Below are 41,725 nucleotides of genomic sequence, written 5' to 3' on the forward strand. Positions count from 1 at the left end.
AGACGGAGAGCGCGCGCAGCGCCTCGACACTGCGGGCGGCCGGGAAGGGCGGGATCTGACTGCCGTAGCAGGCCAGCGCCTCAAGCTTGGTGTCGATGGTCTCGGTGATGTCGACGACCCAGTTGGGCGTGAAGTTGGGCTGAATGTGGGGTGCGTTCCAGTGTGTCTCCGACAGCGTCTCGAAGGCGGCGTCCAGTGTGATGCCGGCGCCCGCGCCGACCGGGCGCGTCGCGACCATGACGGCGTCGAAGATGACGCGGTGGTCGACATGGCGGTCGGGGTAACAGCACAACACGGCGGCCGGGTTGACCTCCTTCACCGCGTTCATGATGGCGCCGTTCAGTTCCGGCACCGGCTGGTCGCGCACGTAGACCGCCGGAATGTCCAGGAACCGTGATTCCGCGACGCCCAGGATGGCGTGTGCCTGCTTGGCCTCGCTGATCGTCTGCTGGTGAACCTCTTCGCTGTAGAGCGGCGGCATGTGCGCGGCGACGGTCAGGACCGTCACCTTGTGGCCCGCCTTGGCGCAGCGCGCCATGGTGCCGCCGGCGCCCAGCGTCTCGTCGTCGGGGTGGGGCGCGATGACCAGGACGCCTTGGGCGCTCATGACGTCACCACGCTTTCCTTCGGCTTCCTCAACAGGAAGCTGCCGGCGGCAAGCGTATCCATGCCGGTCGCGAAGAACGTGCGCAGCGCGTCATGGATCGTGCAGACCACCGGTTCGCCTTTGACGTTGAATGACGTGTTGAGCAAGGCGGCGACCCCCGTGCGTGCCTCGAAGCAGCTGATCAGGCGATGATAGAGCGGCAGCACGTCCTTGTGCACCATCTGGACGCGCGCGGTGCCGTCGACATGGACGATGGCCGGCGCGTCCTCTTTCAGCGCCTCGGTCGCGTCGAAGGCGATGATCATGAACGGCGCGTCGTCATAGGACGTCAGGTAACGTTCCGCCGACTCCGCGGTGATCGAGGGACAGAACGGTCGCCAGTATTCGCGGTACTTGATGACCGCGTTGACCCGGTCGCGCGCCTCGACCTTGCGCGGGTCGGCCAGGATGCTGCGCTGACCGAGCGCGCGCGGTCCCGCCTCCATGCGGCCCTGGAACCAGCCGACGACGCGGCCGGCGACCAGGTCGTCGGCCACCGCCTCGGCAATGTCGTCGGGCTTTTCGTAAGCGAGACCGCACAGCTTCAGCGTCGCTTCGATTTCGCCATCGGTGTTTTCCGGCCCCGTCGCCAGCAGCCGTAGCGGCTCGGGATGGGCACCGGTCTTTTGCCAGCACGCGGCGAGCGCGGCGCCGGCGGCAGCCCCGCCGTCGCTGCACAAGGGTTGCGCGAAGACGTGCTCGACCTCGGGCAGGGCGTGCAGGCGCGTGTTCATCTTGACGTTCAGGCCGACGCCGCCGCCGATGCACAGATTGCCGGTGCCGGCCTCCTTCAGCGCCCAGCGCGCCAGCGGCTCGACCGCCTGCTCAAGCGCGCTCTGCACGGCGAAGGCGACATCCTGGTGCCAGTCCTCGATCGGTTCGTTCTTCAGACGTGGCGCGCGGCCGAAGAGCTCGGGCAGATGATCGGTGAAACGGTCCGACCAGTTGCGCGGTCCATAGTGGATGAAGCTTGGATCGAGCCGGTATTCGATTCCGTCATCATCGGGATGCAGGATCGTGGCGACCTTGGCCGCCAGATCGTTGTCGGGGCGGCCATAGGCGGCGAGCCCCATGACCTTGTATTCGCCGTCATAGGCCTCGAACCCCAGGTACTCGGTGAACGCCGCATAGAACCAGCCAAGCGAATGCGGCATGACGATCTCGCGCATCGGCGTGATCGTCTCGCCGTCGCAACGCCAGACAACCGTGCAGTGCTGATCGCCCGACCCGTCGATGGTCAGGCATACCGCCTTGTCGAACGGCGATTGCAGATAGCTGTGGGCGGCATGGGTGAAGTGGTGGGGTATGGCGACCAGCTCCGGCATCGGGACCGATCCGAACGCGGACCGCCAGGCGCGTGCGTGGCGCCCCGTCATGGCATCGGGATTGAAGTTGGCGAGCATGCCGCGCTGCCAGCCCTTGGTCGCGGGGTCGAGCGGCCAGGCCGCTGCCATCTCGTCGAAGAACGCCGCCATGCGGCCGTCGCCATAGGCCTCGACATCCCAGTTGATGCCTATGCCCGCGACATCGCCGGGACCAATGCCGGCTGCCTCCAGGCAATAGGCGAGGGACCGCGCGGGATAGACGCGATAGGCGTGCTTGTTGCGGATGAAGCGTTCTTCCTCCGCATAGGCGATCAGACGGCCGTCGCGCACGATGGCGACGGCGGGATCGAAATGGCCCTCGAAGATGCCGAGGTAATGCTGGGGCTGAGCCATCGCGCCGGGATCAGGACGCGCCGCTCAGGATAACGCGATCAAGGTGCGCCATGCTGTGCCGGTCTAGGTGAAACGTCGTCCGGCTACTGATACGGGACCGCGCGCTCTCCCGCAATGGCGCGGGTTCAGTCGATGCCCAGCACCGTGGCGACGACCTGCTTTTCCCAGCCGCCGTGCATGGTGCGGGGCAGGTCGTCGCTGGCGAACCAAGCGGCCTCCGGGCCGCCGCTGGGGTTGCCCGTCGCGGTGACATCATAGTGGAAGACCAGATGCCAGCCGCGCCGGCCGCGGAAGGATTCGACGTGGTTCAGCTTCGGCGCGCCGGCGTCCAGGCCGGGCAGATCGGCCAGCGTTTTGGCGGCGGTGTCGTCGGGGTGGGTGAACGGCTCGACATCGTTACCGGGCAGCCACCACTTCTCGTTTTCGGGATCGTAGCGCACGAAGAGCACGCGGCCTTGGTCGTCACGCACCACTAGGTTGGCAATGATCTGGGTGTCCACCGGCTTATCGTTCATGGTCTTGCTCCCACGTTTGTCGTTGTTAGATCGGCAATCTCTTGCTCGGCCCAGGCAATCTCGGCGTCCAGCAGGGCGGCCTCGCGCCGCGCTAGGAAGGGGCTGGGTGCTCGCAATGACAAGACATCGAGGCGTTCGCGCCGGGCCGACAAGGCACTGAGGCGGGCCTTGAGGCCGTCACAAAGCTCATAGGGTTCGAACTCATCGCGCGCTGCCAGGACCGCGTGAATGGGCCGGCCGTTCTCAGTGACGCCACCCCAGGCGTTCGCCAGTTCGGCGGCCAGTGCAGCGCGGCCTTGGGGCGTAATCTTGTAAAGCGTCCGGCTGGGCCGTTTGCCGACCCGTTCTTCGCCGGCGACACGCGCCAGTCCCTGCTTCGTCAGGGAGCGCAGCATGGCGTAGATCGAGGCGTCCTCTATCGGAAACCAAAACGCCAGCCCGGGATCGGTCAGGATCGACTTGATCTGATAGCCGTGGCGCGGGTGTTCGCTGAGCAGCCAGAGAATGAGCAAGCGTGTCGTCATGACAGCAATATACTAAAGTTTTAGTATATTGATCAAGCTAATCTGTGATGGCCGTACAGGTGTCATGTCCAATGGGTCGGAATGCGCAGTACTCTGCGGGTTTCATGTGATCGACGTGGGCCTTTGGGCCCATGTCCCGACAGTGCTGCGCAGATTTGTGCGGCCGGTCACTCTCATTGCGGGCAAAATGATCCAATCTGATCCAGGGACAAGATGACCAAGGGGACGTGGGGGCTAAAAGGCAGCGGCGCGACGCGCCATGTCGGGCCCGCCGCGGCGAAGCAGGAGACTGGTAATGTCGTTTGGACGACGCGAACGAGACGACAGAAGGCGCGAACCGCGCCGCGAGGTATTAAGCCAGGCGGCGATCTATTTTGGCGAGACGTCGCAACGCGCGACCGGCCTGGTCCGCAACATATCGCGCACCGGCGCTAACTTCTTCGTCGACTTTCCTCTGGATCTGCCGCGCGACGTCGTCCTGCAGTTCTGCAACGGCGATGAGTTCGACTGCGAGGTCGTGCGTGATGTCGGGGGCACCGAGTTCGGCCTGCACTTCAAGGACACGAACGAGTTCGAGAAATCGCAGACCAAGGACTGCGTCGACTCCGTGCACAGCTTCACCAAGAGCCAGTCGCCGCGCGAGCTCTATCAGCTGATGGAAAAGGTCGGTTTCTTCGGTGACGAGGAAATCGAGTCGATCATGAAGGGCTTCATCGCTTCCTATGATCAGGTCGTGAAAATCTACAGCGACCGCATTCTGCCGGAGCAGTCCTAGTTGCCGCGTGACGATTCCGCCGTTCGCGGGCCCTGATCCTAGCTGAACTCCAGATCACATCGGTCAGGTCGTCACGTGCTTAGACGACATAGAAAGAAAAGGCGGCGTTCCCTCGATGCGGAACGCCGCCTTTTTTCGGATCTGGTTTGTGGTGCCGACCGGTCGAGCAGGTCCGCTCTAGCTAGGCCGAGACATCGCGGCGTGTGCGGGGAACGGCCGGCGCATTCTGCCGGGATCGATCTCAAAGATTCGGTCCGTCTGTCTCATCTCGCGCGGTGCGACGCCGACCACGACATCGCCCTTGTCGCGCGTGATCTCAACGGGTTCGCTAACGATTGCAAGGGGGGTGCGTTCCTGCTGAAGGCAGAGCCTTCCGTTCTCGTCGACGACAAAGAAGTCGCCGGGTTTGACATGCAGCGTGAACGCCTGACCGCCGACTTCCCAGATTTCATTGGACTTGCCAGCCATGGGTGTCTCCGAAGGTTTTGTGTCTCCTGTTTCCAATGTCTGATCCCCATGTCGAGCTAGGCTCTGTGACAAATATTGGTATAGGGGCTGGCGAATGTCTGTGTTCGCCGTCATGAATTACAACTAAAGAAGTAAATATAAATGAGAGAGTAAATAAAACCTTACCAAATCATTGACGAGACCGTGCTTTGGTTAACGGTCTATTAATTTTCCGACCGCATGTCTCTACCGGTTCTGCCCTTTTACCGCCTCAATTGTGCGGTCAACAGGTGTCACGATTCGCAGGGGTCGCAGAGTGGGGAAAGCGATGAAGTTTTTTGGATGGTTGCTGATGATCGTCGGCATTGCCGCGGCGGTGTCCGGCGTCTTGATGACCGGCATGGCGCCAGGTGGTCAATCACCTGAGATCGATCGATTGGTGGCAAAGGTCACGCTGGTGCTGTTCGGCGCCGGACTTGGCCTCGCCGGCTGCGTTTTCGTGGTTGGCGCGGAACTGCGTTTGTGGCTCTCGGCTATCTATGACGAGGTCGGCGCTGGTCAAACCGGCAGAGACGCAATCCCGGAACCGGAACCGACAACGGGCCGGGTGCGCGCCGAACCCGTCATTCTCTAGAACGTCACCACGTTGGGTTAACGATCCCCAACGGGTTTGCATACTCCCGCCGGTTCGACAGTGTTTTGCGTGCCGTTGACGTATCGAAAGGTGTATCCTTTTCAGCGTAGCGGCCGTAACCCACTGTGGCGGCGTTTTTCGCGCGTTCAGCGCCTAAGCGCATGATTTGACAGGCGGAATACGCTTGGGTGTGGACAATTCGGTATGATGCCACCAATTCTCGGTGGTGAGGAGCCGAGCTGCAGGACACCCTAGATGGGCTTGTGAGCCAGGAGTATGTGTCGTGACGTTTGGACAACGTGAGAGTTTTAACCGCCGAACCGACGAGCGCCGCAAATCACTGAAACGCGCGGATCTCGTATTCAACAACCGCGCCTCAAGCGTGAGCGGGCTGGTCAGGAACATTTCTGACAACGGCGCCAAGTTTGTCATCGAAGCGCCGGTCGACATTCCCGATCGGGTCTCGCTGCGCTTCAGCAATGGCGAGGAGTTTCAGTGCGACGTCGTTTGGAAAAGCAGCGGCACTGAGTTCGGCCTGAAATTCTGCGACGGCATCGAGTTCGATCTCTCCAAGACCAAGCAGGGCCTGAACGCGATCTACCAGATGGCCCGCAATCTCTCGCCGACGGAGATCCTCAAGCTCATGGAAACAGCCGAGTACTTCGGCGACGAGGAGATCGAGAGCGCGGTCAAGGCGTATGTCGACGCCTATAACGACATGGTCGGTGTGCTCCACGACAGGATCCTGCCCAAACAGCATTAGAACAGTTCGACGTAGCGCGTTCGCGTGATGCGGTCTGAACCACGCAACATTCGGACCGTCGGCGGGCAAATCCACCGAACTGTGATCGCGCACACGCGCTGAGAGCGCGATTTCTCCTCACTTCGTCGCCCACCATTGCTCATATCGAACCGGTGCGTGCCGATAGCGCGATGCACAGACTCCTTGCGGGATTGAGCAGCAACCGGCGACGTCCAACCCCATACCTAACAGGCAGAGCGCAGGTAAGCGGCGCCAAGGTTCGGATTGTTCCAATCCCAATCGGTCCGCAGTGGGGAGATAAGGGTATGTCGGTACCACCGTGTGCATTTATCGTCGGTATGAGCGATGAGGTCCGTGGCGAACTGATCGGGTTGCTAGAGCAGACCGGCTACGACGTCACCCAGCCGGCGCTCCATCCAAGTCGCGGCGGTCCCCAGGGCGAACGTCGACACGATAGCGGCATGGTTTTGATCGATGCCGGTGACGGTACGCATGCGGCGGCTGTCGAAGAGGGCGTCGCGCGGGATGACACACCGGGCACGACAGTGGTGCTGATCAGCGAAAACGCCAGTGTGGCGCTTCCCATCGGTGCGCTTCCCGATGGTGCCTGGGCGCTTGTCCGCAAAGGGACTAGCACCAAGTCGATTATCGACCTGATCGCCTTCCTTACGGGAACCACCCACGCCATCCACTAGGGAAGCTCCCGTTTGGATGGCGAGCTTCGCGACTCCATCAATACCGGCGAGGCTGCTCTAGGCCCGGTGCCGCCGCGGGGTTTCTTCACTGTAAACATCGATTGTTGTTCGGCGCCGCTGCGATGGATGCAGCGGTGACCGGGTTCGCATGGCCGTCACAGGTCTTGCCACGACGCCGCGAAGGCACTGATGTGTTGTTGAGTGTTTGAAATCGTCAACCTGTGATGATCAGATGGTCGGTGAGCGCGGTAAGGTTCAGCGATTGGGATCGCGGCCATGCCTGAGGATACGGAACCAACACTCGACACGTCAGTTCTGGAGGAGATTCATCGCTCCACCAGCGAAGGTGATTTTATCGAACTGATCAGCGAGTTTGTGGAAGCGGTCGAGCGGCTTGCCGGCGAAGTCGCGGCCGCCCAAAAGGCTGTCGACATCGATCGCCTGGAACGGGCCGCGCATGAAATGGCCGGTATGGTGACGACATTCGGCGCCATGCGCCTGGGTAAGGCGGCGCGCAGCATCATGCTGGACTGTCGCGGTGACGAGACTGATCGGGCCCTGGCGCAGACGTCCGAGCTTCACGGCATGATTGATGAGGCGCTGGCCGCTCTCAGCGAGCGGTTTCCAGGCGTGGTGGTCAGCAAGGCTTGAGTCTGTCCGAGAAGCTCGGCCTATTGGGTGTTGGGCCGGTTGTGCTCGCTTGCCGGTTGGGGCGGCAGCCAACGCGCGATGGCCGCCAACAACTCCGGCTTCCGCACCGGTTTGGCTAGATGGTCGGACATGCCGGCCTCCAGATAACGCGCTCTGTCGCCCCGCAGCGCATCGGCTGTCAGCGCGATAATCGGGATATCGGCGAAGCTGTTGCCCAGGCGGCGCATCCGCCGGGTCGCTTCGATACCATCCATTTCCGGCATGCTGGAATCCATCAAGACGAGGTCGTAGGGCTGCTTGCGTGCGGCATCCAGCGCTTCCAGGCCGTTATTGGCGATATCGACGCGATAACCGGCTGATTCGAGAATCTTGACCGTCACCATTTGGTTGACCCGGTTGTCTTCGGCCAACAGGAGGCGGCGTCCCTTGCCGGGCTGTGCGGTGTCGCTTGCCTTGGCTTGTGATCGCGCTTGTTTGGTGGCGGCACTGTCGGTGCCCAGAATGGCGGGAACCAAATCGCGCTGATGAACGGGTACCTGGACAAAGCCATCGGCGCCGTCTTGCGACGAGACGTTGACGCCGATGGGCACCGCGCTGACGAGCCGAGCGCTGTCATGATCCGTCATGGCGCTGACGCGCCGCACCTCGCCGGCGACGTCGGCGTTGGCGGCAAGGTGACCGATCAGGATGGCGCTGTGGCCGCTACCTCCCATACCGATCTTGTCGACGGTCCCGGACCGCGCCACGTCGACGCTGGCGCCTGCCGTTCCGAGCTGGCGTTTGATCAGCGCACTGCCGACGTCGGTGTCGTCAATCAGCAGCACCTGCCACTCGGCAAGTGGCTTGTCCTTTGGTGATGAAGCGCCAGCGACCGTGTCGAACTTGGCGGTGAACCAGAACGTCGAACCTTTCTGTGGCGTCGAATCAAAACCGATATCGCCGTGCATCATACTGACCAGGCGTTGCGATATCGCCAACCCCAGCCCGGTACCGCCGCGCGAGCGTCCGGAGGACGGATCGATTTGGGTGAACATGTCGAACAGGCGTTCGCGCGCGTCATCGGGAATACCGATGCCGGTGTCGGCGACGGTAAACCGCAGCATGCGGCTAGCGCCATCGCCGCCATTGCAGGTCGACACATCCACGGTTACGCCGCCACTCTCGGTGAACTTTAGCGCGTTGCCGAGCAGGTTGAGCAGGATTTGACGAACCCTGCCCGCATCACCCGACAGCATCGCCGGGACGTCGGCGGCGACATGCGCGCCGATCACCAGGTCTTTTGCCGATGCGATGGGATAGAGCAGGTCAATGACGCTGGTGACCGTATCCTCCAGCTCGAACGCGGCAATCTCCAAATCCATCTTGCCGGCTTCGATCTTGGACAGGTCGAGGATGTCGTTGATGATCGTCAGCAGCGCTTCGGCCGACTGGCGCATGTTGCTGACGTAACGCGCGTGTTCGCGGTCGAGGTCGGCCTCCGATAACAAGTTCGCCATGCCCAGAATACCATTCATGGGCGTGCGGATTTCGTGGCTCATGGTCGCCAGGAAACGCGACTTCGCGTCATTCGCCGCCTCGGCCTGCTCTTTCAAATCGCGCAATGTCTGCTCGATCTGCTTGCGTGCGGTTATGTCCTGGATGGTCGAGATCTCCCGGTTTGTTCGCCGGCCGTCCTGCTCCAGGCGATGCACGACCTCGTTCACATAACAAACTTGCCCGTCGGGACGGATCATCCGGTATTCGATGTCGAGGGGCTTACCGGTTGCTTCACCGCGTCGATAGGCTGCGGCCACATAGTCGCGATCGTCGGGATGTACATACAGACGAAGTTCGTCCTCCCACGGTAGCAGCATGTCTTCGCGCTCGACGCCGACGATTTCGGCGGCGACATCGGAGCAGTCCACCGCCCGGTCGAGGTCGAGGTCGTAGATCACATGGCCGACCCGTGCGACGCTTTGCGCGACGGCCAGAACCGTCCGTTGTTCCTCAAGGTCCCGCTGGGTCCGACGGATATCGGTCAGGTCGAGAACCGCGCCGATGCCTCGCTGCGCGGTCTCACCGTCGCCAGCGATCGTCTCGCCCATTTCACGAACCCACCTGACCTCGCCGTTGGGTCTGACGATGCGATACTCCAGGTCATAGGGTTCGCGCGACACCTGCGCAGCTTCGATAACGTCCTTCGCGTGGTCGCGGTCGTCGGGATGGGCAAGCGAATACTCGGTGCCGTCGTAAGAAAGCAATTCGTCTTCGGACCGACCGTAAATCTCGGCGAACTCTGGCGACACGTGAACGAAGCGGTTCGCGACGTCATCGAAGACGAACGTGCCCATCTGGGCGATGCGCTGGGCCGTCGCCAGTATCATGGCCGTCTCTCGAAGCTGTTCAGCCGCTTCGCGATCCCGTGTCACGTCGATGACCGCGCTGACGATGCGCGCCGGTTTGCCCGGACCGGCATCCAGAACCGCGCTGATATCGCGAACGTGAACGTGGCGCCCATCCTTGCAGATCAGCCGATACTCGACCTCGCCCTGGGAGCCCTCTGCGACAATTCGGTCAAATGTCCGCATGACGTCGTCGACATCGTCTTCATGCACGACCGTCGCGAAACCCTTTCCGAAGGCGTTGAGTTCGTCGACCGTATAACCGGCTATCTCCATCATGCTCTTCGACACATACGTAAAGCGGTCGCTTTCGAGGTCGTAAACGTAGTGGCCGAAACGGGCCACTTGCTGCGCAAAGGCCAAGGTAAGGCGGTTGTCTTGCAGCTCCTGTTCGGCGACGCGAATGTCGGTCAAGTCGATTAGGGTACCGATCGATCGCGCCGTCGCCTGACCGTCTTTGATGACGTATTCGCCGGATTCGCGAACGTGGCGCACCTCGCCGTCGGGACGAAGAAGGCGGAACTCGATCGTATAGGGGCGCCGTTCGTCGGCGGCGGCTTGAAACTCGAGGGTGACAGCGTTGCGATCGTCGGGATGCACGAGCGACATGGTGTGTTGCCACGGTGCCATGGCTTCGTCCGGTGAAACACCGGCGATGTCGACATAGGCGTCTGAGCATGACACGACGCGGTCAAGATCGTCATCGTAGACGTAGTGACCGAACCGGGCGATGCGCTGCGCTGTTGCCAGAACGGTTTGGTTTTCACTCAGCGCCGCTTCGCGCTCCTGAAAATCCGTGATGTCCATGATGGAGCCGATCGAACGGTCGGTTGTTTTGCCGTCGCGCGTCAGATAGCGGCTGGACTCACGCACATAACGAACCGTCCCGTCGGGATGAACGACGCGAAAGTCGATGTTGTAGGGCTCACGGGTCTCGACGAACCGCTCGAACACCTTGTCCATCCGGTCGCGATCGTCGGGGTGTACGAAGGACAGGTCGTCGTCCCATGCTAGCGGCAGGGTTTCGCGCGTGTAGCCATGGATCTTGGCGAACTCGTCGGATACTTCTTCGTAGCGCTCCGTCTTTTCGTTGAATGTGTAGTAACCGACGCCGGCAAGCTCGGCGGCGTCTTGGAGCAGCGCGTTGGCCTCGGCGAGCCGGCGCTTGTCCGCATAATGAATGTCGAGACGGCGGGCCAGGATGATGACGACGGCGAAGGTCGCGATGGCCGCGAGCAGGGCGGCGACGTCGCCGGCGATCATCCAGTCGAGCCAAACCGAAAGATTGGTCTGGAACTGGGATTGCAGCAGGTGGACAACGGACTGCAGCGTAACGAAGCCGATCAGCGCGAACAGCGCCGACGTCAGAAGGCTGCGGTGCCGCCACACGATAACGCCGGCCACCGCAAGGGAAGCGAGCAACAGGGCTGTGGAGACAATCAGAAAGCCGCTCATGACGCCTTTCTAGCCACAAGCATCGCCCGTGTGAGGTTGCAAACCAAGGCGAACCATGATGCCTCAGATTACTATCTTTTGGTGTAGGTGAACAGGATTTGCGCCCTGATCATGCGCTGCCCGCCGCGCCCGCGCGCCTGGGCCCGTTAGGGCCCTGCGCGCCGGTAGCGTCAATTCGGGCTCAGTAGAGCTGCAGCACAAAAGCGCCGACGGCCATGAAGGGGCTCGACATGACGAGGCCCGCGGCCACGACGGTCGCCGTTCCGGCTACTTGACGCACGCTGTATGTGTTGATCTTGGTCATCTTGTTTCCCCCTGTGGGCCATGGCGCCCACATCCATAGAAAGCATGTGGCGCGCGCATGGTTGGGATGCGACCTCGTTTGCTGTGACACCGGTCACGTTCGGTCCTGTTCGCCCTGAACTGGTCCTCACGCGCGCTTGACTCAGGTCAATGCGCCGACCGCCGCGCCGGCGTCATGCTTTCCGGGCAAGACGGTAGGGGGACATCAGATGGTCCGAACCACCGACAAACTGGCCCCCAGCCCCGAAGGGCTTGGCGTGCTGCGGATATCGGATCCCATAGAATTTCTATATGGCGAGCATGACCGCCAACTGGTGATCTGTGCGGCCTTGGATCACTTGGCCTCCGAGCCGGGGGCACCAGACGCGCGCGAAACCGCCGAACTTATTCTCAACTATGCCGATATCGACATGCCGCTTCATTTGCGTGATGAGGAAGAAGACCTGTTTCCACGCCTTCTGGAGCGCTGCGAGCCCGAGGACGGCCTTGAGAACCTTGTTGATCAGCTTGAACACGAGCATGAGACCGACAGTGTGCTCTACCAGCGCTTCAAGGACGCTCTTCACGCCATCGCGAACGGTCGCCTTCTTGACCATGCCGACGTGTTCAAGAGCGATGCGGAAGCGTTTGCCACGCTGCAGCGACGCCATCTCAACTGGGAAAACGGCACGGTCTTGCCCCTGGCGCGTCAGCGGCTGACCCCGGAGGATCTGGAGGAGATGCGGGTCTCCATGGCCGCGCGACGCCACGGGACAACGGTCGACTGACATGAAAGAGGGCGGTCAACCCGACCGGGCGCCAAAGGCGGCCGTGACACTCGACGCCCTGCTGCCGTCCGCCATCGCCCGAAAGGCCGAGGACGTCGGCGTTGCCAAGGCGGGCATGGACGCCCTGTCGCTGCTGGTTTTGGCGATTCTGGCCGGCGCCTTTATCGGTCTGGGGGCCATGGCAGCCACCATCATGTGGACCGGTGTCGCGCCGGATCTATCGTTCGGCGTTGCGCGGATGCTGGGTGGCCTCGTCTTCGCGCTGGGCCTCATCCTGGTGGTCTTGGGCGGCGCGGAGCTTTTCACCGGCAACAATCTGATGGTGATCGCGGCGGCCAGCCGCCGGATCGGCCTTGGCGCCCTGCTTCGCGCATGGACGATCGTCTTTATCGGCAACATGATCGGCGCCATCGGGACGGCCGTTCTGGTGTTCCTGGCCGGTCAGCACACGCTGGCCGACGGCGGTGTCGGCCAGACCATGCTGGCGATCGGCAACGCCAAGGCTGAACTGCCGTTCGCCCAGGCCTTCTTTCTGGGCATTCTGTGCAACGTGCTGGTCTGCTTGGCGGTCTGGCTGTGCTACGGCGCCCATACGACGACCGACAAGCTGCTGGCGATCCTGTTTCCGATCGCCGCATTCGTCGCGGCGGGTTTCGAGCATTCGGTCGCCAACATGTACTTCATCCCGCTCGCCATGATCGTCAAAACCGTTGCTGGGGATGCCTTTTGGGCCCAGATCGGCGCGGCACCGGACGCCTTTCCCGCTGTCTCCGTGGTCGGGCTGATGCGCAACCTGGTACCGGTCACCCTTGGAAACATCCTGGGCGGCGGGGTCCTGGTCGGGTTGGTCTACTGGTTCGTCTATCTCAGACGTGCAGGGCCGGTTGATTCAGATCAATGCTGCATCTGCGAACGAACCGGAAAATGACAGCCGAATCCTGACGAGGCGGCCATTTCTGGGAAGGCCGGCCAACAACATGGCGTGTCAATTCCGCTGGGGGGAATGACGAATGGCCGAGACAGCGCTGGCCGGCGATACCGCCGTTTCCAAAGACACCGTGACCTATAACGATGCGGTCATACGCCGGTTCGCCATCGCGACCATGGTCTGGGGTGTCGTGGCGTTTCTGGCAGGCGTCTACATCGCGCTGCAATTGGCGTTTCCGATTTTCAACCTGGATCTGCCGTGGACGACCTTCGGACGGCTCAGGCCGGTCCATACCTCCGCCGCGATCTTTGCCTTCGGTGGTAACGCGCTCTTCGCCACGTCGCTCTACTGCGTGCAGCGGACCTGCCGGACATCACTGTTCGGCGGCGCGCACGCGGGCAATTTCCTGTTCTGGGGCTACAACTTCTTCATCGTCATCGCGGCCTGGGGCTACGTCACCGGCGTGACGCAAAGCCGCGAGTACGCCGAACCCGAATGGATGGCGGATCTGTGGCTGACCGTGGTTTGGGTCGTCTACCTGGTTGTCTTTGTCGGCACGATCATGAAGCGGCGCGAGCCGCACATTTATGTCGCCAACTGGTTCTTCCTGGCCTTCATCGTCACCGTGGCGATGTTGCACATCGTCAACAACCTGGCGATCCCCGTCGACTGGACGGGTGCGAAGAGCTATTCGCTGTTCTCTGGCGTCCAGGACGCGCTGACCCAGTGGTGGTACGCCCATAACGCGGTGGGCTTTTTCCTGACCGCGGGCTTCCTGGGCATCATGTACTACTTCGTGCCCAAGCAGGCGGAGCGGCCGGTCTATTCCTACCGGCTCTCCATCGTTCACTTTTGGTCGCTGATCTTCCTCTATATCTGGGCCGGGCCCCATCACCTGCATTACACGTCGCTGCCCGACTGGGCGCAGACGCTGGGCATGACGTTCTCAGTGATGCTGTGGATGCCGTCATGGGGCGGCATGATCAACGGCATCATGACGCTGTCGGGCGCGTGGTACAAACTCAGGACCGATCCGGTTCTGCGCATGATGGTGGTCTCGATCGGCTTCTACGGTATGTCGACTTTCGAGGGCCCGGTCATGTCGATCAAGGCGGTCAATGCCTTGAGCCACTACACCGACTGGACCATCGGCCACGTGCATTCCGGCGCGCTGGGTTGGGTCGCCTATATCAGCTTCGGCGCGATCTACTATCTGTTTCCGAAACTGTGGGGGCGCGAGCGACTCTATTCGCTGAAGCTGGTGAACTGGCACTTCTGGATTTCGACCGTCGGCATCCTGCTTTACATCATCGCGATGTGGATCTCCGGCATCATGCAGGGCCTGATGTGGCGGACCTACGATACGCTGGGTTTCCTTCAGTACTCTTTCGTCGAAACCGTCGTCGCCATGCACCCGTTCTATGTCGTGCGCGCGATGGGCGGCGCCCTGTTCCTGATCGGTGCATTGATCATGGTTTACAATCTGTGGCGCACGGTGCGCGGTGACGTTCGTGATGAAGCGGTCGCCAGACCGCCGCAAGCCGCCACGCAGCCGGCGGAATAGGGGACGGAACCATGGCCTCGTTCATCAAACATGACCGCATCGAACGCAACGTCACGCTGATGATGGTTCTGACCCTGATCACCGTTGCCATCGGCGGCCTGGTGGAGATCGTGCCGCTCTATGTGGTCGACACGACGATCGAGCGTGTCGAAGGCGTTAGACCCTATTCGCCCTTGGAGCAGCGCGGCCGCGACATCTACATCCGCGAAGGCTGCTATGTCTGCCATAGCCAGCAGATCCGCCCGTTCCGCGACGAGGTCGAGCGTTATGGCCACTACAGCCTGGCGGCCGAGAGCATGTATGACCATCCGTTCCAGTGGGGCTCCAAGCGCACGGGCCCGGACCTGGCGCGGGTCGGTGGCAAATTCTCCAACGAATGGCACGTCGCGCATTTCCTGAACCCGCGCGAGATCGTGCCGGAATCGATCATGCCGGGTTATGCGTTCCTCGCCGATCGCAAGTTGGAGACTGAGGATATCGTCGCGCGTTTGGATGCGCTGATCGCGGTCGGCGTGCCTTATGACGAGATGATGGTCGAGAACGCTTATGCCGATCTGGTGGCCCAGGCCGACCCCGATGCGGATCACAGCGGTCTTCTGGAGCGTTACCCCAACGCCATGGTCGGTGATTTCGACGGCAATGATCGTGAGCTCACCGAGCTCGACGCACTGATTGCGTACATGCAGATCCTCGGCCGCATGGTCGACTTCGCCGACATCGATGCCGGCGATGTGGTGCAGCAATAGGTGCTGTGATGTCGCTCCAGGAAATCTCGGATATCGCGCGTGAACTCTGGGTCGTTTGGCTGATCGTGCTGTTCGTCGGCATCATCATTTGGGCCTACCGGCCGCGCAGCAAAAAGAGTTTTGAGGAACAGGGCAAGATCCCGTTCAAAGACGACAACGGGGAGGCTTGAGCCGATGCCGACCAAGATCGAAAAGGATGCTGTCACCGGCCAGGATACGACCGGCCACGAATGGGACGGCATCAAGGAACTGAACAACCCGTTGCCGAAGTGGTGGCTCTACATTCTGTGGGCGACCGTCATCTGGTCGATCGGCTATTACTTCTGGTCGTCGCCGATCCCCGGTGTCGAAGGTTTTCAGGAACCGGCGCGCGAGCGTTTGGAACAGACCATGGCGACGGCGCGGGAACAGCAGTCTGTATTCTTGGAGAAGATTGCGGCGGCTCAGCTCGAAGAAATTCGTGACGATCCCGAACTCTTGAACTTCGCCATGGCCGGCGGCGGTTCGGCGTTCGCCGACAACTGCGCGCCCTGCCACGGTCAAGGCGGCGCCGGCGCGCCGGGTTTCCCGACGCTGGCCGACGACGCCTGGATCTGGGGCGGAACGCTCGAGGCGATCCATGAGACGATCCTGCACGGCGTCAGAACCGACGACATCCAGTCGCGCTACTCCGAGATGATGGCGTTCGGCGACGGCATCCTGGACCGGTCCCAGGTCTCCGATGTCGCCGACTACGTGCTGTCGCTGAGCGGACAGTCTGTCGACCGCGATGCCGCGGCGCGTGGTGAGGTGCTGTTCGAAGAAAACTGTGTTGCCTGCCATGCCGAGGGCGGGGTCGGCGATATGGAACAGGGCGCGCCTGCGCTCAACAACCAAGTCTGGCTCTATGGTGGCACGAAAGCCGATATCGAAGCCCAGATCTGGCGGCCGCAGCACGGCGTGATGCCGGGATGGGTCGATCGCTTGGACCCGGAGACCATCAAAATGCTGACGGTCTATGTGCACACGCTGGGCGGCGGCCAGTAGGACAGTACGGTAAGGCGATACAACAAGACGATAGACCACGGTCGCGCGCCGCTAAGAAGCGCGTCACCGTAACAACAACAGGACGCGAGGTCACAGTAAGGCGCCATGGTTGATATCTATGGCAACGCGGACGCCCAATCGCGCCAAGAACAAAAGCATGAGAGCCTCTACCAGAACCGGGTCAAGGTGTACCCGAAGAAGGTGGCGGGCACGTTCCGGCGCTTGAAATGGACGGTTCTCATCGTCCTGCTGGGCATCTACTACATCGCGCCGTGGATCCGCTGGGATCGCGGACCGAACGCCCCCGATCAGGCGTTTCTGATCGATATGCCGCACCGGCGTGCCTACTTCCTGTGGATCGAGATCTGGCCGCAGGAAATCTATTACCTCGCCGGCATTCTCCTGTTGGGCGCCGTCGGCCTGATTTTCGTGACCAGTCTGTTCGGCCGCGTGTGGTGCGGCTACACCTGTCCGCAGACGGTCTGGACCGATCTCTTCATGTGGGTCGAACGCCTGATCGAAGGCGACCGTACCAAACGCATGCGGTTCGACAAGGCGCCGGCGTCGTCCTCAAAACTCACGAAGAAGGCCGCCAAGCACGGTGTCTGGCTGATCATTGCCGCGCTGACCGGTGGCGCTTGGATCATGTACTTCAACGACGCGCCGACCGTCGTGGTGAACATCCTGACCGGCCAGGCCTCACTCAAGGTGTACGGCTTCTTCGCGCTGTTCACGGCGACGACCTATCTGTTGGCCGGCTGGGCGCGCGAACAGGTCTGCGTCTACATGTGCCCGTGGCCGCGTTTCCAATCCGCCATGTTCGACGAGGACACGATGATCGTGACCTACGAGAGCTGGCGCGGCGAGCCACGCGGCAAGCACAAGAAGGGCACCAGCTGGGAAGGCCGCGGACACTGCGTCGACTGCAAACAATGCGTCGCCGCCTGTCCGACCGGTATCGATATCCGCGACGGCGTTCAGCTTGAGTGCATCGGCTGCGCGCTTTGTATTGATGCCTGCAACGAAATCATGGGTCGCCTTGATCTGCCCAGGGGCCTGATCAGCTATGACACCGACCGCAACCTCGCCAACAAGGCCGAAGGTAAGCCGCTGAGATACCGGCTGATCCGCCCACGGACCATTATCTACTCTGTCCTGCTGGTTGTCGTCGCCACGGTCATGGTCTGGAGTCTGGCGACCCGTGCGCAGGTCGACATCAATGTCCTGCACGACCGCAACCCGCTCTTTGTAACGCTATCGGATGGCAGCATCCGCAACGGCTATACGATCAAAATCCTCAACATGACGCGCGAGGAGAAGGCTTACAAACTCGCGTTCGAGGGATTGGGGTATGCCGAGATGACCGTTGTCGGCCAAGAGGACTCGGCAAGTCAGAACATTGCCCGCCTGACCGCCGGTTCCGACACGGTCGCGACCTATCGTGTTTTCATGGTCGTCCCGGCGGACCTGGTTCAAGGTGAGGTTCAAGACTTCAACTTCGTGCTGACCGAACTTCAGTCATCCGAAACGGTGCGGCGTGGCACTGTCTTTAGAGGGCCCTGAGATGATGGGTGCAAAAGCCTGGTTGATGCGCGGCGACCGATGGATTCCCGGTCTGATCGTGCTGGGCTTTGTCGTTGTCGTCATCGCCAACGGCACGATGATCTGGATCGCGTTGGGTACATGGACCGGCCTGACCACGGGCGAGTCCTATAACCGGGGTCTGGCCTATAACGAGACGATCGCCCAGGTCGAGGCACGCGACGCGCTGGGGTGGACGGTTGACATCGCGACGAACACGACCGCCGACGGTCATGAGGCCGAGCTTGTCCTTGCCGACGCCAACGGCGCACCGATCGACGGTGCGGTCATCGTCGGCAGGTTCGTCCGACCGACCCATGAAGGCTACGACTTCGACGTCAGCTTCAGTCAAGTTGGCGCCGGGCGCTATCGCACGACGTTTCTGGCGCCGCTCTCTGGTCAATGGGATCTACGGTTCGAGATCGCAAAGGGTGGCGACATCTATCGCGCGGCCGAGCGGTTGCGGTTATCGCCATGAGCGACGTCGTCCACCTGAAGCCCGCCTCGTCGGCCGCGTCCGCGAATGTGGCCAACGACGCGGACGCGGTGGATTGCACGGACTTCATTCAAGACGCCGGTGACGGCGGCCACCGCCTGCATCTTCTGGTCGAGGGCGCCCATTGCGGTGGCTGTGTGCGCAAGATCGAGGGCGCGCTCGCCGGGTTTGACGACGTCACCGAAGCACGCATGAACCTCAGCACCCGGCGCCTTGCCGTCGGCTGGCATGGCCAGGCCGCGCGCGCCAACACGTTTGCCCGCGCGGTCGCCGGGCTTGGCTTTCGCGTCATGCCCTACGATCCGATATCCGCGTCCGGAGCCTACGAACAAGACGGGCGCATGTTACTGCGCTGCATGGCGGTTGCCGGTTTTGCCGCCGCCAACGTTATGCTGCTTTCGGTCTCCATCTGGTCGGGTCATGTGGAGGGCATGACTTCGGCGACGCGCGACCTGTTCCATTGGCTCTCGGCGCTTATCGCGCTGCCGGCCGTTGTTTATGCCGGGCGTCCGTTCTTCCGCTCCGCCATCGCGGCGTTGCGCAATCGACGCGCCAACATGGACGTGCCGATCTCGCTCGCTGTCATCCTGGCGTCGGCCATGAGTTTAGCCGAGACCATGCGCGGCGCCGATCACGCCTATTTTGATTCAGCGGTCATGCTGCTGTTCTTCCTGCTGGTCGGCCGCTATCTCGATCACCGCGCGCGCGGCAAGGTGCGGTTTGCCGCCGAGCGACTTTTGGCCCTGGGCCAAGCGCCGGTGACGGTCATCAACCCGGACGGCACGCGCCAAGCCCGCCACCCCGCCAATGTTGACCTGGGCCAACATGTCCTGGTTGCGACCGGCGAACGCGTGGCGGTCGATGGCCAAGTCGTCGCCGGCGATGGCGAACTGGATACCAGTCTCATAACCGGCGAGACGATGCCGCGGCATATCCATGCCGGTGACGTCGTCCATGCCGGCATGCTGAACCTGGGCGCACCGTTGACGCTCGTTGTCAGCGCGACCGGCGAAGGCACGGTACTTGCCGACATCGTGCGGTTGATGGAAGCCGCTGAGCAGCGGCGCGCGGGGTATGTCGCACTCGCTGACCGGGTTGCGCGCTTCTATGCTCCTGTTGTTCATGGCTTGGCCGCCGGTGCCTTCTTCGGCTGGTTCGTGCTCGGCGGCATGGCCTGGCAGGATGCGCTGATGATCGCCATAGCGGTCCTGATTGTTACCTGCCCGTGCGCCCTGGGGCTCGCCGTGCCGGCGGTTCAGGTTATCGCCAGCGGACGGCTGATGCGCGGTGGCATCCTGCTGAAATCGGCGACCGCGCTGGAGCGCTTCGCCACGATCGACACGGTCGTGTTCGACAAGACGGGTACCTTGACCCAGGGCGAACCGGACCTGATCAACCGCGATGCCATCGCTGCCGCCGATCTGACGCTTGCCGCCTCGATCGCCGCGGCCAGCCGCCACCCCCTCGCCCGCGCCTTGGTTCGCGCGGCGCCGGTTGCGCCGCTGGCCGAGGATGTCAGGGAGGTGCCGGGTTCGGGTCTTGTCATGGTCCGAGACGGGGCCGAGGTGAAGCTCGGCAATCGCCCGTGGTGCGGCATCGAAACGAACAAGCAGGACGATCTGGACGGTCCGGAGTTGTGGCTCAGGCACGCCGACGGGACCACGGTTCGGTTCGCGTTCTCCGATCGATTACGCGACGGCGCCCGCGACGTGGTCGCCGTGCTCAAGCGAAAGGGCCTGGCCGTCGAACTCCTGTCCGGCGATCGTGCCGGCGCTGTCGAAGCGGCCGCAACCGTTGCCGGCATCGAACACTGGCGCGCGGAGTGCCGGCCTGATGATAAGTGTGAGCGGCTGGCTGAGCTCGAACGGCAGGGACGGCGTGTGCTGATGGTTGGCGACGGATTGAACGATGCGCCGGCGCTTGCCGCGGCCCATGTCTCATTATCGCCAAGCAGCGCGGCGGACATCAGCCAGACCGCGGCCGATGCGGTGTTCCAGGGCGGCCGGTTGGATGCGGTCTTGACCGTGTTGGACGTGGCCCGCCGCGCCAACCGGTTGGTGCGCCAGAACTTCGTCATGGCTGCCGGCTACAACATCATCACCGTGCCGCTCGCCATCATGGGTTTTGTGACACCCCTGGTCGCCGCGGCGGCGATGTCCAGTTCGTCCATTATCGTGGTTGGCAACGCGCTGCGCCTTGCCGGCCGCAGAAAGCGGTTGTGAGCGGATTGCTGATCCTCATTCCGGCGGCCCTGCTGCTTGGGCTCGTCGGTCTTGTCGCGTTCCTATGGTCGTTGCGGAGCGGTCAGTACGACGACCTGGACGGTGCGGCCGAGCGCATCCTTTATGACGAAAACGATGAGACTGACCAGGACAAGAAAGGGCGTTAGCTGCTCCTAAATGTTAGTTGGCATCGCCAGCCCACTTCCCCTCCCGACCACCCCAAGAGTACTGCCATGGGTGACCGGGAGGGGGAGTGGGCTGGTGCCGACGCTGCGCCAGCGAGTCGACCGTTAGCTGCCTTCGGCGACTTCACGCAGACCGTCGAGATCACAGATCTCGACCTCGTGCGGCGTCGGCGTGGCGATCAGGCCGTCGCGGCGCAGCTTGGTGAAGGTGCGGCTGACTGTCTCGACCGTCAGACCCAGATAGTCGCCCATGTCGGTGCGTGTCATGGGCAGACCGATCATGTCACCCTTCATGCCGCGCGCTCGCAGGCGCTTCGTGAGATGAAGCAGGAACGAAGCGACCCGTTCGACCGCCGTCTTGCGGCCCAACAACAACATCTGATCCTGGGCTGCGATCAATTCGTTGCCGGCGGTTTCCAGCAGCCGCGTCTCCAGCGCCGGAAGCTCAGCAAAAAGCGCCTCCAGCTTCTCGCGCGGGAAGCGGCAGATGACCGAGTCGGTGATGGTCTCAGCGCTGTAGGCATACCGCTTTTTCAGCGCGATGCCGACGAAGTCTGTGGCGAACAGGAAACCTGTGATCTGCCGTCGGCCGTCAGGCATCAGTTTAAACAGGCGCAACGAACCATCGATGATGTTGTAGACGTGATCGGCGTCGTCGCCCTCCTGGAACAATGTCCGCCCGGCGGGCACGGGAATGCGGGTGACGATCTGGGCCATACGGTCGATCTCACGATCGCGCAAGGCATCGCAGATGGTCAGCTCACGGACGTCACAAGCCGCACACGGCATCAGCGCCGGCTGTTGTCCGCCCGTGTGCGCCACCGGCTGCGGCAGAATATCGAAACGTGCCACCGGTACCCTCCAATCGGGTTCCCTGTCCCTTTATATATGAGGCTGGCAGGCGCACAAATCCAATGCGCTAGAGCGGATCGCGGTTAGTCAGAGCCGCTCAGCGGCTCTGGTTAGTCGCGTGAATCCACTATCGATCGATAAGACGGCTAGTGCGATCTGCTCTAGGACTTGACCTAGGTCAATTCACGCGCAGGCCCGACCGGTAAAATGCTCTACCTTGGGGCACGATGCCGGTGGAAGGCGTGACTGACAACCTGCACGCAAGGCCATTAAAGTCGGATCAACTGGACAAGGCGTTTGCCCTGATCCAGCTCGCCTTTGAGGACGTTTCCTTGGAGCGGTGGCGCCGCCATGTTCATGAGTCCGTCGACATGGACAACGACAACGCCGGCTGGATCGCGATCGAGGATGACAAGGACTATATCCACGGTCTTATCGCCTATCACGTTCAGCCGGACCTGATGTGCGGCCGCACGCTTATCGGCCATGACATCATCATCGCGGGCGTCGCTTTGGGCCAGATCACCAGCTGCGCGGTTGCGGGCCTATCCCAGATAGCCCGCCATGCCGGTTGCGATGCCGTCCACATCAATCGGATCGGCAGCGGCGGCGAGGCCTTCGATCGCGGTCACCAGGGCTTGCTCGACATTCTCTTGCAGTCAGGCTTCATCGACCGTGGGACGCATTTTTGTCTGCGGCGCGTCGGATCCTGTCCGCGATCCTAGAGAGTTCACGACTGGATCGGCATCATCTGTCCGCTCCCCCTCTTCCAGGGCAAGCCGCCAAGTGGTGTTTTCGCCGAGCCCCCCAGGATGCTGCCATGGGTGGCCGGGAGGGTGAGCGGGCTGGCGCCGAGTTAGGCCTAAGAGGGTCAGGTCCTGAATACTGTCGTCTCCTCAATTCCGCCAAATTGATCCGCATAAATCGCAGATAGTCGAGCGCACATCAGAACCGGGGAGTTACATCCGGGTATGTTGTCGCGTCGTGCGTGTATGGGTTTGGGCACCGCTGCCTTGTTCTTGCCGCTGGGTCACCGCCCGGCGTCCGCGTCTGCGTTCAGTTTCGAGACCGTCAAGGCGATGGCCGCCGAGCGCGCGTCAAACCCGTTCGACGATTCCCATCCACCGCTGCCCGACTCGCTGCGCGATCTTGACTATGACGGGTATCGCAAGATCCGCTTCATGCCTAACGGCGCGCTATGGCAAGGCGACGGGCGCTTCAGCCTGCAGTTCTTTCACCTGGGCTTTCTGTTCAAGCGGCCGATCGCGATCAGTCTGGTCGAGAACGGGCAGTCGGCGCCGCTGGCCTACGACCGCGAGATGTTCGATTTTGGCGGCAACGATCTCGGCGAGGGCCTGGCAGACGTCACCGGGTTTGCCGGTTTCCGCGTTCATTTCCCCCTGCACCAGCCCGACTATGACGACGAGATCGCGGTCTTTCTTGGCGCGTCTTATTTTCGCGTTCTCGGCCGCGAGCAGATCTATGGCATCTCGGCGCGCGCCTTGGCCATCGATACGGCGAGCGAGGCCGGTGAGGAGTTTCCGTTCTTCCGCGCCTTCTGGATCGAAAAGCCGGCCGCGGACGCTGATCACATCGTCATCAATGCGCTGCTGGACAGCCAGAGTGTCGCCGGCGCCTATCGCTTCACGATTACGCCCGGCACGGACACGGTTGTCGATGTCGAGAGTGTGATCTACCCGCGCCGCGACGTCGCCAAGCTGGGCGTCGCGCCGCTGACCAGCATGTATCTATTCGGCGAGAACGACCGGGTCGATGTCGACGACATTCGCCCGGAGGTTCATGATTCCGACGGCCTTGCCATCCATCACGCCAACGGCGAATGGGTCTGGCGGCCCCTGGTCAATCGCGATGAACTGACCATTACGCCAATCGCGGCCGATCCGCCCCAGGGTTTTGGCCTGATGCAGCGCGATCGCGACTTCGAAAACTATCTGGACGTCGAGGCCGAGTACGAGCGCCGGCCGGATCTGTGGATCGAACCGCAAGGTCACTGGGGGGTGGGTCGTATCGAGCTTGTCGAAATTCCCAGTCAGCGCGAGATCCATGACAACATCGTCGCCTACTGGGTGCCCGACGAGCCGGTCGTCGCGGGCCAATCGCTTACCTTTAACTATCGCCTGACCGCGACGCTGGATAGCCGTACCGGTCAACCGCCCGGCGGACGTGTGACGGCGACCCGGGTCGGCAAGGCCAATCCCTGGCTGGAAGAAGACACCGGACCGGCGCGCCAATTCGTCATCGATTTCGCCGGCGGCGACCTCGACTTGTTGCGGCCCGAGCAGCAGGTGAGCGGTGACGTCGCCATCAGCGCCGGCCGGGTCGAGCCCGTCGTTATCAAGGCCGTGCCGGAGATCGGCTGTTGGCGTGCCGCCTTCATTTATGAACCGGATGGCGCGCCGGCGGATCTCAGATGTTTCCTGAAACTTGACGGCGAGATCCTGACCGAGACGTGGAGTTACCTATGGACGCCGGCCTGAAGCCGCCAATTTGGATATGGCGGCCGCTCATGTTCGCGATGCTGGTGCTAGCCAGCGTCGGCGTCGGCGGTTGGGTCATGACCACCATTCTGGCCAACGAGGGCCTGAACGAACTTGAGCTTGTGATCCTCGCGCTCTTCGTCGTGACGTTTGGGTGGATTGCGGTCTCGTTCTGGACGGCGGTTCTGGGCGGCGCGGTGATCGTGATCGCGCGCACCAGACATGTCTCGCCGGCGCGCATGGTGACGCCGCTCGTGTCGGGTGAACCGGATGCCGGTAGGGCGCGGGTGGCGCTGGTCATGCCGGTCTACCGCGAAGACGCCGACCGGGTTGTCGGCGGCCTGATGACCATGCACCGCGCGCTTGTCGCGCAGGGGCATCGACACCGCTTCGATTTTTTCATGTTGAGCGACACGCCCGATGGCGAGGGGGCCGCCTACGAGGCGGGTGCTTTCGCCGGTTTCGAGCGTCAGACACGAGGCGAGGGGCGCAGCATCTATCGACGTCGAACCGTCAATCACCGGCGCAAGGTCGGCAACATCGAAGACTTCTGCCGGCGTTGGGGCGCTGACTATGACTTCATGCTGGTACTGGATGCCGACAGCGTCATGGCCGGCTCAACCATGGTGCGTCTGGCCGCGTTGATGGAAGCCAACCCCGATGTTGGCCTGATCCAGTCGCAGCCCTTGCCGGTCGGCCAGCAGACGTTGTTCGGCCGGGTCCTGCAATTCGCTAATCGGCTTGCCGGGCCCCTGATGGCGACCGGGCTCGCCTTCTGGCAAGGCCGGAACGGCAACTACTGGGGCCACAATGCCATCGTCCGGCTCGATGCTTTCATGACCCATTGCGCCCTGCCGGATCTGCCTGGCAAACCGCCGCTGGGTGGCGAGATCCTGAGCCATGACTTTGTCGAGGCCGCGTTCCTGACGCGCGCCGGTTATGCGGTCTGGCTGCTGCCGGAAACCGAAGGCAGTTACGAAGAACTGCCGGGCGATGTCATTGCATTCGCGACACGCGACCGTCGCTGGTGCCAAGGCAACTTGCAGCACCTGCGCCTGATCGGATTGCGTGGCCTGACACTGCTCAGCCGCCTGCATCTTGGCATGGGCGCGCTGGCTTACCTGTCGTCGCTGTTGTGGCTTGGCTTTCTGATCTTGTCGTTGGCGGACCTTGGCTACACGCGGATTGTCGGGCATGCCTATTTCCCTGAGGGCTACAGCCTGTTCCCCAACTGGCCTGAAGATCATACCGAAGAAACGTTGTCGCTGTTTGCCGTTACGATGGCGATGCTCGCGACGCCGCGTCTCCTCGCGCTCGTCCTGACACTCACGGACAACTGTGCGCGTCGCGCCTTCGGCGGCGGCTGGCGCGTTTTGGTAAGCACGGTCCTGGAAATCGCCTTTTCTGCGCTTCTGGCGCCGATCATGATGGTGCATCACGCGTTCTTTTCGGTCGCCGTTCTGGTCGGCAGCGCTGTTGGATGGAAAGCGCAACACCGCGGCGTCAACGCGCTGACCTGGGCCGATGCCGCGCGTCCACACGTTGCGGCGACGGTGATCGGCGTGTTGACAGGGCTCGGCGTGTGGCTGCTGGCGCCTGATTACATCTGGTGGCTGCTGCCGGTCGTCATCGGTCTCGTGCTCTCCATTCCGTTCGTTTGGGTTACGGCGCGGCCAGATGTCGGCCTTGCCGCGCGCCGCCACGGACTTTTCGTGATCCCGGAGGAGGTCGCGCCGCCGCCTGAACTCTCCCATGTGATGGAAGCGGTTGCCGGCGGAGATCGACGCACAGCAACTGTTGATGTGACCGGGCTCGCCCAGCACGGCTGACCATCAAGGCGCTGGCCGACGCATCAGTCGGCGTCCTATCCTCTGGTCCAACCGACGGGAGGATCGATGCCCCAGTTTGCCGCGTTTCCGGAGGCCGAGCATCGGCAGCGCCTGACAAGCGCTCGCCACGCGCTGCGCGAGGCCGGCTTCGAGATCGCCGTCATCATGGCGCCGGAGCACCTGTTCTACCTCGGCGGCTATGACAGCTGGGTCGCGGTCAACAGTCCACAGGCGGTGATCTTCGGTCTGGCCGATGACGACGAACCGGTGATCGTCGTGCGCAATGTCGACCTCTCTCTGGTGACCGAGACGTCCTGGGTCCGGGACATCCGCACTTATCACCTTCATATGGATGACCCCGTGGCGATGATCGCGGCCGCCGCCGAGGAAAAGGGTCTGCGCGATGGTCCTGTCGCGATGGAAACACAGTCCTATGTGGCGACCCAGGCGCTTGCCGCTCGCTTGCAGGACGCGCTGTCGCCGGCGCCACTGCGCGACGCTACCGAAACGCTGGGCCGGCTTCGCTGGTTTAAGTCCGACCTTGAGATCGACGCATTGCATCGTGCCGCGCGCCATGCGGAGGCGGGCCTTGAAGCTGCCCGGCGCACGCTTCAGCCCGGCATCACCGAAATCACCCTGGCTGCCGAGATCGAGGCCGCGATGCGGCGTTCGGGCAGTGACTTCTGGGCGATCCCGACGGAGCTCACCTCCGGCAGCCGCAACGCCGGCGGTCACGGCACACCGAGGCCACGAGTCATCGAACCGGGCGACCTCGTCCATATGGAATTCGCCGGCGTCGACCGGCGCTATCACGCGGTGGCGATCTCGACCATGGCGGCCGGCGAGCCGAACGCCGACGACCGCGAGCTCTATGACCTCACCCGCGCCTCGCTTGCCGCTGGCATGGCAGCGATCCGGCCCGGCGTACCGGTCGCCGAGGTGGAGGAGGCCTCGCTTCAGCCGCTACGTGGCGCCGGTCTGACTGAGGCGGCGATGATGCGGTTCGGCTACGGCATCGGCATCGCCTACCCACCGGTCTGGCTCGAGACCCTGCAGATCAGCCGGGGTATCGATCAGCGCCTGGAACCAGGCATGGTGTTTGTCCTCCACGCCTGCCTGGCGCTGCCCGGCCAGGGAAGGGGCACGATCCAGGGCGGCACCTGGATGTTGGGCGAAGCCGGTCTGGAGATGCTAGCCGGTCCCGGAGACGTTCCGCTGGAGGTCCTGGCGGGCTAGATCTGTGCTGCAGAAATGCAGCAATTGCTGGCGATTCGCAGCGTTTGGATGGCGGTCCGATCTGGGCTGCAAACCCGTTGCCCACTAACATATTGATTTATCAGTAGAAAAATTTTCGTTTCCGACTGGCATCGCCCTTGCAACGATGGGGTCGGGACGCAACACCGCCAAGAGACCGATCAAGGCTTCCGGCGGAGAAGGGAACTGGGAGACACGTGACGGGCGCCAACACGCCGACACCGGTCAGCGACGATCTGACCGCGCATCTCGCCGAACGCGGCGTGCGCACGGTGCACGTGGTGATTCCCGATCTTGACGGCAGCCTTCGGGAACGGCGGCTGGCTCCCGACGATCTCGCCGCCGTGTTCGGCGACGACGGCAGCTTCGTCAACGTCCTGCACAAGTGGGATACGGCCGATGCGGTCTATCGCGACGGCCCGTTTGTCGGCGAGACCATGCGGATCGATCCGGTGTCGCTGCGCGACTATCCGTTTGAGGAGAACGCCGCCCTCGTCTTCGCCGACTATGCTGGCGTGTCGGCGCCGCTCAGCCCACGCGAAGTCCTGAAGACCCAGATCGCGCGCGCCGATGCCATGGGCTACGCCGTCAAGACGGCGCTGGAGTTCGAGTTCATCGTTATCGACGAGACCGGCGAAAGCCTGCGCGGCAAAGGCTGGGAGGGCTTCGACACCTACGCGGTCGACAACCGCTGCTGGTCCGCCCAGTCGGCAGCGATCTACGCCGATCTGGTCGCCGATCTCGAAGCCGTTCTGGAGCGCGCCGGTGTCGGCCTGTTCGGTTTGGGTCTGGAATTGGGCGCCGGCTGTTTCGAGGGCACCTTGCGCGCGACCGACCCCTTGCGCGCGGCTGACGACGCCGTTCTGTTCAAGACCTTCACCAAGGCGTTCGCGCGCCGCAACGGCCTGACGGCGAGTTTCATGGCTCAGCTCTCGGCCGACTTCCCGGGCTTGTCCGGCCACGTGCATCTGTCCCTGGCCGACAAGGAAAGCGGCCAGAACCTGTTCCACGACCCCGCCGACGGCGACGGCATGAGCGCTGTCATGCGCCATGGCATCGCCGGTCTGGTCGACCTGACCCCCGACGCCTTGGCGCTCGCTGCCCATACCGTCAACGCATGGCGCCGTTTGACGCCGGGCAATTGGGCGCCGCGCACGGCGACCTGGGCGATCCAGAACTATGCCGTCGCGGTCCGTGCGGTGCCGGTACCGGAAGCTGCGGCCAGGCTCGAGTACCGCCTGCCGGCGGCCGACACCAATCCTTATCTGGCGATCGCGCTGACCTTGGGCGCCGCGCTCGATGGCATCGAGAACGCGACCGAGCTGCCCGCGCCGATGGCTGGCGGTGGGCCGGACGAGACGCCAGACGACATGCCTGGCCTGCCCCATGATCTCCTGGAGGCCGCCGACCGGCTGGACGCCAGCAAGAAGGCGCGCACGATCTTTGGCGACGCCTTCATCGATTACTTCGTTGCCAGCCGCCGCCGTGAAGAAGCGGTGCTGCGTCGCCATGTCAGCGCGTTCGAACGCGCACGTTATCTCGAGGCCGTCTAGATGTTGAGGAGACCGGTTCGTGCTTGATGTTGATGCCTATGTCCAAACCCCCGGCCGCGACGAACTGGTCGCCGAGGTCCGCGCCAAGATCAACGACCTCGGGATCGACTTTATCTATTACCAGTACATCTCGATCACCGGGCGCATCATGGGCAAGGCCGCGCCCGCGCCGCACTGGGAGGCGATGGCCGAGAATGGCATCCAGACCTGGTATGGCGGCGTCACCAACGTCTTTGCGAACCGCGCCGGCGAACTGTTGGGTTTCCCGTCGAATGCCCACGAGCTGATCGCGATCCCCGATCCCGACACCTTCTGCCAGTTGCCGTGGAACAAGCGCACCGCGCGCGTCTACTGCACGGTCTTCTATGGCCGCCAGCAGGAAGGCAAGCCGGGCGGTTTCATGGAAGAGGACGCGCGCGGCAATCTGCGCCGCGTCCACCAGCAGTTCATGGACGACCACGATGGTCTTCACCTGCGCCACGGCTGCGAGCCGGAGATGTGCTGGCTGAAGAAGGGCGAGGACGGCATGCCCGACGGCGGACCGACCAAACCCTACGCCTATCACATCGACCAGTTCGAGGAACTAAGCTCGGTCTACATGAAGGTGATCGACTACGGTCAGCAGATGGGTCTGGACATGATCCAGGGCGATCACGAGGACGCACCCGGCCAGCTTGAGCTTAACTTCATGTTCGACGAGGCGCTTCGCACGTGCGACCGCCTGACGACCTATCGCCAGATCTGCGCCCAGGTTGCGCGTGAGGAAGGCCTCATCGCCTGTTTCCTCGCCAAAGCCTTCATGGGCATGCCCGCCAACGGTTGCCATCACAACATGTCGTTGTGGCGCGGCGGCGATGAGGAGGTCGTGGCCCGTGTCGACGAACCGTTGCCGGGCGTGAAGGATGTGTTCCACCACCGCAAGGGCGGCGAGAACATGCTGTTGGGTGAGCCCGGCGACTGGATGCCCGGTCCCGTCGGCCGCCAGGCGATCGGCGGCATGATGGCGCACCTGCCGGCGCTGACCGCAATCGGTGCGTCGACGGTGAATTCTTATCGCCGCATGCTGGATCTGGGCATGTGGGCGCCGGTCTATGCAGACTGGGGTTACCAGAACCGTACGACATCGTTGCGCGTCTCCGCACCCGGACGTTTTGAGTTCCGCGTGGTCGACTCCATGGTTAATCCCTATTTGATGGCCGCCGCGTTGCTCAAGTCGTTCGATGACGGCATTCGAAACAACATCGACCCCGGCCAGCCGGAGCACCGAAACATCTATGAGGCCATGGAGGCCGGTAAGGAGGTCAAACGCCTGCCGCGCTACTTTGGCGAGGCGTTGGAGGCGCTTGCCGCCGATGAGGTGATCAAGTCGGCGCTGCCCGGCCGGCTCTACGAAATCTACATGGAGTACAAGACCGACGAGTGGGACAGGTTCAACGCCGAAGTCAGCGAATGGGACCTGAAGACCTATCTGGACTGCCTGCCTTAGAGCGGGTCGTGGTTATGTGGAACCGGTCGACGGTTCCACATAACCACGTGAATCCGCTCTCACTCTATGAGTAGGGCAGATTCACCTTCATTGACGGAACCGCGAAGCGGTTCCATCAAAGCAGGATCTGCCCTAGAGCCGTGACGGAGACCCCGATGATCGAGCTTAGCCAAGATCAGATTGAACGATTCAACGAGGACGGCTTCCTGTTCGTCGACAAACTGCTCGACGAGGAGACGGTCGAAGATATCAAGCGGCACTTTGAGTTGATGTTCCGCGGCGAATTCGAAACAGGCATTCGCCCTGACGAGGTGAACTGGCAAGAAAGCACCGGCGATCCCAGCCTGACGCGCCAGATCTGCAATGGCTGGAAGGGCGACCGCGCCGTTGCCCGCGTCGTCCTGCGCGAAGACATCGGACGCGCCTGTGCGACGCTAGGTGGCTGGCCCGGCGCGCGTATCAAGGTCGACAACGTCTTGTGGAAGCCGCCGGGCACGCGGCCCCTCGGCATGCATCAGGACTCGGCCTATCTCGCCTGGATCAACCCATCCGACATGATCAGTTGCTGGATCGCCTTGGACGACACCAGCGCCGAGAGCGGCACCATGGAACTGGTTCGCGGCAGCCACAAATGGCGCCATAGCGAGCCGGAGGGCGAGTTCCATGGTCCTGAGGATTATCAGAAGTTCATGCGTCAGGCCGCGGCGGCCGAGGGTATCGACGAGCCGGAAGTCGTCCCCGTTGTGGCCAAGAAAGGTGGTGGATCGTTTCATCACGGCTGGACCTGGCACGGGTCCGGGTTCAACCAGGCAACCGTCCCGCGCCGTTCGCTGGTCTCCCATTGCATCTCGTCGGAGGCGGAATACGTGCCTGAGAACATCGCTACCGGCACCGGCCCAATGTACGGCCGCTACATGCGTCACGGTGACCGCGTGATGGAAGAAGATTACTTCCCAATCCTGTGGACGCGCGATGGCCATCGCTCGGCCTGGATTGACGGTTGGCTTGGTACGGCCTGAACGATGACGCAACGCACCGATCACGACACGCGGCGCGCGCTGTTCGACAGCGTGCCGATGATGTGTGACGTGATCGGCGCGGATGGACGACTGGTTGCCGCCAATCGCTACCAGACCGATGCGTTGGGTTATGCGCCCGGCACGTTGGACGGCATGCCGCTGGCGAATGTCTATGCCGCATCGGCGACCGACCTTCTTGCGCGTCAGCTTGAGGATGCAGCGGCCGGCGACCTGGGCACCGACGAGGGCGTGGCGTTACAGCTTCGTTGCCGCAACCGTTCGCTGATCGACGTCATGGCCAATATCGCCCGTGACCGCAACGCGGCGGGCGCGCCGCTGCTGCGGCTGGCCAAGTCGCGGCCGAGTGAGACGACGTTGCGTGCCGATTCCATGGCGCGTGAGAACACCGTGCTGCGCGGTATCGTCGGAACCGCAAGCGACGCCTGCTGGTGCATCGAGTACGCCGAACCGCTTGACCTCAGTGCGCCGGAGTCGGAGGTCTTGCGCCAGTTTTTCGAGAACGTCTCCTATTGGCGGCTGTGCAACGAGGCGATGGCGAAACTCTACAAACTGCCGGCCGACCTCGACTTCAACGAACAGAGTGTGCGTTTTTACTTTCCGCACAGTCCGGCGAACGAGGAGTTCGTCAAGAACCTGATCGGCGCCGACTTCAACCTCGACAACGCCTTGTCGGTTGACCAGCGCCATGACGGCACGGCGATGTACGTCGAGAATGACGTGCGCGCCCACATTCGCGACAGCAAGCTTTATCGTCTTTGGGGAACCGCGCGTGATATCTCCGGCTACAAGCGCATGGAGCATGAACTGACGCGCCGCGTCGACGACATGGTTGATGTGTTGAGCGCCGTTCCCGATCCGATTTTGGTGCTCGATGCCGACGGCAGGCTGGAGGCGGCCAACCCGGCACTGGAAGCAGCGCTCGGCTGGTCGATCGATGCCGCGCTGGGGATGGGCGTCGACGGCATCGTCACATTCGACGGCGGGTTCGCGGCGATCGCCAGCCGCTTGAACACCGGGACCGACAGTGTGCGCCTTCAGGTTACGGTTGCCGATGCCGCCGGCGCGACGCGCGCCTGCGACGTCAATCTGACGCGCATTGATGAGGGCGGCACAGCGCCGCGCTATGTCGCGACACTGCGTGGCCTAGAGGTCGATCTTGCCGCGGCGGGTGGTTCATGAGATTCCGCGCGTTCGATATCGGCCACACGCCGGACGGCACACCGCCTGCCGAATTGCTGGCCGCGCTCGGTGATACGGCGGTCGGCGCCATTGCGGACTCGATGCCCGATGCGTTGATGGCCGTCGACAGCGCGGGCATCATCGTGCTTGCCAACCGTGCCGCCGAGAGCATTCACGGTCTAAAGCGCGCCGACCTGATGGGCAGCAGCCTGGTCGACATGGCCGAGACCAGCACACTTGACTGCACGGAACTGGTCGACACCTATCACAACAACACGCGCGCCGACCTCTATGCGACGACGGCGGATGGCCGCGCCATGCTGATTTCGGTCAGGCCCGTGCGTGATCGCCGGCGCGACACGGTCTTTACCCTCTTCGTGATGCGCGATCTCGACGTTATCGATCACCAGCGCAACGCGGGCGCACCGCGGCCTGGGCAGGAGCGCTTCCGTTTCCGCAGCACCAAACTGACGGACGCGACGCCGGTCGATCACATGGTGACGAACCCGGCGTTGGAATCCGTCATCGCCTATGGCGAGCGGGCGATGGCCCGGCGCGCGCGCGTGCTGCTGACGGGCGAGTCCGGGACCGGCAAGACCGAGATTGCCAAACATCTGCACAACCTTGTCTGCGGTGATGCCCGACCCTTCGTGCACGTGAACTGCGGCAGCATTCCCGAGAGCTTATTTGAGTCGGAGATGTTCGGTTACGAGCGTGGCTCGTTCACCGGTGCGCTGCAGGGCGGTAAGAAGGGGCTGATCGAAAACGCCGGCGGCGGTACGCTGTTCCTCGATGAGGTCGGCGAAATTCCGCTCATCAGTCAGGCAAAGCTGCTGAAGTTTCTCGAGGACGGAACGGTTCAACGCATCGGTGCGGCGACCGCCAAGCGTGTCGATGTGCGCGTCATCGCGGCGACCAACCGGGACCTCGACTTGATGGTCGATGAGGGCCGCTTCCGCCGCGACCTTTACTTCCGACTCAGCGTGATAGCGCTTGACGTGCCACCGCTTCGGGAATCGCGTGATTTGATCGGCGACTTGCTCGATCTGTTCGTCTCGCGCGTCAACAAACAGCGGGTGCCGCCCTTGCATCTGGGCGACGATTGTCGCGCCGCGCTGCTTGCACACGACTATCCGGGCAACATTCGCGAACTCGCCAACATCGTCGAACACCTCTCCGTGGTGGCCGAGGGCGACGCAGGTCCCCACGACTTGCCGGCGTCTGTCACGGACAAGGACGTGGCCGATTTTATTGATCCGACTCGCGCTGGACCGCCGCGCGGCTTCCCGAACATTTCGCTGAAAGAGGAAGTCCGGGCATACGAAACGCAACTTATCGGCGAAGCGATCAGGGTTCTCGGCAGTAAACGCAAGGCCGCGCGTGCATTGGGTGTCGATATTGGTACCGTGGTGCGCAAGACGCGGCGGGAGTCCGGGCGGTGAGTCGCCCCAGGAATGTGATGACAGGCGGCCGAATGTGGTCGCCTTCCCGGGTCTGTGACGCCCCGGTTGCTTCGGTGGAGCGTACAACGCGTCATTTCAACGCCGCCCGTTCGGCGCTACAAGTAACCACTCCGGTGCAAAGCGGGGAAAGCACCGGCCTTGACGGTCAACGCCGTTGGGCAACGACCAACATCCGCTAAGGAGGCTTTTCATGAGGAACTTGTTATCTACCGTCGGCACCGCCATCGCGGCGGCCTCGATCGCGATGACCGGCCTGGTGGCCGGAAGCGCCTGGGCCGAAGGCGAACTGAACGTCCTGACGTGGGAAGGCTACACCGATCCCAGCTTCGTCGAGGTGTTCGAACAGCAGACCGGCTGCAAGGTCACGCCGACCTATGTCGGGTCGAACGACGAGTACCCGGCGAAGCTTGCTGGCGGTGGCGGTGTCTATGACCTCGTTTCGCCGTCGGTCGATACCACGTCGATTCTGAGAAAGATGGGTGTGGTCGAAGAAATCGACATGTCGCGCATCGAAGGTTTCGAAGCTGTTTATCCCAGCTTCCGTGCCCATCCCGGCGTTACGTACGAAGATGCCGTTTATGGCATCCCGTTCACCTGGGGTTCGATCCCCTTCATGTATCGGGTCGACAGCTTCGATGCGCCGCCGACGGCGTTCGCCGATCTGTTCGATCCGTCGCTTCAGGGCAAGGTCAGCCTGTGGGACGACAAGACCAACATCTACATCGTCGCACGCATGATGTTCGGGCCGGATACGGACGTCTTCAATCTCTCCGGTGACCAGCTTGACCAGGTCCGCGACAAGCTGATCGAGATGAAGCCGCAGATCCGCAAGTACTGGTCGACGGCCGGCGAACTGGTCAATCTCTATGCCAATGGCGAGGTCACCGTGTCCAACACCTGGGGCGGTTACCAGTCGGCATTGTTGGCCGAGCAGGACATCGAGATGGTCGAGTTCATCCCGACCGAGAACGCCGACGGCTGGGCCGACGCCTGGCAGATCGTCAAGGGCACGCCGAACGAGGATTGCGCCTATCAGTGGCTCAACTTCGCACTCAGCGCTGACGGCCAGTGCGGCGTGGTCGGGATCACCGGGTACTCAGGTTCCAATCCGGAGGTTCTGAAGACCTGTCTGTCGGACGAGATGTTCAACGCGTTGCACCAGGACGATTTCGATTACATCAACTCGCTGGCCCTGTGGCAGGAGCCAGGTGATGTCGGCGCCTATATCGCGACGTGGAACGCGGTCAAGGCGGCTCAGTAACCGTTTGAGTTAAGTCGGCGGGGTCCGGTGATCGGCCGGACCCCGTCCCAACCAAGATCAATTTGGATTCGCTGCGCCGGGCATTCTTGGGAGAGCGCACCGAACATGCGGAAGCGATGGCGAATATTCTTGAACTGATCAACGTGACCAAGACCTTTCGTGGCGGCGTGGTCGCGGTCGACGACATCTCGCTGGACATCCCGGAAGGCGAGTTTCTAACCATGCTTGGCCCATCGGGCTGCGGCAAGACCACGACCCTGCGCATGATTGGCGGCTTCGACTATCCCGATGCCGGATCGATCCTGCTCGACGGCCAGGACGTCACGGACGATCCGCCGTTCCGCAGACCGGTCAACATGATGTTCCAGGACTTCGCGCTTTTCCCGCACATGTCCGTCGCCGACAATATCGGTTACGGGCTGAAGATCGCTGGCGCGCCCAGAAACGAGATTCGAGAAAAGGTTGCGCGCATGCTCGACCTGATCGAGCTGCCGCAGATGGCCGGCCGTCTGCCTTCCCAGCTGTCGATCGGCCAGCGCCAACGCGTCGCCATGGCGCGCGCGCTGATCCGCGAGCCTCGTATCCTGCTGCTCGACGAACCAATGTCGGCGTTGGACGCAAAGTTGAAAGAAGCGATGCAGATCGAGCTGCGGCACATCCACGATCGCATCGGCATCACCTTCATCATGGTGACCCACGACCAGAACGAGGCGATGATTATGTCCGACCGCATCATGGTGATGCATGCGGGCAGGATCGAGCAGGTCGGTTCGCCGACCGAACTCTACGATCACCCCGCGAGCGCCTATGTGGCGGAGTTCCTGGGCACGTCGAACATGCTGAAGGCGGCCGTCACCCGCGATGGTGACGGCGTGGTCGCGCGCGCCGGCGCGATTACGGTGACGGTGCCGGGTGCTTCGCCCGGTATCGGCGACGACGTGACGAAGACACTGTTCCTGCGTCCCGAGAAGATCCGATTGGTCACCGGCTCTGCACCTGAAGGGATGGTCTCCTTCCAAGGCGTCGTGCGCGAGATGTTCTTCAGCGGCAGCGCAGTGCGCATCGATCTGGACATCGGCGCCGACCGCTTGTTGATGGTGCATCATCAACTCGATACCGGCCTGTCGCAGGCCGGTCTGCCGGCGGCGGGAGACACGGTGACCTGCGCCATCAGGCCGGACGTCGTCGGCCTGTTCGACAGTGCCGAAGTGGCGGCGGTCGAGGCCGAGGAGGCCGCGGCATGAACAACCGCCTAAGACGCGTCGTCGGCTTCTGGGCGTTGTTCTCCGGGCCGGCGCTGTGGTGGGGGCTGGTCTTGCTGGTGCCCTATCTGATGATGCTGGCGATCAGTTTCTATACCCAGCAGTTCCCGTTTCACGTGCCGGACTTTCAACTAGGTAACTATCTGACATTAATAGGAGATTCCCAGTACTACGGGGTCCTCGGTCGCAGTGTCAAAGTGGCCCTTCTTGTCTCGGTTGCCGCGTTCTGCCTGAGTTATCCGTTGGCCTATTTCTTGGCCTTCAAGGTCCAGTCCAGCCGGCTGCGCATGTTCCTCTATATCGCGACCATCGTGCCGCTATGGGTGAGCTATCTGCTGCGCGCTTACACCTGGAAAACGATCCTGGGGTCGGAAGGGATCTTGAACTCGTTCCTGATGTGGCTCGGCATCATCAACGAGCCCAGCACCATTTTTCTCTATAACGAGTTCGCGATGGTCATCACCATGGCCTATATCTTCACGCCGTTCATGGTGATGCCGATCTATGCGTCGCTGGAGAAGATACCGCCCAGTCTGATGGAGGCGTCCAAGGATCTGGGCGCCGGGCGCTGGCGGACGTTCATCAAGATCACGCTGCCGCTGACCATGCCGGGCATCCTGGCCGGTTTCACCTTCACGTTCGGGCTGTCGGTCGGTGACTTTATCTCGCCGATTCTGGTTGGCGGCCCGTACTCCAACATGATCGCCAATGTCGTTGCGACCCAGTTCGGCATCTCGATGAACTGGCCGCTCGGTTCGGCTCTCTCCGTCGTGCTGCTGTTTATCGTGCTCGGCATCATCACCGCCTCCGACAAGCTTGAGCGTGTCGGCCGGCTGAACATGGGTTAGGGGGAGCAAGATGGCTGTCTTAACCGCAGAAGGCACGACCGGTGCAACGCGTCGTCGTCGTCCTTTCGACATCTCGAATTCCACGCTGGCCGTTGCCGCGGCCTGTGTGTTGGCGTTCCTCTACGTCCCCATCGCCACCTTGATGGTGTTCAGCTTTAACTCCAATCCCGTGACCAAGTTACCGCTGACCGAGTTCACGTTCGCGTGGTACGAGAAGGCGCTCAGCAATCCCGACCTGATGGCGGCTGTCTGGAACAGCGTCGTCGTCGGCTTGTGCGCGGTCTGTATCTGCATTGCCATCGGCGTGCCGACGGCGCTGGCGCTGGATCGTTACAACTTCCCGGGCAAGACGGTGTTCCGCCGTCTGGTCATCCTGCCGATCACGTTGCCGGGTTTGATCACCGGCGTATCGATGCTGACCATGTTCCGATCCGCGGGCATAGAGCTCAGCCTGTTGACGGTCATCATCGGACACGGCACGGCGCTGACCGCGATTGTCGTCACCAACGTCTTCGCGCGGCTGCAGCGGTTCGACCGCCGGATCGAGGAAGCGTCCGCTGATCTCGGCGCGCGGCCGTTACAGACGTTCTGGTACGTGACCCTCCCCAACATCAAGTCGGCGCTGATCGGGTCGTCGCTCATCTCGTTCACCCTGTCGTTTGATGAGATACCGGTCACGTTCTTCCTGACGGGCCGCGACAACACCCTGCCGATGTATATCTGGTCGGTCATCCGGCGCGGCATCACGCCGGAGATCAACGCCATCGGCACGATCATCGTCGGTATCTCGATCATCCTTATCCTCGTCTCCGTCTTCATCATGCATGAGGACAACCAGCGCGCGGGGCCGGTACGCAAGTAGACGGTTGCCGGTACCCGGTCGACCATGGTCTAACTCGACCATGGTCGGTTGGTGGTGGTTGATTGGGATTGGCGATGGCGTGTGATCGAGACGGCGCTCAAGGCACATTCGACATCGTGATTGTCGGTGCCGGGTTCGGCGGCCTCTACATGCTCCACCTGGCGCGCAAGCTGGGCCTGACGGCGCGTGTGCTGGAGGCCGGCGACGGCGTTGGCGGCACCTGGTACTGGAACCGCTATCCCGGCGCGCGCTGCGACGTCGAGAGCATGGAATACTCCTACCAATTCTGCCCGGACCTGGAGCAGGAATGGGAGTGGACCGAACGCTACGCGCCGCAGCCGGAGATCCTGCGTTATGCCAATCATGTCGCCGACCGATTCGATCTGCGCGGCGACATTCAGTTCAAGACCCGGGTCACGGCCGCTTCGTTTGATGACGCAACGGGTACTTGGGCGATCGCGACCGAGGACGGTGGCGCGCTGACGTCCCGTTATCTGGTCATGGCGACCGGTTGCCTGTCGTCCACCAACAGCCCGTCGATAAACGGTCTCGAAGACTTCAAGGGACCGGTTTACCACACGGGCACGTGGCCTCATGACGATGTCGACTTCACCGGGCTTCGCGTCGGTGTCATCGGCACGGGATCATCGGCCATCCAGTCGATACCGATCATTGCCGAGCAAGCGGCCGAGCTGTTCGTGTTTCAGCGAACCCCGAACTATGCGGTCCCCGCACAAAATCATCTGCTGGATCCTGACTACCAACGCGAGGTGAAGGCGAACTATGGCGAGCTTCGCGCGCGTGCGAGTCAGACCAGGAACGGCGTCGATACCCGACCCAACGATGTCTCCGCCCTGGCGGTCAGCGATGACGAGCGCCAGACCGAGTACGAGGCGCGCTGGCAGCACGGCGGCCTGCCGTTCATGGCCGCCTTCAACGACCTGCTCGTGCGCCGCGACGCCAACGATACCGCGCGCGCCTTTCTATGCGGCAAGATCCGCGAGATCGTCGACGACCCGGCGGTCGCGGAGCTTTTGTCACCGACCAACGTTGTCGGCTGCAAGCGTCTGTGCATCGATACCAACTATTACGCGACGTACAACCGCGACAACGTGACCTTGGTCGACGTGTCGGAAACGCCGATCGAGGCCATCACGCCGGAAGGTCTGAACGTCGATGGCCGCGCCTATGCCGTGGATGTGATCGTGCTCGCGACCGGCTTCGACGCCATGACCGGCGCGCTTCTGAAGGTGGCTATCCAGGGCCGCGGCGGTGAAACCCTGCAGGACAAATGGGCCGCCGGTCCGCGCACCTATCTGGGGCTGATGTCGGCGGGGTTTCCGAACCTCTTCATGATCACGGGGCCTGGAAGCCCGTCGGTTCTGACCAACATGCTGCCGTCGATCGAGCAGCATGCGGAGTGGATTGCCGGCTGTCTTGGCTACCTGGTTGAACACGGGCACGAGCGCATCGAGCCGACGCATGAGGCGGAGAATAACTGGGTCGACCACGTCAACGATCTGGCCGACCATACGCTCTATCCCACCTGCAACTCGTGGTATCTGGGCGCGAACGTTCCGGGCAAGCCGCGTGTCTTCATGCCGCATATCGGCTATTCGACTTATGTCCGGCATTGTGAGGAAGTCGTCGCCAAGGGTTACGAGGGTTTTGCCCTGCGCTGAGGAGGAGCAGACGTGACGCGCCGACAACTCGACCCCGCGCCGCGCCGCTATACATCTGGCGTCATGCTTCGGCGACGGGGCGAAGCAAGGCCCGACGACGTTGCGCGGCTCGGCAAGCCGGACCTCGAGACATGGCTTCTAAACGAGGCAGCCGACGAAGACGACCTGCTCGCGCTGTTCCAGGCGTTTGCCTGGCGCATGGTCGCGGCGGGCCTGCCGGTCCAGCGGGTCGGCCTCAGCATCGGCACGCTGCATCCTCAACTCGTCGGTTATTCGTGGAACTGGAACAGCGCGGACGGGTTCTGCGACGAGCTCGAGGTTGATGAGAGTGTCCTCGCGAGCGATGCCTATCGCCTCAACCCCATCTTTCAGGTCATCGACCGTGGCGAGCCGTTTCGCGCGCGCACCGACATCGGCGACGGCGCCAACCAATCGCCGCTGCTGAAGGAACTCGCCGAACAGGGCATTGTCGAATACGCCGCCTTGCCGATGCCGGCCGGCAGCAACGTGCACAACGCGGTGACCATCGCGACGAAACAGCCCGGTGGGTTCACCGACGCTGAGTTCACGGCGATCAACCACTACCTCCGCCTGCTCGCGCTTCACGTCCAAAAGCACATCGCGTTGCGTATCTCCGAGAACATCGTGACGACCTATCTCGGTTCAGCCGCGGGCCGTCAGGTTCTGCACGGCTCAATCAAACACGGCTCCGGTCAACCGATCGACGCCATTATCTGGGCTTCGGATATGCGTGGGTTCACGGATTTGGCCGCGCGGTTGACGGAGCGCGACATGATCGCCGTCCTCGATGCCTATTTCGACCGGTTGGCGGGCTCGGTGATGGCTGAGGGCGGCGAAGTCCTGAAGTTCATCGGCGACGGGCTTTTGGCCGTCTTTCCGTTCTCGCGTTTCGTCAGCGAAGGCGATGCCGCGAGTGCTGCCGTCTCCGCCGCGCAAGACGCGCTCAGCGTCCTCGAGCAATTGAACGAGGACGAAAGCCAGTTGTCCGACGTCGACGGATGGCGGCCGCTGAAAACCGGCATTGCGCTCCATCGCGGCGAGGTCTTTTTCGGCAATGTCGGCGCGCCGGAACGCCTTGATTTCACGGTCATCGGCCGCGCAGTGAACGCGGTCAGCCGCGTCGAAGGTCTGTGCAAGTCTCTGGACAGGCCCATCCTGATTACGCAGCGCGTTGCCGATCTCATTGACCTGCCGCTGGATGACCTGGGCGCCCACGCGCTGCGCGGCTTCGCCGAGCCGCTTGCGATCTATGCACCGCAGGCCCGTTAGCTCATTTCATAGTAGCGCCTGAGCTCAAGATCGGTGACGGTCTCGCGGAAGATCGAGCACTCGTAGCGCGCGAGGTCGATCAGGTTGTCGACGAAAGCGGCCGGCAGGATCTCGCGAATGGCCGGCGTGGCGTCGGCCAGGTCGGCCGCTTCCTCAAGACTGCGCGGCACGTGATCGAGACTGGCAACGTGATAAGCGTTGCCGTCGACCGGCGCGGGCAGGCGCAGCTTCTTCTCGACGCCACGCATGCCGGTGCCGAACAGAACGGCGAAGGCGGTATAGGGGTTAAGGTCGGCGCCGCCGACACGGTGTTCCAGCCGCGCCTTCTTGGCGCTGACATTGAT

At 62.5% G+C, this 41,725-nt stretch carries 39 protein-coding genes; 30 read left to right on the forward strand and 9 right to left on the reverse strand.

The genetic code is table 11. The annotated features are described in order from the left end of the window. The 4 genes from AAF563_19405 to AAF563_19420 all read right to left on the reverse strand — a co-directional run. The coding region (locus AAF563_19405; protein ID MEM7123452.1) for a PIG-L deacetylase family protein at positions 1-607 on the reverse strand (607 nt) is incomplete at its 3' end. Further along, a complete protein-coding gene (locus AAF563_19410; GenBank protein MEM7123453.1) occupies positions 604-2,364 on the reverse strand; it encodes a carbamoyltransferase C-terminal domain-containing protein in 1,761 nt (586 codons plus the stop codon). The genes AAF563_19405 and AAF563_19410, both read right to left, overlap by 4 nt. A 125-nt stretch (positions 2,365-2,489) precedes the next feature. After that, positions 2,490-2,879, reverse strand: coding sequence for an NUDIX domain-containing protein (locus AAF563_19415; protein MEM7123454.1), 390 nt, complete (start codon positions 2,877-2,879; stop codon positions 2,490-2,492). Continuing rightward, positions 2,876-3,403, reverse strand: coding sequence for a PadR family transcriptional regulator (locus AAF563_19420; GenBank protein MEM7123455.1), 528 nt, complete (start codon positions 3,401-3,403; stop codon positions 2,876-2,878). The genes AAF563_19415 and AAF563_19420 overlap by 4 nt, the downstream gene beginning before the upstream one ends. A 295-nt stretch (positions 3,404-3,698) precedes the next feature. Here AAF563_19420 and AAF563_19425 point away from each other — a divergent pair, with 295 nt between their 5' ends. Further along, positions 3,699-4,178, forward strand: a complete 480-nt coding sequence (locus AAF563_19425; protein MEM7123456.1) for a PilZ domain-containing protein — start codon at positions 3,699-3,701, stop codon at positions 4,176-4,178. 177 nt (positions 4,179-4,355) lie between these two features. Here the strand turns inward: AAF563_19425 and AAF563_19430 are convergent, their stop codons facing one another. Beyond that, complete coding sequence (locus tag AAF563_19430) at positions 4,356-4,646, reverse strand: hypothetical protein (GenBank protein MEM7123457.1); 291 nt, start codon at positions 4,644-4,646, stop codon at positions 4,356-4,358. A 307-nt stretch (positions 4,647-4,953) separates the two neighbouring features. On the opposite strand from AAF563_19430, the gene AAF563_19435 reads away from it, so the two are divergent. From AAF563_19435 to AAF563_19450, 4 genes are all read left to right on the forward strand, one after another. After that, positions 4,954-5,259 carry a hypothetical protein gene (locus AAF563_19435; GenBank protein MEM7123458.1) on the forward strand — a complete coding sequence of 102 codons (306 nt, stop codon included), beginning with the start codon at positions 4,954-4,956 and terminating at the stop codon, positions 5,257-5,259. 283 nt (positions 5,260-5,542) lie between these two features. Continuing rightward, positions 5,543-6,022 carry a PilZ domain-containing protein gene (locus AAF563_19440; protein MEM7123459.1) on the forward strand — a complete coding sequence of 160 codons (480 nt, stop codon included), beginning with the start codon at positions 5,543-5,545 and terminating at the stop codon, positions 6,020-6,022. Positions 6,023-6,327: 305 nt separating this feature from the next. Continuing rightward, positions 6,328-6,717 (forward strand): hypothetical protein, encoded by a 390-nt coding sequence (locus AAF563_19445; GenBank protein MEM7123460.1) that lies wholly within the window; start codon positions 6,328-6,330, stop codon positions 6,715-6,717. 276 nt (positions 6,718-6,993) lie between these two features. Then, a complete protein-coding gene (locus tag AAF563_19450; protein ID MEM7123461.1) occupies positions 6,994-7,368 on the forward strand; it encodes an Hpt domain-containing protein in 375 nt (124 codons plus the stop codon). A gap of 20 nt (positions 7,369-7,388) precedes the next feature. On the opposite strand, the gene AAF563_19455 is transcribed toward AAF563_19450, so the two are convergent. Together AAF563_19455 and AAF563_19460 are read right to left on the reverse strand one after the other, a co-directional pair. Further along, the gene (locus AAF563_19455; GenBank protein MEM7123462.1) at positions 7,389-11,204 is read right to left on the reverse strand and encodes a PAS domain-containing protein; all 3,816 of its coding nucleotides are present in this window, start codon (positions 11,202-11,204) and stop codon (positions 7,389-7,391) included. A gap of 181 nt (positions 11,205-11,385) precedes the next feature. Beyond that, positions 11,386-11,508 carry a hypothetical protein gene (locus tag AAF563_19460; GenBank protein ID MEM7123463.1) on the reverse strand — a complete coding sequence of 41 codons (123 nt, stop codon included), beginning with the start codon at positions 11,506-11,508 and terminating at the stop codon, positions 11,386-11,388. Between the two features lie 208 nt (positions 11,509-11,716). Between AAF563_19460 and AAF563_19465 the strand changes: the two genes are divergently transcribed. From AAF563_19465 to ccoS, 10 genes are all read left to right on the forward strand, one after another. Beyond that, positions 11,717-12,274 carry a hemerythrin domain-containing protein gene (locus AAF563_19465; protein ID MEM7123464.1) on the forward strand — a complete coding sequence of 186 codons (558 nt, stop codon included), beginning with the start codon at positions 11,717-11,719 and terminating at the stop codon, positions 12,272-12,274. A gap of 1 nt (position 12,275) precedes the next feature. Continuing rightward, positions 12,276-13,202 carry a formate/nitrite transporter family protein gene (locus tag AAF563_19470; protein MEM7123465.1) on the forward strand — a complete coding sequence of 309 codons (927 nt, stop codon included), beginning with the start codon at positions 12,276-12,278 and terminating at the stop codon, positions 13,200-13,202. A gap of 82 nt (positions 13,203-13,284) precedes the next feature. Further along, positions 13,285-14,766, forward strand: a complete 1,482-nt coding sequence (gene ccoN, locus AAF563_19475) for a cytochrome-c oxidase, cbb3-type subunit I (GenBank protein ID MEM7123466.1) — start codon at positions 13,285-13,287, stop codon at positions 14,764-14,766. 11 nt (positions 14,767-14,777) lie between these two features. After that, positions 14,778-15,512 (forward strand): cytochrome-c oxidase, cbb3-type subunit II, encoded by a 735-nt coding sequence (gene ccoO / locus AAF563_19480; protein MEM7123467.1) that lies wholly within the window; start codon positions 14,778-14,780, stop codon positions 15,510-15,512. A gap of 8 nt (positions 15,513-15,520) precedes the next feature. Next, a complete protein-coding gene (locus AAF563_19485; protein MEM7123468.1) occupies positions 15,521-15,682 on the forward strand; it encodes a cbb3-type cytochrome c oxidase subunit 3 in 162 nt (53 codons plus the stop codon). Between the two features lie 4 nt (positions 15,683-15,686). Beyond that, positions 15,687-16,538, forward strand: coding sequence for a cytochrome-c oxidase, cbb3-type subunit III (gene ccoP / locus AAF563_19490; GenBank protein ID MEM7123469.1), 852 nt, complete (start codon positions 15,687-15,689; stop codon positions 16,536-16,538). Between the two features lie 105 nt (positions 16,539-16,643). Further along, on the forward strand, positions 16,644-18,101 hold the full coding sequence (ccoG, locus tag AAF563_19495) for a cytochrome c oxidase accessory protein CcoG (GenBank protein MEM7123470.1): 1,458 nt from the start codon (positions 16,644-16,646) through the stop codon (positions 18,099-18,101). Between the two features lies 1 nt (position 18,102). Further along, positions 18,103-18,597 (forward strand): FixH family protein, encoded by a 495-nt coding sequence (locus AAF563_19500; protein ID MEM7123471.1) that lies wholly within the window; start codon positions 18,103-18,105, stop codon positions 18,595-18,597. After that, complete coding sequence (locus tag AAF563_19505; protein MEM7123472.1) at positions 18,594-20,837, forward strand: heavy metal translocating P-type ATPase; 2,244 nt, start codon at positions 18,594-18,596, stop codon at positions 20,835-20,837. Before AAF563_19500 ends, AAF563_19505 begins: the two co-directional genes overlap by 4 nt. Continuing rightward, entirely contained in the window at positions 20,834-21,004 is a 171-nt protein-coding gene (gene ccoS / locus AAF563_19510) for a cbb3-type cytochrome oxidase assembly protein CcoS (protein ID MEM7123473.1), read from the forward strand. Before AAF563_19505 ends, ccoS begins: the two co-directional genes overlap by 4 nt. A gap of 123 nt (positions 21,005-21,127) precedes the next feature. Here ccoS and AAF563_19515 read toward each other — a convergent pair whose 3' ends face one another. Then, positions 21,128-21,874 (reverse strand): helix-turn-helix domain-containing protein, encoded by a 747-nt coding sequence (locus AAF563_19515; protein MEM7123474.1) that lies wholly within the window; start codon positions 21,872-21,874, stop codon positions 21,128-21,130. A 242-nt stretch (positions 21,875-22,116) separates the two neighbouring features. On the opposite strand from AAF563_19515, the gene AAF563_19520 reads away from it, so the two are divergent. The 15 genes from AAF563_19520 to AAF563_19590 all read left to right on the forward strand — a co-directional run bounded on the left by AAF563_19520 (position 22,117) and on the right by AAF563_19590 (position 41,381). Beyond that, positions 22,117-22,599: a hypothetical protein gene (locus tag AAF563_19520; GenBank protein ID MEM7123475.1), complete on the forward strand. Its 483-nt coding sequence runs from the start codon at positions 22,117-22,119 to the stop codon at positions 22,597-22,599. A gap of 246 nt (positions 22,600-22,845) precedes the next feature. Continuing rightward, positions 22,846-24,372, forward strand: coding sequence for a glucan biosynthesis protein G (locus tag AAF563_19525; GenBank protein MEM7123476.1), 1,527 nt, complete (start codon positions 22,846-22,848; stop codon positions 24,370-24,372). Continuing rightward, positions 24,357-26,201 carry a glucans biosynthesis glucosyltransferase MdoH gene (mdoH, locus tag AAF563_19530; GenBank protein ID MEM7123477.1) on the forward strand — a complete coding sequence of 615 codons (1,845 nt, stop codon included), beginning with the start codon at positions 24,357-24,359 and terminating at the stop codon, positions 26,199-26,201. Before AAF563_19525 ends, mdoH begins: the two co-directional genes overlap by 16 nt. Positions 26,202-26,267: 66 nt before the next feature. After that, positions 26,268-27,437 (forward strand): Xaa-Pro peptidase family protein, encoded by a 1,170-nt coding sequence (locus tag AAF563_19535; GenBank protein MEM7123478.1) that lies wholly within the window; start codon positions 26,268-26,270, stop codon positions 27,435-27,437. A 215-nt stretch (positions 27,438-27,652) separates the two neighbouring features. After that, on the forward strand, positions 27,653-29,008 hold the full coding sequence (locus tag AAF563_19540) for a glutamine synthetase family protein (GenBank protein MEM7123479.1): 1,356 nt from the start codon (positions 27,653-27,655) through the stop codon (positions 29,006-29,008). A 19-nt stretch (positions 29,009-29,027) separates the two neighbouring features. Then, on the forward strand, positions 29,028-30,494 hold the full coding sequence (locus AAF563_19545; protein MEM7123480.1) for a glutamine synthetase family protein: 1,467 nt from the start codon (positions 29,028-29,030) through the stop codon (positions 30,492-30,494). 155 nt (positions 30,495-30,649) lie between these two features. Further along, on the forward strand, positions 30,650-31,513 hold the full coding sequence (locus tag AAF563_19550; protein MEM7123481.1) for a phytanoyl-CoA dioxygenase family protein: 864 nt from the start codon (positions 30,650-30,652) through the stop codon (positions 31,511-31,513). A gap of 3 nt (positions 31,514-31,516) precedes the next feature. Continuing rightward, positions 31,517-32,713, forward strand: coding sequence for a PAS domain-containing protein (locus tag AAF563_19555; protein MEM7123482.1), 1,197 nt, complete (start codon positions 31,517-31,519; stop codon positions 32,711-32,713). Beyond that, on the forward strand, positions 32,710-34,155 hold the full coding sequence (locus AAF563_19560; protein MEM7123483.1) for a sigma 54-interacting transcriptional regulator: 1,446 nt from the start codon (positions 32,710-32,712) through the stop codon (positions 34,153-34,155). The genes AAF563_19555 and AAF563_19560 overlap by 4 nt, the downstream gene beginning before the upstream one ends. 211 nt (positions 34,156-34,366) lie before the next feature. Further along, positions 34,367-35,437: an extracellular solute-binding protein gene (locus AAF563_19565; GenBank protein MEM7123484.1), complete on the forward strand. Its 1,071-nt coding sequence runs from the start codon at positions 34,367-34,369 to the stop codon at positions 35,435-35,437. A gap of 116 nt (positions 35,438-35,553) precedes the next feature. Further along, entirely contained in the window at positions 35,554-36,681 is a 1,128-nt protein-coding gene (locus AAF563_19570; GenBank protein ID MEM7123485.1) for an ABC transporter ATP-binding protein, read from the forward strand. After that, positions 36,678-37,547, forward strand: coding sequence for an ABC transporter permease (locus AAF563_19575; protein ID MEM7123486.1), 870 nt, complete (start codon positions 36,678-36,680; stop codon positions 37,545-37,547). The genes AAF563_19570 and AAF563_19575 overlap by 4 nt, the downstream gene beginning before the upstream one ends. Positions 37,548-37,557: 10 nt before the next feature. Further along, positions 37,558-38,409: an ABC transporter permease gene (locus AAF563_19580; protein MEM7123487.1), complete on the forward strand. Its 852-nt coding sequence runs from the start codon at positions 37,558-37,560 to the stop codon at positions 38,407-38,409. Positions 38,410-38,483: 74 nt separating this feature from the next. Beyond that, positions 38,484-40,091 carry an NAD(P)/FAD-dependent oxidoreductase gene (locus AAF563_19585; protein ID MEM7123488.1) on the forward strand — a complete coding sequence of 536 codons (1,608 nt, stop codon included), beginning with the start codon at positions 38,484-38,486 and terminating at the stop codon, positions 40,089-40,091. A 12-nt stretch (positions 40,092-40,103) separates the two neighbouring features. Further along, entirely contained in the window at positions 40,104-41,381 is a 1,278-nt protein-coding gene (locus AAF563_19590; protein MEM7123489.1) for an adenylate/guanylate cyclase domain-containing protein, read from the forward strand. On the opposite strand, the gene AAF563_19595 is transcribed toward AAF563_19590, so the two are convergent. Further along, the coding region (locus AAF563_19595; protein ID MEM7123490.1) for a glutamine synthetase at positions 41,378-41,725 on the reverse strand (348 nt) is incomplete at its 5' end. The genes AAF563_19590 and AAF563_19595 overlap by 4 nt on opposite strands.

The sequence above is a fragment of the Pseudomonadota bacterium genome, from assembly GCA_039028155.1.
GTDB lineage: Bacteria > Pseudomonadota > Alphaproteobacteria > SP197 > SP197 > JANQGO01.

Bases quoted from the DNA above. Each gene is read 5' to 3' on its own strand.
- AAF563_19420 (MEM7123455.1), bottom strand. From the start codon at position 3,403: ATGACGACACGCTTGCTCATTCTCTGGCTGCTCAGCGAACACCCGCGC.
- AAF563_19410 (MEM7123453.1), bottom strand. From the start codon at position 2,364: ATGGCTCAGCCCCAGCATTACCTCGGCATCTTCGAGGGCCATTTCGAT.
- AAF563_19555 (MEM7123482.1), top strand. From the start codon at position 31,517: ATGACGCAACGCACCGATCACGACACGCGGCGCGCGCTGTTCGACAGC.
- AAF563_19580 (MEM7123487.1), top strand. From the start codon at position 37,558: ATGGCTGTCTTAACCGCAGAAGGCACGACCGGTGCAACGCGTCGTCGT.
- AAF563_19450 (MEM7123461.1), top strand. From the start codon at position 6,994: ATGCCTGAGGATACGGAACCAACACTCGACACGTCAGTTCTGGAGGAG.
- AAF563_19425 (MEM7123456.1), top strand. From the start codon at position 3,699: ATGTCGTTTGGACGACGCGAACGAGACGACAGAAGGCGCGAACCGCGC.
- AAF563_19570 (MEM7123485.1), top strand. From the start codon at position 35,554: ATGGCGAATATTCTTGAACTGATCAACGTGACCAAGACCTTTCGTGGC.
- AAF563_19460 (MEM7123463.1), bottom strand. From the start codon at position 11,508: ATGACCAAGATCAACACATACAGCGTGCGTCAAGTAGCCGGAACGGCG.
- AAF563_19435 (MEM7123458.1), top strand. From the start codon at position 4,954: ATGAAGTTTTTTGGATGGTTGCTGATGATCGTCGGCATTGCCGCGGCG.
- ccoN (MEM7123466.1), top strand. From the start codon at position 13,285: ATGGCCGAGACAGCGCTGGCCGGCGATACCGCCGTTTCCAAAGACACC.
- ccoO (MEM7123467.1), top strand. From the start codon at position 14,778: ATGGCCTCGTTCATCAAACATGACCGCATCGAACGCAACGTCACGCTG.
- AAF563_19430 (MEM7123457.1), bottom strand. From the start codon at position 4,646: ATGGCTGGCAAGTCCAATGAAATCTGGGAAGTCGGCGGTCAGGCGTTC.
- AAF563_19585 (MEM7123488.1), top strand. From the start codon at position 38,484: ATGGCGTGTGATCGAGACGGCGCTCAAGGCACATTCGACATCGTGATT.
- AAF563_19445 (MEM7123460.1), top strand. From the start codon at position 6,328: ATGTCGGTACCACCGTGTGCATTTATCGTCGGTATGAGCGATGAGGTC.
- AAF563_19485 (MEM7123468.1), top strand. From the start codon at position 15,521: ATGTCGCTCCAGGAAATCTCGGATATCGCGCGTGAACTCTGGGTCGTT.
- AAF563_19525 (MEM7123476.1), top strand. From the start codon at position 22,846: ATGTTGTCGCGTCGTGCGTGTATGGGTTTGGGCACCGCTGCCTTGTTC.
- mdoH (MEM7123477.1), top strand. From the start codon at position 24,357: ATGGACGCCGGCCTGAAGCCGCCAATTTGGATATGGCGGCCGCTCATG.
- AAF563_19465 (MEM7123464.1), top strand. From the start codon at position 11,717: ATGGTCCGAACCACCGACAAACTGGCCCCCAGCCCCGAAGGGCTTGGC.
- ccoP (MEM7123469.1), top strand. From the start codon at position 15,687: ATGCCGACCAAGATCGAAAAGGATGCTGTCACCGGCCAGGATACGACC.
- AAF563_19455 (MEM7123462.1), bottom strand. From the start codon at position 11,204: ATGAGCGGCTTTCTGATTGTCTCCACAGCCCTGTTGCTCGCTTCCCTT.
- ccoG (MEM7123470.1), top strand. From the start codon at position 16,644: ATGGTTGATATCTATGGCAACGCGGACGCCCAATCGCGCCAAGAACAA.
- AAF563_19565 (MEM7123484.1), top strand. From the start codon at position 34,367: ATGAGGAACTTGTTATCTACCGTCGGCACCGCCATCGCGGCGGCCTCG.
- AAF563_19500 (MEM7123471.1), top strand. From the start codon at position 18,103: ATGATGGGTGCAAAAGCCTGGTTGATGCGCGGCGACCGATGGATTCCC.
- AAF563_19505 (MEM7123472.1), top strand. From the start codon at position 18,594: ATGAGCGACGTCGTCCACCTGAAGCCCGCCTCGTCGGCCGCGTCCGCG.
- AAF563_19470 (MEM7123465.1), top strand. From the start codon at position 12,276: ATGAAAGAGGGCGGTCAACCCGACCGGGCGCCAAAGGCGGCCGTGACA.
- AAF563_19550 (MEM7123481.1), top strand. From the start codon at position 30,650: ATGATCGAGCTTAGCCAAGATCAGATTGAACGATTCAACGAGGACGGC.
- AAF563_19575 (MEM7123486.1), top strand. From the start codon at position 36,678: ATGAACAACCGCCTAAGACGCGTCGTCGGCTTCTGGGCGTTGTTCTCC.
- AAF563_19560 (MEM7123483.1), top strand. From the start codon at position 32,710: ATGAGATTCCGCGCGTTCGATATCGGCCACACGCCGGACGGCACACCG.
- AAF563_19535 (MEM7123478.1), top strand. From the start codon at position 26,268: ATGCCCCAGTTTGCCGCGTTTCCGGAGGCCGAGCATCGGCAGCGCCTG.
- AAF563_19415 (MEM7123454.1), bottom strand. From the start codon at position 2,879: ATGAACGATAAGCCGGTGGACACCCAGATCATTGCCAACCTAGTGGTG.